Source organism: Magnetospirillum sp. UT-4 (assembly GCF_902729435.1).
In the GTDB taxonomy this organism is placed as follows: domain Bacteria; phylum Pseudomonadota; class Alphaproteobacteria; order Rhodospirillales; family Magnetospirillaceae; genus Magnetospirillum.
Map to the genome: position 1 here is coordinate 1 of NZ_CACVCG010000054.1, position 50,576 is coordinate 50,576.

Consider the following 50,576-nt stretch of genomic DNA (forward strand, 5'->3'; position numbering starts at 1 on the left):
TGAGGCCCGTGGCACGGCGTTCGTGGCCCGCCTCGTCCTTCGAGACGAGCGCTCAGGCGCTCTCCTCAGGGTGAGGCTACGGATGGGGGGTGACATAAGGCCTTCGTACCGACCTTGGTCAGCCCTGGCCCCCCTCCACGCGGGCAGCCATATCATTCCCTATGCGAAAGCCGTCCCGTTCCGTCGCCGTCTGGCTGTTCGCCATTGCCGCCATGGTGGCGGCGATGGTGGCGCTGGGCGGGCTGACGCGGCTGACCGGGTCGGGGTTGTCCATGGTGGAATGGCAGCCCCACCACCTGCTGCCGCCGCTGACCGAGGCCGAGTGGCGCGAGGCCTTCGCCGCCTACCGCACCAGCCCGCAATACCGTCTGGTCAATGCCGGCATGGATCTGGCCGGCTTCCAGGGCATCTTCTGGCTGGAATATCTGCATCGCCTGTGGGGCCGTCTGATGGGTTTCGCCTTCGCCCTGCCGCTGGCGCTGTTCGTGGCGCTGGGCCTGGTGCGCGGACGGCTGCTGCGGCGCCTGCTGCTGCTGCTGGCTCTGGGGGCGACGCAGGGGCTGCTGGGCTGGTTGATGGTGGCGAGCGGGCTGGTCGACCGGCCGCAGGTGAGCCATTTCCGCCTCGCCGCCCATCTGCTGCTGGCCCTGGGCCTGCTGGCGGCGCTGCTGTGGACCGCCCTTGATCTGGTCGCCGGCCCCCCGGCGGCCGGAGCCCGCCTGCGCCGCGCGCTGGCGGCGGTGCTCGGCCTGGCCTTCGCCACCATGGCCTGGGGAGCGATGGTGGCCGGGCTCGGCGCTGGCCTGGTCAATCCCACCTTCCCGCTGATGGATGGCGGCCTGTTCCCGCTGGGCGGGCTGGTCCTTGAACCGCCCCTGCTCAACGCCGTCGCCACTCCGGCGGCGGTGCAGTACGTGCACCGGGTGCTGGCCCTCACCCTGGTCGCCTGCCTCACCCTGCTCGCCTTGTGGAGCGGCAGTGCACGGGTGCGGGCGGCCGCCGCCCTGGCCTGGGCTCAGGCCGGCCTGGGCATCGCCACCCTGCTGGGCGGCGTGCCCGTCGCCCTGGCCGCGCTGCATCAGATGGGGGCGGTGGCGCTGCTGGCTCTGCTAGTATGGGCGCTCCACAGCGTCAGGACCGGATAGATGCGCCTCGCCTTGGCGGCCGTTCTCGCCTTTTTCGCCTTTCCCGCCTTCGCCTTCGAGCTGTCGGGCCGCTTTGAGCAGGGCGGCATCGCCCTCGGGCGGGCCGCCCCGGGCAGCGCGGTGCGCCTGGACGGCCGCGCGGTGCCGGTGGATTCCATGGGCCGCTTCCTGCTCGGCTTCGGCCAGGAGGCGGCGGCGGTGGCGGTGCTGGAGGTGGACGGCGAGCGGCGCGAGCTGGCGGTGGCGCCGCGCGACTGGCCGGTGCAGCGCATCGACGGCCTGCCCCCGGCCAAGGTCACCCCCGATCCGGCGGCGCTGGTCCGCATCAAGGCGGAAGCCGCCCTGATCGCCGAGCGCCGCGCCGCAATCAGCCCCGAATCCCGTTTCCTCGGCGGTCTGGTGGCGCCGGCCGACGGCCCGGTCTCCGGCGTGTTCGGCAGCCGGCGCATCCTCAACGGCGAGCCGCGCGCCCCCCATTCCGGCACCGACATCGCCGCCCCCGTCGGCGCCCCGGTGCGCAGCGTCGGCGACGGTGTGGTGACCCTGGCCCATCCCGACATGGTCTTCACCGGCCTGACGGTGATGGTCGATCACGGCCTGGGGCTGCAGACCGTCTACGCCCACCTGTCGCGCGCCGAGGTGAGCGAAGGCCAGCGCGTGGCGGCCGGCCAGGTCATCGGCGCCGTCGGCGCCTCGGGCCGCGCCACCGGTCCGCACCTGCACTGGGGCGCCAGCTGGCTGGACGTGCGCCTGGACCCGGAAACGGTGATGGCGGTGCTGGCTAAAAAATAACGAAAGAAAGGCAGTGCACCACAAAGACACAAAGGTGACGAAGGACCATGAAGAGATATTTAGCTCTTCGTGACCTTTGTGTCTTTGTGGTGAAAATCAGCCCGCTAATAGCCCACGGAAAAACTTCCATTTTTCTTCCGTCATTCCCGCGCAGGCGGGAATCCATGCTTCAGCACACGACATAATGCGGTCAGACCGTCATATTGCCCCAACATGGGCCCCCGCCTTCGCGGGGGTGACGGAACAGAGGGTTGCAAGCAGTGTCTGCGGCCCGCTAGGCCATTTTCTTCAGCTGCCACAGCGCCACCGCGATGGCGACGGGGGCGAGCCAGGCCAGCGGCAGCGCGGTGAGGTCGGCGCGGGTCTGGACCTTCAGCACGATGGCGAACAAGGCCAGGGCCACCGCCGTCAGGGCCAGGGTGCCGAAGGCGGTCTTGCCCTTGGGGTAGCCGGCCTTCAGCAGGACCACCGGGGTGCCGACCAGGGCCAGCAGGAAGGCCACCGGCAAGGCGAGGAAGTTGATCTCGTCGAATCCCACGGTCGTTCTACTCCGCGGCCTTGGGCAGGTAGACCGAGATGTCCACCTCGTCGATCTGCGAGGGCTTGAGATACTTCTCGGCATAATCCTTCCACACGCCCGAACGCAGGAACAGCAGCCACAGTTCGGGGTCGATGTGGGCGTCCTTGACCATGAACGACATGATCTTGAGGGATTCCGACAGGGTCTTGGGCTTCTTGTAGGGGCGGTCGGCGGCGGTCAGCGCCTCGAAGATGTCGGCGATGGCCATCATCCGGGCCGGCAGGCTCATGTCGTCGCGCTTCAGGCCCTTGGGATAGCCGGTGCCGTCCATCTTCTCGTGGTGGCCGCCGGCCCATTCCGGCACCCGGGCCAGGTTCTTGGGGAAGGGCAGGGCCTTCAGCATCAGGATGGTCTGGGTGATGTGCTCGTTGATCTTGAAGCGGTCCTCGGCGGTCAGGGTGCCGCGGCCGATGGCCAGGTTGTACATCTCGCCCAGATTGTACTTCTGGGCGCAGGGCCGCATGCTGAAGCCCTCCTCGTCGTAGCGGGAGAGGTCGAAGGCCACTTCGTGCGGGACGACGTGCCAGGCCTTGTCGGACAGCAGCTTTTCGACCACCGGCGGCTTGGGCTCGTCGCCGGTGCGCCGCCGCATCTCGTCCAGGGACAGCCCCAGGGTGTCGTCCAGGGTGCGCACCCAGGTGGTCTCGGCGATGGTCTTCAGACGCTCGACCCGCTCGGGGGCCATGAACTCGCCGCCGACGTTGCACTCGGCGACGAAGGCGAAGTCGTCGTCGAGCCTGGTCAGGCGCTCCTCCATGCGGGTCTTCAGCGTTTCCTCGGGCTCGTCGCCGGCGACCACGCCCTCCAGGTACTCGATCACCGCGTCGCGCTTCAGCACCTCGAAGCGCATGCGCACCTCGTGGATGCGGTTGTAGATGGTCTCGAGCTTGGTCGCCTTGTCGACGATGTATTCGGGCGTCGTCACCTTGCCGCAATCGTGCAGGCCGGCGGCGACCTCCAGCTCGTACCACTCGTCCTCGGTGAGGTCGAAATCGGCGTAGGGTCCCTCGGCCTGCTCGCAGGCCGCCTTGGCCAGCATGAAGGTGAGCTCCGGGACACGGTTGCAGTGGCCGCCGGTATAGGGGCTCTTGGCGTCGATCGATCCGGCGATGACCTGGATGAAGCTCTTGAACAGGTGCTTCTGGGCCTCGATCAGGCGCTGGTTGTCCAGCGCCACCGCGGCCTGGCTGGTCAGGGCCTCGATCAGCGGGGTGATGTCGTTGCCGAAGGCGACCACGTTGTTCTTGCGGTCGCGGGCGTTGATCAGCTGCAGGACGCCGATCACCTCGTTCTCGTAGTTCTTCAACGGCACCGTCAGGAACGATTTCGAGCGGTAGCCGGTCTTGGCGTCGAAGGCCTTGGTGCCGGAGAAGTCGAACTTGTCCACGTCGTAGGCGTCGGCGATGTTCACCGTGCTGCCCGACAGGGCGCAGTAGCTCGACACGTTCTTGTGGTTGGGATTGCCCTGCTCGTCGTGGAGCTTCAGCGGCGGGAACGGAATGGCCTTGCCGGTGGTTCCACCCATGGCGACGTCCAGGGTGTCGTTCAGCATGATCTCGAACCGGAGACCATCCTTGTTCTCGGTGACCAGATAGAGGGTGCCGCCATCGGCGTTGGCCATGGACTTGGCGCCCAGCAGGATCTTCTCCATCAGCCGGTTGTGGTTGCGCTCGGCGGACAGGGCGATGCCCAGTTCGATGAGCGTGCGGTAACGCTGCTCCTGTGACGCGGCGGCCATGTGCGCGGTTCCCTCGGTCCGACCCCCTGATGTGCGTTTCAGCCTAGCGCCAAAACGACCGCGCTCCAAGCCTCAGTGTGGCGTAGGGTTGACGCCCGATGCCGCTTGGGCTTCCCTGGGGGCAATGACGGAGGACGCCGTGGCCTATTCTTCCCTGCGCGAGTTCATGCAACGGCTTGAGGCCGCCGGCCGGCTGGTGCGCGTGCCTGCGCCGGTGTCGCCGCACCTGGAGATGACCGAAATCCAGACCCGCCTGCTGGCCGAGCGGGGACCGGCGGTGCTGTTCGAGGATGTGCGCAAGTCGGACGGCTCGAAATACCCCATGCCGGTGCTGGTCAACCTGTTCGGCACCGTCGAGCGGGTGGCCTGGGGCATGGGCCGCGAGCCCGGGCAGCTGCGCGAGGTCGGCGAGACCCTGGCCTTCCTCAAGCAGCCCGAGCCGCCCGGCGGCCTGCGCGAGGCCATGGGCATGCTGCCGCTGGTCAGGACCGTGATGGCCATGAAGCCGAAGACCGTCGGCTCCGCCCCGTGCCAGCAGGTGATCTACCAGGGTGACGACGTCGATCTCTCCATGCTGCCGATCCAGGGCTGCTGGCCGGGCGAGCCGGCGCCGCTGATCACCTGGCCGCTGGTGGTGACGCAAGGACCCAATCCCGACGGCGACAAGCGCGACGCCTTCAACCTGGGCATCTACCGCATGCAGGTGACGGGCCGGAACACCACCCTGATGCGCTGGCTGAAGCACCGCGGCGGCGCCCAGCAGTTCCGCCGCTGGGTGGCCGAGGGCAGGGGGCCGATGCCGGCGGCGGTGGTCATCGGCGCCGATCCCGCCACCATCATCGCGGCGGTGACGCCGGTGCCCGAGACCCTGTCGGAATACCAGTTCGCCGGCCTGCTGCGCGGCGCCAAGGTGGAGCTGGCCGAGTGCCGGACGGTGCCGCTGAAGGTGCCGGCCGAGGCCGAGATCGTGCTCGAGGGCCACGTCATGCCCGACGAGACCGGACCGGAAGGCCCCTACGGCGACCACACCGGCTATTACAACAACGTCGAGGACTTCCCGGTCTTCCGCGTGTCGGCCGTCACCATGCGCCGCGACCCGGTCTACCTCTCCACCTTCACTGGCCGCCCGCCGGACGAGCCATCGGTGCTGGGCGAGGCGCTGAACGAGGTGTTCATCCCGCTGCTGACCCAGCAATTCCCCGAGATCGTCGATTTCTGGCTGCCGCCCGAGGGCTGTTCCTACCGCATCGCGGTGGTGAGCATCAAAAAGAGCTATCCCGGCCACGCCAAGCGGGTGATGTTCGGCATCTGGAGCTTCCTCAAGCAGTTCATGTACACCAAGTTCGTCATCGTGGTGGACGACGACATCGACTGCCGCGACTGGAAGGACGTCATGTGGGCCATCTCCACCCGCATGGACCCGGCCCGCGACATCACCGTGGTCGAGGGCACCCCCATCGACTACCTGGACTTCGCCAGCCCGGAAAGCGGCCTGGGCGGCAAACTCGGCCTGGACGCCACCAACAAGTGGCCGCCCGAGACCAAGCGGGAGTGGGGCACCAAGATCCGCATGGCCGACGACATGGTCGAGCAGGTGACGCGGCGCTGGTCCGAATACGGCCTGCCCGGCGCCGGCCGGCCGATCTGGAAGTGACCATGTCCGAAGGCCCCAAGCTGCTCCTGACCATCCTGTTCTGCCTGAGCCTGTGCGCAATACTGGCGGTCACGGTGCAGTATCTCGCCGGCTGAAACCTCCTTGTCGTCTTGGCCGGACAGGCATAGCCTGTTCGGGTCAATTCCATGACGGAAGCAAAGGGGGGACGTCATGTTCGAGGCCGCCGAACTGGGCCGCAAGGTCAGCCGCGATGATTTCGACGCCATGGCGATGACGCTGCGGACGGAACTGCTGGATCTGCAGCAGCGTCTGCGCTCCGCCGACTTTCCCGTCATCATCGTGTTCGCCGGGGTCGACGGGGCCGGCAAGAACGAGACCGTCAATCTGCTGAACGAATGGATGGACCCGCGCTGGATCGACACCCGCGCCTATGGCCGACCGTCAGAGGAGGAGCGCGAGCGCCCCGGATATTGGCGGTATTGGCGCGACCTGCCGGCCAAGGGCAAGATCGGCCTGTTCCTGTCGTCGTGGTACCATCCGCCGCTGGTCGACCGGGTCTATGGCCGCATCTCGGTGGCCGAGATGGACGAGCAACTGGAACGGGTGGTCCGCTTCGAGAAGACCTTGGCCGACGAAGGCGCGCTGATCCTCAAGTTCTGGATGCACCTGTCGGAGAAGGCGCAGAAGAAGCGCCTGAAGAAGCTCGAGGAAGACCCGCTCACCGCGTGGCAGGTGACCGAAACCGACTGGAAGCACTGGAAGCTCTACAACAAGTTCGCCGGCGCCGCCGAGCGCCTCATCATGCACACCTCGAAAAGCCACGCCATGTGGCACATCGTCGAGGGCGCCGACGCCCGCTACCGCTACACCGTGGTGCTGAACACGGTGAAGGAGGCCATCCTGCGCCACCTGGAGGCGCGCGAGGTGGCCAAGAAGGTGGCGGCGGAGATGAAGAAGCCGGGCAAGGCCAAGGCGGCCAAGCCGAAGCCGCTGACCGGCCAGCCCTCGATCCTGTCCTCGCTGGACATGACCCAGACGCTGGAGGGGGCCGACTACAACCGACGCCTGCAGGAGCAGCGCGGCCGTCTGGCCCAGCTGCATCACCGCGCCAAGGAGGCCGGGGTCTCCACCGTGCTGATGTTCGAGGGCTGGGACGCCGCCGGCAAGGGCGGCACCATCCGCCGCCTGACCAACGCCATCAACGCGCGCGACTATCAGGTCATCCCCATCGCCGCCCCCACCGAGGAGGAGCGGGCCCAGCACTACATGTGGCGGTTCTGGCGCCATCTGTCGCGGGCCGGCCGCGTCACCATCTTCGACCGCTCGTGGTACGGCCGGGTGCTGGTGGAACGGGTCGAGGGCTTCTGCTCCGAGGAAGCCTGGCGCCGCGCCTACGGCGAGATCAACGATTTCGAGGAGCAGATCGTCGAGGCCGGCCACGTGCTGTGCAAGTTCTGGCTGCACATCACCTCGGAGGAGCAGCTGGCCCGCTTCACCCAGCGCGGCGAGATCGAATACAAGAAGTGGAAGCTGACCGACGAGGACTGGCGCAACCGCGAGAAGTGGGACGTCTACGAATCGGCGGTCAACGACATGGTCGAGCAGACCTCGACCCGCATCGCCCCGTGGACCCTGGTCGAAGCCAATTCCAAGCCGTTCGCCCGCGTCAAGGTGCTGACCACGGTGTGCGATGCGCTCGAGGCGGCACTGAAGCGGAAGAAGGGCTGATCCCGGGTCTTACCCTATGGTTGAGTTGCCCGCCGGGTTCTCCAGCACTTTTCGGTGTGGCATCGTCATAGTCCGCTAGTTGAGCACATGCCAAGATGTCCCCCACGGGCAATGCCGGGGGAGGACTAGGGCGTGTTCCGTTCAAACGGAACATGCCCGCGGCCCAAGGGGCCGCGGCCAAGGGCGCGGAACGCGCCCGCCCGGCGAGGGCTAAACAATCAGACCATGTTCCGTTTGAACGGAACATGGTCTAGGCATGAGGATTCCGGCGCCGCGGGCCTCGGACGCCATCGCCACCATCGCCGAGACCATCCGCACGATTAATTCCACCTCGTCGGCATCCGCCACGCCGGCAGGGAAGCCGCCTGATCCTTTGTTCGCGCCAGCGCCTGCGCTATAACAGGCGCCGCGCGGACGTGGCGAAACCGGTAGACGCAGCGGACTTAAAATCCGTTTTCCTCGGAAGTGGGGGTTCGAGTCCCCCCGTCCGCACCATCTACAGATTCAGTGCGCCGGTGCCTGGTTCTCCTCCTGCTGCTGCGCCTGCTGCGGCGGCGGATGGTCCATGGTGCTGTCGACCGTGACGATACCGGCGCCCACGATGATGGCCAGAATGGGAATCCACAGGAACATGGCATCCTCCGTTTCGCTTGCCTGTGGTGCAAGTGGAGACATCCGCCCGATCCACCCTGCCGCCGACGCGGTAGGACGCCGCATGCGCGGTCGCGCCGTGCGAGTTCGCGCCGCGCGATTTGGCGGTTGTGGGGGACGCTAATGCAGTTCGGCCCGGATCTTCTGCCGCAGCACGTCGATGGCGACGTAGTCGTCGCCCTGCTTGAGGTGCCAGAAGGTCCAGCCGTTGCAGGCGGGGGCGTTCTGCACCAGGGCGCCGACCTTGTGGATCGAGCCCCGGTGGTCGGCGCTGATCAGGGTACCGTCGGCGCGCACCTTGGCCGTCCACTTGTCCTTCTTGTCGCCGTACAGCACCGTTCCCGGCTCCAGCAGGCCGCGCTCGACCACCGTGCCGAAGGGGATGCGGGGCTCGGATCGCTTGGACGGGGTGGCGAGCAGGGAAAGCTCGGACACCGGGCGGACCTTGGCGATGCGCTCCCTGGCGGCGGCGAGGTAGCCGGGGTCGCGCTCGATGCCGATGAAGTGGCGCCTCAGCTTCTTCGCCACGGCGCCGGTGGTGCCGGTGCCGAAGAACGGGTCCAGCACCACGTCGCCCGGCTTGGTGGTGGCCATCAGCACCCGGTAGAGCAGCATCTCGGGCTTCTGGGTGGGATGCACCTTGGCGCCCTCGGCCTTCAGCCGCTCGGACCCGGTGCACAGCGGGATCGACCAGTCCGACCGCATCTGCAAATCGTCGTTCAGCGCCTTCATGGCGTCGTAGTTGAAGGTGTAGCGGCTTTCCGCCGACTTGGCGCACCAGATCAAGGTCTCGTGGGCGTTGGTGAAGCGGGTGCCGCGGAAGTTGGGCATCGGGTTGGTCTTGCGCCACACGATGTCGTTGAGCATCCAGTAGCCCAGGTCCTGCAGGATGGCGCCGACCCGGAAGATGTTGTGGTAGCTGCCGATCACCCACAAGGCGCCGTCGTCCTTCAGCGCGCGGCGGGCGGCGGCCAGCCAGCGGCGGGTGAATTCGTCGTAATCGGCGAAGCTGCCGAATCGGTCCCAATCGTCGTCGACGCCGTCGACCCGGCTGTTGTTGGGGCGCAGCAGCTCGCCCCCCAGTTGCAGGTTGTAGGGCGGGTCGGCGAAGACCAGGTCCACCGATTTCGGCGGCAGGGCCTCCAGGCGGGCGATGCAGTCGCCCTCAAGAATGGTGTCGAGCGGCAGGGACATGGGGAGCCAATTTGAGTCAAATGCGAGAGTCCGTCAAGAAGTACCTGTAATAAAGGGATTCTTAACCAACCGCCACCGAAGCGCATGCCCCACAGGGAGGATTGAGCCCCCACCCGCAGGCGCCCAAATGGCGGGCCGGAGCAGTGCACCGCAGCAACAGCCCGGAGAAACCGCCATGCCCATCGGACCCCGCGCAAACACCACCTTCTGGCAGGACTGGGTCAATCTGGCCCTTGGCCTCTGGCTGTTCGTTTCGCCCTGGGTGCTGGGCTATACCGGCCTCGCCGGGGCCGCCACCAATTCCTGGATCCTGGGCATCGCGGTCGCCGCGGTGGCCACCGCGGCGCTGATCAGCTACGCCCAGTGGGAGGAATGGCTGAACGCCGTGTTCGGGCTGTGGCTGCTGGTGTCGCCGTGGGTGATCGGCTTCGTCGGCACCGGCGAGGCCTCGGTGGCGCCGCTGTGGAACCACGTGCTGGTCGGGGTGGCGGTGGCCGTCCTGGCGCTGTGGGACGGGCTGGCGCACGCCAGCGCAGAGCGGGCGCCAATTTAGCAGGCTGCGGTAAGACTCTGCTTGCCCTCCTCTACTCCGTCACCCCCGCGACGGCGGGGGTCCATGCTGGGGCAATGCCGAGAACTGACCGCACCATATTGTGTGCCGAGGCATGGATTCCCGCCCTCGCGGGAATGACGGGATTAAATCGGGATTTTTTCCGCAGCCTGTTAGACAGGGCTACCCGATTACAGCCAGACGGCGGGCAGGTCGGTGTCGTCGTGGAAGATCTGGCTGCCGTTGGCGCGGATGACCTCGTTGCAGGCGGCGACCACGTCGGGGTCGTACTTGCTGCCGGAATGGTCGCGGATTTCGCGCATGGCCGCCTCGATGCCCAGCGAGGGGCGATAGGGGCGGTGGCTGCTGATGGCCTCGACCACGTCGGCCACCGCCAGGATGCGGGCCTCGATGATGATCTGGTCGCCGGTCAGCCCGTCGGGATAGCCGGTGCCGTTCAGGCGTTCGTGGTGCTGGCGGATCATGTCGGCGACCGGCCACGGGAACTCGATGCCGGCGACGATCTCGGCGCCGACCCGGGCGTGGGAGCGGACCACGTCGAAGGCGGCGGCGGTCAGCTTGCCGGGGCGTGAGAGGAATTCGGCCGGCACGTTGATCTTGCCCAGGTCGTGGATCAGCGCCCCGGTGTGCAGGCCTTCGACCACCGACTGCGCCAGGCCCATGTGCTCGCCGATGGCCACCGCCAGCTGGGCCACCCGCTTCTGGTGGCCGGCGGTATAGGGGTCGCGCATCTCGAGGGCCAGCGAAACGGTGCGCACGGTCTGCAGCAACACCCGCTTCAGCTGGTCGGCGGCGGCCTGACGTTCGCGCTCGATGGACTTGCGCTCGATGGAATAGGCGACGCTGCGGGCGATCAGGTGGCCGTCGCCGTGCCCCTTGACCAGATAGTCCTGGCAGCCGCGCTTGACCGCGGCCATGCCGACGTCCTCGCTGTCCAGACCGGTGAAGACGATGATCGGCAGATCCGGCGCGATGTCGCGCATGGCATCGATGGTGGGCAGGCCGCTGCTGTCGGGCAGCGAGAGATCCAGCAGCACCGCGTCGGCCGAGTGATCGGCCAGCCACGCCCGCGCCTCGGCCAGGCTGCCCCGGCACGACACCTCGAACGGTCCGGCATCGGCCAGTTGCAGTTGAACCAAGCGCGCGTCACCGGGATTGTCCTCGACAACCAGCAGGTGGATGGGTGGACCGGATGGATCTCGCATCTTCACATTTTCGCAACTTTGGAATTAATCCTCAAGTATGGTTTTCGGGATAGCCGCACAGCATACGCACATCCATCGCCCCGACCCGGGAAAATTCCAGGTGGCGCCCGGCTTAGGCGGCCGGCATGCTGAAACCGGTGGTCAGACCGGAGGCTTTGGAATGGGAGCGACGGCCCGCGCGCTGATGGGCGGCATGCTGGCCTGCGCCGTGTCGCTGGGCCTGGGCCGCTTCGCCTTCACCCCGCTGCTGCCGCTGATGCAGGCCGAGGCCGGCTTCGACACCCAGGCCGCCGGAGTGCTGGCCGCCGCCAACAATCTGGGCTACCTGATCGGCGCCGTGTGGGCGGGGTGGGTGCGCACCGACCTGGCCCGCCACCGGCTGCTGGCGCTGGGCCTGATGGTGCTGCTGGCGACCATGGCCGGCATGGCGGCGACCCCGTCCATGGCGGCGTGGAACGGGCTGCGGCTGGCGGCCGGCATCGCCTCGGCCTGGGTGTTCGTGCTGGCCTCGGCGCTGGTGGTGCCGCGGCTCGCCGAGCTGGGCCACGCCCGCCTGGCCGGGCTGCATTTCGGCGGCGTCGGGGCCGGCATCGTGGTCGCCGGCGGCCCCATCGCCTGGATCGGCGAGGCCGCCGGCTCGGGCGCCGGCTGGCTTGCCGCGACGGCCATCGCCGCCACCCTGGCGCTGCTGTCCTGGCCCGCTTTGCGCGACGCCCACCCCAAGCCCGGCACCGCCGCCGCGCCGCCGCCGGCGGTGGCCTATCCGTTGGGAATGCTGGCCGCCGCGTATTTCTGCGAAGGCCTGGGCTACATCGTCACCGGCACGTTCCTGGTGGCGGTGGTCAAGCAGAGTCCGACCATCGCCCATCTGGGCAACCTGTCCTGGGTGATGGTGGGCCTGGCGGCGGTGCCGTCGGCGCTGGCGTGGTCGTGGCTGGCCGAGCGCAAGGGCTATGTGCCGGCGCTGATCGCCGCCCATCTGGTCCAGGCGGCGGGCATGGCGCTGCCGGCTTTGTCGTCCCATCCCGCCGCGGTGCTGGCCGGGGCGGTGTGCTACGGCGCCACCTTCCTCGGCATCGTCGGCATGGCGCTGGCCCTGGGCCGCGCCATCACCCCGGCGGCACCGGCCCGGGCCATGGCGCTGCTGACCGCGGTATTCGGCATCGGCCAGATCATCGGCCCGCTGCTGGCGGCGGCGCTGGCCGATTGGGGCGGCTGGCCGGCGGCGCTGGGCATGGCGGCGGCGGTGGTGCTGGCCGGGGCGCCGCTGCTATGGCTGGGCGGAAGAATCGCCCGGTAATTTCTTGCCCTTGCCGATCCGCGGCTCCTCGCCCTTCAGCAGGCGGCGGATGTTGGCCTCGTGGCGGATGAAGCCGAGGGCGGCCAGGCCGGCGGCCATGGCGGCCGTCTCGGGACCGGCGAGGACCCAGGCGAAGGCCGGGGACAGCGCCAGGGCGGTCAGCGCCGACAGCGACGAGATGCGGAAGATTGCGGCCGTCACCAGCCAGGTCGCCACCGCCGCCAGGCCCACCGGCCAGGCGCAGGCGAACAGGGTGCCGAGCGTGGTCGCCACCCCCTTGCCGCCCTTGAACTTCAGCCAGACCGGGAAATTGTGTCCGAGCACGGCGGCCAGGCCGGCCACCAGCATGGCCTGCTCGCCGGCGAGGACCAGTGCCGACAACGCCGCCGCCGCCCCCTTGCCGCCATCCAGCAGCAGGGTCGCCAGGGCCAGGCCCTTGCGCCCGGTGCGCAGCACGTTGGTGGCGCCGATATTGCCCGAGCCGATGGCGCGGATGTCGCCCAGCCCGGCGGCGCGGGTCAGCACCAGGCCGAACGGAACCGAGCCCAGCAGATAGCCGCCGAGGGCGGCGAGGAGGAGGGCGGTCATGGCTTTACTCCCCTCCCCTCGATGGGGAGGGGCTGGGGGTGGGGTGGAGTCGCGAACGACCACGTCTGACGCGGTTCCCCCCCCACCCCGACCCTCCCCCGCAAGGGGGGAGGGGGATGACGGTGGGGTCAACCACGGTCATACACCGTGCGGCCATCGACCACGGTGCGCATCACCTGGCCCTGGACCGGGCGCTCGTCGAAGGGGGAGTTCTTGGACTTGGAGCGGAACTGGTCGGGCTTGACCTGCCAGCCGCGGGCCGGGTCGAACAGCACCAGGTCGGCGGCCTGCCCGACCTTGAGCCGTCCGGCGGCGAGGCCCAGGATGTCGGCCGGGGCGCAGGTGACCAGCTTCAGCGCCTCGAGCAGGCCGAGATGGGCGTTGTGGTGCAGCTCCAGCGTCACCGCCAGCAGGGTTTCCAGGCCGACGCCGCCGAATTCCGCCTGGGCGAAGGGCTGGCGCTTGGAATCGGCGTCCTGCGGCGCATGGTCCGAGGCGACCGCGTCGATGGTGCCGTCCACCAGCCCCCGCACCACCGCCTGGCGGTCGGCTTCGGTCCGCAGCGGCGGCGACAGCTTGGCGAAGGTGCGGTAGTCGCCCACCGCCAGCTCGTTGAGCGCGAAATAGGGCGGCGCCGTGTCGCAGCTGACCGGCAGGCCGCGGGCCTTGGCCTTGCGCACGATCTCGACGCCCTCGGCGGTGGAGACGTGGGCGGCGTGATAGCGCCCGCCGGTCATCTCGACCAGCCGCATGTCGCGCTCCAGCATGATCGCCTCGGCGGCCGGCGGGATGCCGGACAGGCCCATGCGGGTGGCCAGCTCGCCGGCGTTCATGGCGCCGCCCTCGGCCAGGCTGGGCTCCTCGGGGTGCTGCACGATCAGCGCGCCGAAGGTGGCGGCATAGGAGAGGGCGCGGCGCATCACCTGGGCATTGCGGATGGCCCTGGTGCCGTCGGTGAAGCCCAGCGCCCCGGCCTCGGCCAGGAAGCCCATCTCGGACAGCTCCTTGCCCTCCAGCTTCTTGGTGGCGGCGGCATAGGGATAGACCTTGGCCAGGCCGATCTTGCGGGCCCGGCGGGCGACGAACTCCACCGTCGCCACCTCGTCGATCACCGGATCGGTGTTGGGCAGGCAGACCATCGAGGTCACCCCGCCGGCCACCGCCGCCTCGCCGGCCGAGCGCAGGGTCTCCTTGTGCTCCTCGCCCGGCTCGCGCAGCTGCACCCGCATATCGACCAGGCCGGGGGCCAGGCACAGGCCGGCGCAATCGACCACCTCGATGCCGGCGGGCACGCCGCCGCGGAACAGGCCGGGGCCGACATCGGCGATCATCTCGCCGTTGGTCAGCAGCGCTCCCGCGCCGTCCAGGCCGGTGGCCGGATCGAGCAGGCGGGCGTTGACGTAGGCGACCAGGCCGGATTGGGCGCGGGGCGGCATCAGACCAGGCTCCCGTCGGAATTGGGCAGACTGCGGGTGAGCAGGTCGAGGCAGGCCATGCGCACCGCCACCCCCATCTCCACCTGCTCGCGGATGAGCGAGCGCTCGACGTCGTCGGCGACGTCGGAATCGATCTCGACGCCGCGGTTCATCGGGCCGGGATGCATGATCACCGCGTCGGGCTTGGCCATCGCCAGCTTCTCGCGGTCGAGGCCGAAGAAGTGGAAGTATTCGCGGATCGAGGGGATGAAGTTGCCCTTCATGCGTTCGTTCTGGATGCGCAGCATCATCACCACGTCCACATCGTCCAGGCCCCGGCGCATGTCGTGGAAGACCTCGACGCCCATGCGCTCGACCTGGGCCGGGATCAGGGTGCGCGGCCCGATCAGGCGGATTTCGGCGCCCATGGCGTTGAGCAGGTAGATGTTGGAACGCGCCACCCGGCTGTGCAGCACGTCGCCGCAGATGGCGACCTTCAGCCCCGACAGCCGGCCCTTGCGGCGGCGGATGGTCAGCGCGTCGAGCAGCGCCTGGGTGGGGTGCTCGTGGCTGCCGTCGCCGCCGTTGATGACGGCGCAGTTGACCTTCTCCGACAGCAGCTTGACCGCCCCCGAATCGGGGTGGCGCACCACCAGCACGTCCAGGTGCATGGCGTTCAGCGTCATGGCGGTGTCGATCAGGGTCTCGCCCTTGGTGACCGAACTGGCCGAGGTCTGCATGTTGATGACGTCGGCGCCCAGGCGCTTGCCGGCCAGTTCGAAACTGGTGCGGGTGCGGGTCGAGTTCTCGAAGAACAGGTTGACCACCGTGCGCCCGCGCAGCAGGTTCTTGCGCTTGTCGACGCCCCGGTTCTGGTCGACGTAGCCGTCGGCCAGGTCGAGGATGGTGCTGATCTCCTGCGGTCCCAGGCCCTGGATGCCGAGAAGATGGCGGTGCGGAAAGCGCGGGTCGGTCATGATGGCCGAACTATATGGCGACCCCGCCGCCCCCGCAAGCGGCCATGGGTGACTGGAAGGGGTGTCTTATACGAATCGACAGATGATTCCATTATGCCGAAATGGTATCTCTGTGCGTAGGGGAGCGGGGACCCGGACCAACGGTCAGAGGTCTGGCGGAAGCTGTTGGGGAGCTTCCGGGGATAGCGGGAAAAGGTCGTGCCTCCATCATTTGACAAAGTCCGCCTGGTCATCGCCGACCCCAGCCCGATGATCCGCACCGGCCTTCGCGCCGCGCTGTTTCCCATGGGGTTCCGGGCGATCACCGACACCGCCAGCTTCGTCAAGCTGCACGAGCTGATCGAGCAGGATTCGCTCGACCTGCTCATCGCGTCGACCCAGCTGGAGGGCAACGACGTCGGCTACCTGATCAGCGAGATGCGCAACCAGCGCCTGGGCGGCAATCCGTTCGTGGTGGTGATCTCGATGCTGGCCAGCGCCGACCCCGACTACGTCAGGCGCGCCATCAACGCCGGCAGCGACGACCTGCTGGTGACGCCGGTGGCGCCCGAGCAACTGATGCAGCGAATCGAGAAGCTGACCCGCATGCGCAAGCCGTTCGTGGTCACCCACGACTATACCGGCCCCGACCGCCGCTTGAAGGGACGCGCCGGCGATGGCCCGCCGGCCCCCATGCTGGAGCCGCCCAATCCGCTGAAGGTGCGCGCGGAATCCGGAATCGACGGCACCCGGCTGGATCGCCTGGTGCGCGAGGCCGGAACCGCCCTCAACCGCCTGAAGATCGAGCGCCACGCGGCGCAGCTGGACTGGCTGGTCAACCATGTCCACGCCAGCGTGCGCGACGGCGTGGTGACCAACCCGCAGGCGTTGATGCCCTACACCAACAAGCTGGTGGTGGTGGCCGAGGACATGACCAAGCGGATGAAGGCGACGCCGCTGGAGCCGCACCTGGCCACCGTGGCCGATCTGCTGGACATGGCGCGCCGCGTCGATCATTCCGTGGAATCGGTCGCCTTCGGCGAACTGGAGCGACTGGCGATGCTGGCCAAATCGGTGGTGCGGGTGGTCGGCAGCGCGCCCCCCGTGGCGCGGAGCGCCTGAGGAAGGCATTTCCCGGCCGCCGCCGTCTCCGGTCATAATACTTTCTCGCGCCCGTCTCCCTCGATCTTCCTATGATCCCGCCCGGGGAAAGCCGGGGCGGCGACAACACCGGCCAGCCATCGTCATCGTGGTCGAGGGAGGCCAGGAATGTTCGCGCGCCTGAGGAAGGACCAAATCGTCGCCCCGCCGGGCTTCAACCGCTGGCGGGTGCCGCCGGCATCGCTGGGCATCCACCTGTGCATCGGCTCGGTCTATGCCTGGAGCATCTTCAACCCGTCGCTGACCAAGGCGCTGGGCGTGGTCGGCAGCGCCGCCGACGACTGGTCGCTGTCGTCGGTGGTGTGGATCTTCTCGGTCGCCATCGCCTTCCTCGGCCTGTCGGCGGCCTTCGCCGGCAAGTGGCTGGAGGAGGTGGGGCCGCGCATGGTCGGCACCGTCGCCGCCCTGTGCTGGGGCGGCGGCTTCATGATCGGCGGGCTCGGCATCCTCATCCACCAGCTGTGGCTGCTGTATCTGGGCTACGGCGTGCTGGGCGGCTGCGGCCTGGGGCTGGGCTACGTGTCGCCGGTCAGCACCCTGATCCGCTGGTATCCCGACCGCCGCGGCATGGCCACCGGCATGGCCATCATGGGCTTCGGCGGCGGCGCGATGATCGGCGCCCCCTTGAAGGAATTCCTGCTGAAGTCGTTCTACCAGGCGCCCGAATATCTCGGCGGCGCGAGCGGCCTGAGGATCGTCACCGAGGCCGGCAAGCGCTTCGTCGAAATCGGCGGCGTGATGAAGGAGGTGGTGGTGATCTCGGCCAAGGAGGCCGCCGCCCTGCCGATCCCCGGCGCCGAGGGCGCCTATGTGGTCGGCACCGGCTCGACCGGCGCCGCCGAGACCTTCTTCCTGCTGGGAGCGGTCTATCTGGTGGTGATGCTGATCGCCGCCTTCTCGTTCCGCGTCCCCGCCGCCGGCTGGAGTCCCAAGGGCTGGACCCCGCCGGCCGAGGCGGGCCGGCAGGCGATGATCACCACCCGCCACGTCCATATCGACGAGGCGCTGAGGACCCCGCAATTCTATCTGCTGTGGGTGATCCTGTGCACCAACGTCACCGCCGGCATCGGCGTCATCGGCGTCGCCAAGACCATGATGGCCGAGATCTTCGGCAGCAGCCTGCCGGCCATCGTCAACGGCGGCTTCGCCGCCACCTACGTGCTGATGATCAGCGTGTTCAACATGACCGGCCGCTTCCTGTGGGCCAGCGCGTCCGACTACATCGGGCGCAAGAACACCTATTTCGTGTTCTTCGCCTTCGGCACCCTGCTGTACCTGTCGATCCCCTTCGCCGCCCAGCAGGTCAGCGCCCACCCGGCGGTGATGTGGCTGGTGATGTTCTACGGCGCCACCATGCTGATCTTCACCATGTACGGCGGCGGCTTCGCCACCATCCCCGCCTACCTGGCCGACATCTTCGGCACCAAATATGTCGGCGGCATCCATGGCCGCCTGCTGACCGCCTGGAGCATCGCCGGCGTGCTGGGGCCGCTGGCCATCACCAGCCTGCGCGAGGCGTCGCGCAATACCGCCCTGCACGATCTGGCGGCCAAGGTCGAGCCCGCCCGCTTCCAGGCGGCGTTCGGCACCGACGTGCTCAACCTCGATCAGCTCATCGCCGCCAATTCGGTGACCATCGGCAAGCTGATGGAGCTCGCCCCGGCGGGCACCGTCGATCCCACCCCCAGCCTCTACAACACCACCATGTACGCCATGGCCGGGCTGCTGCTGGTGGGTCTGACCGCCAACCTGCTGGTCGGCCCGGTGAAGGAGCGCCACTACATGAAGGAGGAGGCCGAGCCGGCGCTGGCGCGCTCGTAGCCGCCCGCCCTCAGCCCTTCGCCTGCTTCGCCTTGGCGGCGGCCGGCTTCTTCTTCGCCGGCGCCCGCTTCGGCTTGGCCTCGGCCTCGGGCTTGGCCTTGGCGGGGGCCTTGGCCTTGGGCGCCGCCGCCTTGCGCGGGGCCTTGGCCGGCTTGGCCGGCGAGCGGGCGGCCTTGGCGCGGATCAGCGCCACCGCCTCGTCCAGGGTGACGGTGTCGGGGCTGCCGCCCTTGGGCAGGGTGGCGTGCACGCCGTCCGAGGAGACATAGGGGCCGTAGCGCCCGGCATGGACGGTGACCGGCTTGCCGTCCAGCTCGCCCAGGGTCTTCAGCGGCCCCGCCGCCTTGCCCTTGCCGCCCTTGCCCTGGGCGATCAGCTCGACCGCCCGGTTCATGCCGATGGCCAGCACGTTGTCGCCGGGCGTCAGCGACTTGTAGACGCCGTCATGCAGCAGATAGGGGCCGAAGCGCCCGATTCCGGCGGCGATGGGCTTGCCGGTGTCGGGATGGCTGCCCAGTGTGCGCGGCAGTTCCAGCAGCTTCAGCGCGATCTCCAGGCTGAGTCCGGCGGGCTCCAGGCCCTTGTAGAGGGACACCCGCTTGGGCTTCTTGCCCTCGCCCTGCTGCACGTACCAGCCGTAGGGGCCCTTGCGCAGGGTGATCGGCTCCCGGGTGGCCGGATCGACGCCCAGCTCCTTGGGGCCTTCGCCGGCCTCGGCCGCCGCCTCGCCGTTCTCGCCGGCCACCGCCAGCGGCCGGGTGAAGCGGCATTCGGGATAGTTGGAACAGCCGATGAAGGCGCCGAACTTGCCCAGCTTCAGCGACAGCCGGCCGAAATTGCAGCCCGGGCACAGGCGCGGATCGCGCCCGGTGCCGTCCTCGGGAAAGAAGTGCGGCCCGAGGTCGCGGTCGAGCGCCTCGATGACGTTGGCGACGCGCAATTCCTTGGTGTCGTCCACCGCGGCCGAGAACTCGCGCCAGAATTCCTCCAGAACCTTGCGCCAGTCGATGCGCCCGCCGGAGATGTCGTCCAGCTGGTTCTCCAGGTCGGCGGTGAAGTTGTACTCCACGTAGCGCTTGAAGAAGCTTTCCAGGAAGGCGGTGACCAGGCGGCCGCGATCCTCGGGGATGAAGCGGCGCTGGTCGAGCTTGACGTAGTCGCGCTCCTGCAGCACCGACAGGATCGAGGCGTAGGTGGAGGGGCGGCCGATGCCCAGCTCTTCCATGCGCTTGACCAGGCTGGCCTCGGAATAGCGGGGCGGCGGCTGGGTGAAGTGCTGCTCGGGGCGCACCGCCTGGCGGGCCATGGGATCGTTCTCGGCGACGTCGGGCAGCAGCCGCTCGGAATCGTCATCCTCGCCGCCCGCCGCCGGGGCGTCGTCGCGGTCCTCGCGGTAGACCTTGAGGAAGCCGTCGAACACCACCACCGAGCCGGTGGCCCGCAGCGTGATGTCGCGCGCCGCGCTGGCCACGTCCACCGCCACCTGGTCCAGTTCGGCGGCGGCCATCTGCGAGGCCACGGTGCGCTTCCAGATCAGGTCGTAGAGGCGCAGCTGGTCGCGGTCGAGGGTGCGCGCCACCTGCTCGGGGCGGCGGAACATGTCGGTGGGGCGGATGCACTCGTGCGCTTCCTGGGCGTTCTTGGCCTTGGTCTTGTAGAGGCGGGGCGAGCCCGGCACGTAATCCTTGCCGTAGTCGCGGCCGATCAGGTCGCGGGCGCTGGCGATGGCCTCGGCCGCCATCTGCACGCCGTCGGTTCGCATGTAGGTGATGAGACCCACCGTCTCGCCGCCGATATCGACGCCCTCGTACAGGCGCTGGGCCAGCTGCATGGTGTGCTTGGCCGACATGTGGAGCTTGCGGCTGGCTTCCTGCTGCAGGGTCGAGGTGGTGAACGGGGCGTAGGGGTTGCGCCTGGCCTTCTTGCGCTCGACCGAGGCGACCGAGAACTTGGCCGCCTCGATGCGGGCCTTGGCCGACATGGCCGCGGCCTCGTCGGGCAGGGCGAACTTGTCCAGCTTCTTGCCGTCCAGCTGGGTCAGCGCGGCGGTGATCATCGCCCCCTTGGGGGTCAGGAAGTCGGCCTGCACCGACCAGTATTCCTGGGTGCGGAAACTCTCGATCTCGGTCTCGCGCTCGCAGATCAGGCGCAGCGCCACCGACTGCACCCGCCCGGCCGAACGCGAGCCGGGCAGCTTGCGCCACAGCACCGGCGACAGGGTGAAGCCGACCAGATAGTCCAGCGCGCGGCGCGCCAGATAGGCATCGACCAGGTCCTGGTGGATGTCGCGCGGATTGCGCATGGCGTCGAGCACGGCGGTCTTGGTGATCTCGTTGAAGACCACCCGCTTGACGTCCTTGCCCTTCAGCGCCCCCTTGGCTTCCAGCACCTGGCGGACGTGCCACGAGATGGCCTCGCCCTCGCGATCCGGGTCGGTGGCGAGGAACAGCTTGTCGGCCCCCTTCAGGGCGCCGACGATCTCGCGGATCTGCTTGTCCGACTTGGCGTCGGTCTCCCAGTCCATGGCGAAGCCGTCCTCGGGCCGGACGCTGCCGTCCTTGGCCGGCAGGTCGCGGATGTGGCCGTAGGACGCCAGCACATGGAAATCGCTTCCCAGGTACTTGTTGATGGTCTTGGCCTTGGCGGGCGATTCGACGACGACGACCTTCATACGGTCCTATCCGAGGAGACGGGGCGCGCGGAAACGGCGAACTGGCCGATGCCGGGCGTCACGGCGCAGACAATTGGCATTGCGGACCATTGGAGTCAACCGTCACCGCCCGTTCCGGCCTACAGGCCCAATCGGCGGGCGACGCTCTCGACGAAGTCGAGGGCCGCCGCGGCCGAGCCGAACGACGATTGCTCGATGCCGTCATCGGCATGGAGGGCGAGCATGGCGTAGGCCACCTGGTCGCCGCGGACCTCGCGCACCACCAGGCTGGCGCCGCCGCCGCAGCCGCGGCCGAACACCTCCAGGCGGACGCCGTCCTGTTCGGCCTCGAGGCGGCCGCTGGCCCGCATCGGCTTGAAGCGGGCGTAGAGCTTGCGGGCGCGCTCCAGCGGCCCCGGGGCGGAAAACAGGCCCATCGTTCCCCCTTGGTCAAGACAGCAGCGCCACGCTCTGGCCGGGCAGGCGCTCCAGGCGTCCGGCCAGCTCCAGTTCGAGCAGGACCATGGACACCACCGCCGGTGACAATGCAGTCTCGCGGATGAGAACGTCAACCGCGACGGGAGTCGGGCCCAGGCAATCCATCACCTGGGCGCGGGCACGGGCCAGTTCGGACTCGTCGGGCGGCGCGGCGGCGGCGCGGTAGCCGTCCTTGCGCCCCTCGGCCAGCGGGCGGCGCAGCAGGTCGGACAGCACGGCGAGCACGTCCCCGGCGGTCTCGGTCAGCTGGGCGCCGTTGCGGATCAGGTCGTTGGGACCCGAGGCGCGCGGGTCCATGGGATGGCCGGGCACCGCGAACACCTCGCGCCCCTGCTCGGCGGCCAGGCGGGCGGTGATCAGCGAGCCCGACTTCAGCGAGGCCTCGACCACCACCACCCCCAGCGACAGGCCCGAGACGATGCGGTTGCGCCGCGGGAAGTGGCTGGCCTGGGGCTGGGTGCCGGGCGGCATCTCCGAGACCGCGCAGCCCATGGCCACCACCTTGTCATAAAGGCCGGTGTTTTCGGGCGGATAGATGACGTCGATGCCGCCGGCCATGGCCGCCACCGTGCCGGTCGCCAGGCCCCCTTCGTGGGCGGCGGCGTCGATGCCGCGGGCCAGGCCCGAGGCCACCACCAGGCCGGCGCGGCCCAGCTCGGCGGCCAGCCTGCGCGCCAGGGCGCGGCCGTTGGCCGAGGCGTTGCGCGCCCCCACCATGGCGACCATGGGCCGGGTCAGCAGCGAGGAATTGCCGCGGGCGTAGAGGATGGGCGGGGAATCCTCCACCGCCGCCAGCCAGCGCGGATAGCCCGGCTCGCAGCGGGCCAGCGCCACCGCCCCCAGGGACTCCGCCGCTTCCAGCTCGGCGCTCGCCACGTCGGCCGGGCACACCTTGATGGGACGCGCCCGCCCGCCGCGCCGCGCCAGGTCGGGCAGCGCCTGCAACGCAGCCGCCGCCGAGCCGAAGCGTTCGAGCAGGCGGGCGAAGGTGCGCGGGCCGACGTTCTCGCTGCGGATCAGGCGCAGCCAGTCACGGCGCTCTTGCGGGGAAAGCGTTCTGGTTTCCTCATCCATCGCGCGAGCCTGCGCGATCGCGGCCCCGCCGTCAAGCCTCCCCCCTTGACCGAAAGCAATGTTGCGGCGGCCGCCCGATATTAGGTAAACAGAATACATATAGCAGGGAGGTTCCATGCGGCGTTTCGTCCGACGCCACCAGCCCGCCCCGTGCCGGCTGTGCGCCGTGAAGGCGGGGATCGGCGGCCTGATCGCCATCGCGCTGTGCGCGGCCATGGCCGAGGCGGCCGGCAACCTGCTGCTGATCGCGCCGCTGGCGGCCTCGGCGGTGCTGGTCTTCGGCGTCCACGAAAGCCCGCTGGCGCAGCCGGCCAACGTCATCGGCGGCCATCTGCTGTCCACCGCCATCGCCCTGGTGCTGGCCGAAGTGCTGCCGCCGGGATGGTGGACGCTGCCGCTGGGGGTGGGGCTGGCCATCGCCGCCATGGCGGTGGCGCGGGTGACCCATCCGCCCGCCGGGGCCGACGCCCTGGTGGTGCTGGCCCTGCATCCCGGCTGGTGGTATCTGGTCTTCCCCATCCTTGCCGGCAGCGTCGCCATCGTCCTGGCCGGGGTGATCGTGCATCGCTGGCTGCCGCCGCGCGGCCATTATCCCTTGCCCCATACCGCACCGGAACCCTGACCTCTTGCGGCTCTGGGCGCTTTGGCGACACAGTGGCGCATGGGTCCCATCCTCGGCGCTCTCGCGCCCATCTTCCTGCTGATCGTCCTGGGCTGGGCACTGCGCGCCGCCCGGTTCCTGCCCGATGCCTTCTGGCTGCCGGCCGAGAAGCTGACCTATTTCATCCTGTTTCCGTCCCTTCTGGTGTCCAGCCTGGCCGAGGCGTCCCTGGCCGGGCAGCCGGTGGCGGAAATGGTCGCCGTCCATGGCGGCGGCCTCCTGGTCATGGCGGGGCTGGCCGCCCTGCTCGCCCGCCGCGCCGCCGGGGCGCCGCTGCACCTCGATGCGCCCGGCTTCTCGTCGCTGTTCCAGGGCCTGTTCCGCCCCAACACCTATGTCGGCCTGGCCGCCGCCGCCGGCCTGTTCGGACCGTCCGGCCTGAAGCTGACCGCCATCTGCGTGGCGGTGGTGGTGCCGCTGGCCAATTTGGTGTCGGTGCTGGGGCTGGTGCATTGGTGCCGCCCCGTGGGAGGCGCCGGCCCCGGCTGGCGCGACCGCCTGATGCCCGTGCTGACCAATCCGCTGATCATCGCCTGCCTGCTCGGCATCGGCCTCAACCTGGGCGGCATCGGCCTGCCGCCGGTGGTCGGGCCGCTGCTCAAGATCCTGGGGCAGGCGTCGCTGCCCATGGGCCTGCTGGCGGTGGGCGCCGGCCTCGATCCGTCCACGTTGCGCAGCAGCGGCCGGGCGGTGGCGGTCGCCACCCTGGGCAAGCTGGCGCTGCTGCCGCTGCTGGTGGGGGTGGCCGCCTGGCTGCTGGGGGTACGGGGGACCGCCCTGGCGGTGACGGTGGCCTACGCCGCCCTGCCGGTGGCGCCCAATTCCTATGTCCTGGCGCGCCAGCTGGGCGGCGATGCGCGGCTGATGTCGGCGATCATCACCGCCAGCACCTTGCTGGCGGCGGCGACCCTTCCCGCCTGGCTGCTGCTGGCCGGCGGCGTGCCCTGAAAGGCAACCAACGGCGCCTCCGGCTGTTCTTCGGGTTGAACCCCGCACCAGCCAGGAGGCATCCCATGCGCCCCACCTTCGCCCTGTTCGGACTCGTTCTGGCCGCCGCCCTGCCCGTGGCGGCCGCCGCCCAGGACCAGTCGAGCGCCGCCCCGCCCGCCCTCGACCGCGCCGATCGCCAGTTCGCCGAGACCGCCATGGCCGGCAACATGGCCGAGATGCGCCTGGGCAAGCTGGGCGAGGAGCGCGCCGACACCACGGCGGTGCGCGATTTCGCCAGCCGCATGGTGCAGGATCACACCCAGGCCGAGCAGAAGCTGACGGGCATCGCCACCGGCCTCGGGCTGAAGGAGCCGGCCGAGCTGCCGCCGGACAAGCGCCGCGCCTACGACAAGGTGTCGGGCACCGCCGGGCCCGCCTTCGACCGCGCCTTCATGAGCGTCATGGTCGAGGACCACCGCCAGGCCATCGGGGATTACCAGCGCTATTCCGAGCGCGGCGCCAATGCCGAGCTGAAGGGCTATGCCAGCGAAACCCTGCCCAAGCTGCAGGAACACATGCGCATGGCCGAAGAGGTCCAGGCCGGCCTGAAGTCGAAGGAACAGGCGGAAGTGCCGCGCTGAACCGCTGCCGGGCGGGTGGCGGAATCGCCGCCGCCCGCCTATAATCCAGGGCATGGCACGGCTGGACGACATCCTGGCGATACTTCGCGCCCATCAGGACGAGCTGAAGGCGCGCGGCGTCCTGCACGCCGGCGTGTTCGGCTCGGTGGCGCGCGGCGAGGAGACCGAGGACTCGGACGTGGACGTGGCGCTGGACCTGGATTGCGACCGTCCCATGGGCCTGCTGCGCTACAACGCCCTGGGCGACTATCTCGAATCGTTGGTGGGAACGAAGGTCGATATGGCCGACCGGACCAGCGTGCGCGCCCGCCTGCGCGCCGAGATCGAGCGGGACTACAAGCATGCCTTCTGAGGACCCGAGGCGTCGGCTCCGGGACATCCTCGACATGATCGAGGAGATCGAGGAATTCGTCGTCGGCGTCGCCAACGCACGGGATCTCCGGGAGCGCCGGCAGACCCGCCGCGCCGTCGAGCGCTGCGTCGAGATCATTTGCGAGGCCGCCCGCAAGCTCGGTCCCGAGATCGACCTGCTGTGCCCCGGCCCTCCCTGGGCTGAAATCCGGGGCATGGGCAACCGGATGCGCCATGAATACGACGGAGTGAGCGTCGTGGTCCTCTGGGGTGTCGTCCAGGAAGACCTCCCCCCGCTGCGCGCCGCCTGCCTCGCCGCCCTGGAAAAGCTCGGACACTGAGGCGTCGCTTGGGCGGGTGGCGAATTGGCCGCCATGCGCCTATAATTAGGCGCATGGCACGGCTGGACGACATCCTGGCGATACTTCGCGCCCATCAGGACGAGCTGAAGGCGCGCGGCGTCCTGCATGCCGGCGTGTTCGGCTCGGTGGCGCGTGGCGAGGAGACCGAGGACTCGGACGTGGACGTGGCGCTGGACCTCGACCCCGGCAGAAGCATTGGGCTGTTCGCGTATTCCGGCATCCGCATCTATCTGGCGGACGTGCTGGGGCGCGAGGTGGACATCGTCTCCCGTCCCTGCCGCCGTCCGGACTTCGCCGCCGAGGTGGAACGGGACTATCGGAATGCCTTCTAGCAATCCCGGCCGCCGCCTGTCCGACATCATCGACATGTGCGACGATATCGCGGCCTTTGTCGCGGACATGAGCGACCCCGCTGCACTCCGGCAGGACAGGAAGACATTCCGGGCAGTGGAACGTTGCCTGCTCATCATCGCCGAAGCCGCGACGAAACTGGGTCCCGCCGCGGACGCGCTTTGCCCGGGCATCCCGTGGCGCGACGTGCGGGGACTGGGAAACGTCATCCGCCACGAATATGACGGACTTGACGCCAATCGTATCTGGGCCACTGTCCAGGAAGACCTCCCCCCGCTGCGCGCCGCCTGCGTCGCCGCCCTGGAAAAACTCCGACACTGACCCTTCGCTTGTCGCCCGGCGCTGGCCGGTCTACCCTGCCGGCCATGACCAAGCCGCCGCGCCCGAAGACCGTCCCGCTGCCGACCAGGCAGGAAATCCTCGACTTCATCCGCTCCCAGCCGGGCCGGGTGGGCAAGCGCGAGCTGGCGCGGGCCTTCAACCTGAAGGGCGCCGACAAGATCACCCTGAAGGCGCTGCTGAAGGATTTGGAGATCGAGGGCGCGGTCCAGCGCGGCCAGAAGAAGCGCTTCGCCCGTCCGGGTTCGCTGCCCGAGGTGGCGGTGGTCGAGATCACCGGCACCGACACCGACGGCGAGCTGATCGCCCGGCCGCTGGCCTGGGAGGAAGAGGGCCGGCCGCCGCGCATCTTCATGGCGCCGTGGCGGCGCGGCGAGCTGGTGGTCGGAATCGGCGACCGGGTGCTGGCCAAGCTGCGCCGGCTGCGCGGCGACGATTACGAAGGCATCCCCATCCGCGCGGTGGGCGAGGCCCGCGCCCGCGTGCTCGGCGTGTACGAGCCCATGCCAGACGGCTCGGGCCGCGTCCAGCCCACCTCGCGCAAGGAGAAATCCACCTATCTGGTGCCACGAGGCGAGGCCGGCGGGGCCGAGGCCGGCGAGCTGGTGATGTGCGACCTGCTGCCGGGCCGCCACTACGGCCTGCGGCAGGTGGCGGTGAAGGAGCGGCTGGGCCGGCTGGGGGCGCCCCGATCGGTCAGCCTGGTGGCCATCCACGCCAACGACATCCCCTTCGCCTTCCCCGACGAGGTGGTCCAGGCCGCGCAGGCGGCCGGCCCGGCCGTGCTGGGTGGGCGCACCGACCTGCGCGACATTCCGCTGGTGACCATCGACGGCGAGGACGCCCGCGATTTCGACGACGCGGTGTGGGCCGAGCCGGACGGTGAGGGCTGGCACTGCATGGTTGCCATCGCCGACGTCTCGTGGTACGTGCGGCCCGGCGACGCGCTGGACCGCGAGGCCTACAAGCGCGGCAACTCGGTCTATTTCCCCGACCGGGTGGTGCCCATGCTGCCCGAGGAGCTGTCCAACGGCTGGTGCTCGCTGAAGCCGAAAGAGGACCGCGGCTGCCTGGCGGTGCATTTCTGGCTCGACAAGGACGGCAACAAGCTGCGCCACCGCTTCGTGCGCGGCCTGATGCGCTCGGCGGCGCGGCTGACCTACACCCGCGTCCAGGCCGCCCGCGACGGCAATCCCGACGACGAGACGGCGCCGCTGCTGGCGCCGGTCATCGCCCCCCTCTACGATGCCTGGGCGGCCCTGCTGGCGGCCCGCCAGCGGCGCGGCGTGCTGGAGCTGGACATCCCCGAGCGCAAGGTGGACATCGCCCCCGACGGCCGCGTGCTGGGCATCAAGGTGCGCGAGCGCTTCGACAGCCACCGGCTGATCGAGGACTTCATGATCCAGGCCAATGTCTGCGCCGCCGAGGAGCTGGAGCGCCTGAACAAGCCCTGCATGTACCGCGTCCATGACCAGCCGAGCCAGGAGAAGCTGGAGGGCCTGCGGCAGTTCCTGTCCTCGCTGGAGCTGTCGCTGCCCAAGGGCCAGGTGCTGCGGCCGGGCCAGTTCAATCTGATCCTGGAGAAGGTCAGGGGCACCCCGCACGAGACCCTGGTCAACGAGGTGGTGCTGCGCAGCCAGGCCCAGGCGGTCTATGCCCCCGAGAACCTGGGCCATTTCGGCCTCGGGCTGGCGCGCTACGCCCATTTCACTTCGCCCATCCGCCGTTACGCCGACCTGCTGGTGCACCGCGCCCTGGTCTCGGGCCTGAAGCTGGGCGAGGGCGGGCTGCCGCCCGACGCGCTGCCGAAATTCCCCGAATGGGGCGAGCACATCTCCATGACCGAGCGCCGCGCCGCCTCGGCCGAACGCGAGGCGGTGGACCGCTACGTCACCGCCTTCCTGGCCGACCGGGTCGGCGCCGCCTTCGCCGGCAAGGTGTCGGGAGTCACCCGCTTCGGCCTGTTCGTCACCCTGGCCGACACCGGCGCCGACGGGCTGGTGCCCATCAGCACCCTGCCCGAGGATTTCTACGTCCACGACGAGATCCACCACTGCCTGGTCGGCAAGCGCACCCGCCGCACCTTCCAGCTGGGCCAGGCGCTGTCGGTGGTGCTGCACGAGGCCAACCAGATGACCGGATCCATGGTGTTCCGGCTGGAGGAGGGGGCTTCGGACGGTGGCGAGCGCCCGCGGGCGCGGCCGGAGCGGAGCGGCGGCGGGCCGGGCCGGCGGGGCCTGCGCTCTCAATCGCGCGGCAAATCGTCACGGCGCTGACTTTACCTTAACTTTCCACCCCTAAAGAGATACCGGAAAAGACTGTACCGGCAGAGCTTGGCTCAAGCATACTCCGGGCGTTACTGCTTCCGACATACCTCGGGTGAAAAGATTTGAAGCGCAATCCCGCCGCCCACTGGATCATCGCCGCATCGCTGCTCGTGGCCGGGTCCTGCGCCCCCGCCAGCCAGGGCTCGCTGGCCGGACCGCATACCCCTTATGACACCGCCGAGGCCGAGCGCACCTTCGCGTCGGCCTATTCCACCATCGTCGAGCGCCACCTCGAGCGCATCACCGCCGCCGCGGTCGCCATGGAAGGCATGCGGGGCCTGGGCAGCATCGATCCCGAGATCGGATTGTCCCACCTGGACGGCAAGGTGCTGCTGACCGCCGCCGACCACGTGGTGGCCGAATACCCGGCACCCGAGGATCACGACATCAAGGGCTGGGCGCGCCTGACCGTGACCGCGGCGCTGGAGGCGCGCGGGGTCTCGGCGGCGGTGCGCGACGCCGACGTCGACAAGGTCTTCGAGGCGGTGTTCGACGCCACCCTGTCGAAGCTGGACGTGTTCTCGCGCTATGCCGGCCCCAAGGAGGCCCGCGAGCACCGCGCCAGCCGCAACGGCTTCGGTGGCATCGGCGTCAAGTTCGACCTGGTGGAGGGCGAGGCCAAGGTCATCGAGGTGATGGAGGATACCCCCGCCGCCCGCGCCGGCCTGCAGGTGGGCGACATCATCTCCCAGATCGAGGGGCGCTCGGTCGCCGGCACCGCCAAGGAGGACATCTCCAGGCTGCTGCGCGGTCCGGTCTCCAGCGACCTGGCGCTGACCGTGCGGCGCGGCTTCAAGCCCATCGACGTCGCCCTGAAGCGCGCCCTGATCGTGCCCATCACGGTGACCGCGACGCTGAAGGCCGGGGGCATCGGCGAATTCCGCGTCTCCAGCTTCAACCAGCGCACCGCCGCCAGCCTGGCCGCCGAGATCAAGACCCTGACCGAGAGCAACGGCGCGCCGCTGTCCGGCGTGGTGCTGGACATGCGCGGCAACCCCGGCGGTCTGCTGGACCAGGCGGTGGCCATGGCCGACCTGTTCATGAAGGACGGCGCCATCGTCACCACCCGCGGCCGCCACCCGTTGTCGGTGCAGGCCTACGACGCCCGCGAGGGCGAAGCGGCCGAAGACATTCCGGTGGTGGTGCTGGTCGATGGCAAGTCGGCCTCGGCCGCCGAGATCGTCGCCGCCGCCCTGCAGGATTCCGGGCGCGCCGTGGTGGTCGGCACCAATTCCTACGGCAAGGGCACGGTCCAGACCGTGGTGCGCCTGCCCAACGACGGCGAGATGACCCTGACCTGGTCGCGCTTCCACACCCCCTCGGGCTACGCCCTGCACGGGCTGGGGGTGCTGCCCACCATCTGCACCGCCGACGACAAGGGCGGCGCCGACGGCATGATGGCCGGGATCGTCCACGCCTCGGCCCCGGCCGCCCCGGTCAGCACCAACCTCACCCTGTGGCGCCATGCCCGGCTCGAGGATACCGACCTGCGCAGCCAGCTGCGCACCACCTGCCCATCGGCCAAGCGCGACGGCGCCTTCGACCTCGAGCTGGCGGAACGCCTGCTGGCCGACCAGGCGCTGTACCGGCACGCCCTGACCCTGTCGGCGCCGGCGGCGGCGCCGTCGGCGGCCCAGGCGGCGCCGGCCGCCATGGTCCAGCAGGTCGAGCATTGAGGGCGCGCATTAACCCTTGACTCGCGGCTGGGGATCAGTATCTTGCGCCCCTCTGGTTTTCACTGAAGCACGAACATTCGGGATTTTCGCCATGGCCAAGCCTGCCACCATCCTCGTCAAGCTGGTTAGCTCCGCCGACACGGGCTTTTTCTACGTGGCGAAGAAGAACCCCCGCAAGACCACCGAGAAGCTGAAGTTCCGCAAGTACGACCCGGTGGTGCGCAAGCACGTCGAGTTCAACGAGGCGAAGATCAAGTAGGCTTTCCCGGTCGCTTCGACGTTAAAGCGCCCGCCGGGTCCCATCCCGGCGGGCGCTTCGCGTTTGAAAATGCGGGGGGAGGGGACTACGTGCCGCGGCCGCAATTGGTGTTGCGCCCCCGGTATTGCTGTCCGGCACGCCGGCGCACCTCCGCAGCCAGTTAGGCCAGGAACTTGGCGATGGTCTGCAGGAAGTTGGCGACCGAGATCGGCTTGGCGATGTAGCCCTCGCAGCCGCCCTCGCGGATCTTCTCCTCGTCGCCCTTCATGGCGAAGGCGGTCACCGCGATCACCGGGATGGCCTTCAGCTCGGCGTCGTCCTTCAGCATGCGGGTGATTTCCAGGCCGGAAATCTCGGGCAGCTGGATGTCCATCAGGATCAGGTCCGGGCGGTGGCGCCGGGCCAGGTCCAGGGCCTCGCGCCCATCCTTGGTCTGCAGGGTCTGATAGCCGTTGGCCTGCAGAAGGTCGTTGAACAACTTCATGTTGAGATCGTTGTCTTCGACAATCAGAACGGTCTTAGCCATCTTCTTCCCCCAGCGAGTTCGCCATAATCCTCAATTCCGCCGGCTTAGTCAAACCAAGCGGGGGTGTCGTTCACTATCGGGTTCTACGTAGCATTCCGGTCGCGCCGAGGACCAGCCAGCCGAGCATGAAGGCGATACCGCCGGCCGGCGTCACCATCGGCACGGGCAGAGGCTCTCCGGTCAGCGCCCGAACGTAGAGCGAGCCGGAAAACATCAGCATGCCCGCCACCATCAGCACCGCCGCCAGGTGGCCGCCGCGGCGGCCGTCGGCGGCCAGGCGATCCGCCCCGACCAGGGCCGCGGCATGCACCAGCTGGTACAGCGACGCCCGCTCGGCCAGCCCCTGGAGATAGGGATCGGCGCCCAGTCCGTGCGCCGCATAGGCGCCCATGGCCACGGCGACGGCGCCGTTCAGTCCGGCAAGCACGATCCAGGGACGCATGGCGATACGTTTTCTCCAATGGCGACGCGGGCGCCGCGGACCTTATAGTATTTCCAGGGAGATCGCCATGCGCCTGTTTGTCCTTGCCTTCCTACTTTGGTTGGGTTCCGGCCCCGGAATGGCCGAACCGGTCGGCACGGTGGTGCGGCTGCAGGGGGCTGCCAGTGCCGGAGAGGCGGCGCTGGCCGCCGGTTCCCCCGTCGAGGGCGGGGTGCGGCTGCGGACCGGCGACGGCGCCAGGATGGAGATCCGCTTCGTCGACGGCACCCTGCTGACCCTGGGGGCGGGCACCGAGCTGGTGGTCGAGTCCTTCGCCTACAACGCGGCGGAACGCCACGGCGACGCCAGCCTGCGGATCGACGGCCCCTTCCTGCTGGCCAGCGGCGGCATCGCCGCTCTGCCCGACAAGCCGCTGCGGGTGGCCACGCCGGTGGCGGTGATCGGCATTCGTGGCACCCGGTTCTGGGGCGGGCCGCTGGACAACCCGCTCGACGTGCTGCTGCTGGACGGCGCCATCCGCGTCACCACCCCGGGCGGCAGCGTCGATCTGCTGCAGCCCATGGAGGGCACCGACGTCAGGTCCGCCGGTGCGCCGCCGTCGCCGCCCGGGCGTTGGGGCGCGGAACGGGTCGGCGCCGCCTTCCGCTCGGTGGCGTTCGAATAGCTATTCCTGAATCGGCGCCCGGATGCGCCGGCCGTACAGGTCGGTGGGGCCGCCCAGGCGGATGGCCTGGTCCAGCGTCGCGGTGGCCGCGATGCCGCCGGTGGGCAAGGACGGCAACGGCGCCGACCGCACCGGCGCCATGGCCGGACGCGGCGCCGGGGCGGGGGGCGGCACCGCCGCCGCCGGTTGCGGCGCGGGCACGGGGGCCGGGGCGGCGGGCGGCGTGACGGCGGGGGGTGGAACCGCCGCCGGTTCGGTGGCGGCCGGCGGGAGTGGCACCGGGGCGGGCGCCGGCATGGCGATGCGGGTCGGCGGCTCGGGGGCGGCATCGACGGACGGCGCGGGAGCGGCCTGTTCGCGCTGGCGGGCGCGCTGCTCCTCGCGGACGATGTCCTCGAGGGTGCGGGCCGGCTCCAGCCCGTCGGCCAGGAAGTTTCCCACCGCCTTCAGCCAGTCGCCCTCGGCCGCCGCGGCGGGCGCGGTGAGGGCCAAACCGGCGGCGAGCACGGCGCCGCAAAGGCGGGACATACGACCAAGGGCAGGGTGAAGCATGGCGGAAGTCTAGCAGAGCGGCCTATTTGAACACCACGGTTTTCGAGCCGTTCAGCAGTACCCGGTGTTCCACGTGCCAGCGCACCGCGCGGGCCAGCACCAGGTTCTCGATGTCGCGACCGATGGCCACCAGATCGTCGGGGGTATGGGTGTGATCGACCCGCTCCACCGACTGCTCGATGATCGGCCCCTCGTCCAGGTCGGGGGTGACGTAATGGGCGGTGGCGCCGATGATCTTGACGCCCCGGGCATGGGCCTGGTGATAGGGCTTGGCCCCCTTGAAGCTGGGCAGGAACGAGTGGTGGATGTTGATGGCGCGGCCCTTCAGGCTCGCGCACATGGCCGGAGAAAGGATTTGCATATAGCGCGCCAGCACCACCAGGTCGGAATCGGCGCGGCCGATGGCCTCCATCACCCGGGCCTCCTGGGCCGCCTTGTCGTGCTTGTCGACGGCGAAGAAGTGATAGGGGATGCCGTGCCACTCGACGATGGAGCGCATGTCGGGATGGTTCGAGATGACCGCCGGGATCTCGATGGGCAACTGCCCGGTGTGGTAGCGGTGCAGCAGATCGACCAGGCAATGGCCGAACTTGGACACCAGGATCACCACCCGCGGCTTGCGCGACAGGTCGTGCAGCGTCCAGATCATCTGGAACTTGGCCGCCACCAGCGAGAACAGCTTGTCGAATTCGGACCGCGCCGGGGTCAGCGCGCCGGCGGAGAAGACGATGCGCATGAAGAAGCGCCGGCTGAGGGCGTCGCCGTACTGCGCCGCCTCGGTGATGAAGCAGTCGTGCTGGGTGAGGAAGCCGGACACCGCGGCGACGATGCCCACCGTGTCGGGGCAGGTGATGGTGAGCACGAAGGCCCGCGGCTCGGACATGAACGTTCCCCTCTCTCGGATCGCATCGCTTGATAGCCGAGGCGGACGGCGCCCTCAAGTCACCAAACGCCCGCTTGCCTTTTTCACCCGGATCGCCCATGGTCCGCGCGAAGCGCGCCACCCGGCCAAATCCCCTCCCGCCAGCCACCGCAGGAGCTCCGGCAATGATCACCGTGTACTACAAGTCCGGCACCGCCCAGTGGAAATACGAGCTGGAAGAGGACGAGCACGCCTACATCATCAAGAACCTGCTCGAGGAAAATCCGGACATCGACGAGCTGTTCGATGATTCCCTGGAAATCCTGCGCGACGTCTCGGCCATGGACGAGGACGAGATGGACGAGGAGGACCAGATCGACCAGACCGTGGCGGTCTCGTTCCTCTGGCACTACTTCAACAACCTGTCCGCTTCCGAAGACCGCATCCAGGGCGACCTCGCGTTGATCGAGGACGAGGACGGCGCCGGCGTGACGGTCCTGCCCGCCGGCGACGTGGTCGAGGAATAGGTCTCCTACTCCCCCTTGTCGCCCTTTTTTCGCGCCGTTTCCCAGTCGCGCGGCAGCGCCACGTCGCCGGACCACAGCCCCTTCCGGGCGGCCAGGGCCGCCGCCTGATCGGCGTCGAAGGGGCCGTCCTTTGCGGCGCGGGCCAGGCCTTCCGCCACCAGCAGCCGCCCGAGATCGCCCGCCGCCACCCGGCAGCGGCCCAGCAGCCGGTCGCCTGCGACCTCGATGATGTCGCAGGCCACCCCCTTGGCCAGCCACTCCGCCATGCGCTTGCGCGCCGGCCGGGCGCAGTCGAAAATGTCCTGCCCGCCCTTGGCCTGGCACAGCTCCTTGTGGGCCGGCACCGCCACCCCCATCAGCTGCAGCGACAGGCCGCGCAGTTGGATCCGGCCGGAATCGAACGCCTCGGCCCGGCCCCACACGCAGGCCCCGCCCTCGCCGTCGTCGGAACAGCGCACCGGGCCGCCCCAGGCGGGAAGGGCCAGCAACATCAGGACGGGCAGGGCAAGGCGAATTGCACGCATGGGCGGAACCATAGCCCAGCCCCGCGGACCTTGCCAGCGTCCTGCCAACAAGGTTAAGTATCCGCTTCCTTTCCGGCCCCTCGCCGCCCATGTTGGATGCCATGCAGACCGCAAATCAGATCCGCCGCGCCTTCCTCGACTTCTTCGCCAAGAACGGCCACGAGGTGGTCGCCTCCAGCCCGCTGGTGCCGCGCAACGACCCGACGCTGATGTTCACCAATGCCGGCATGGTGCAGTTCAAGAACGTCTTCACCGGGATCGAGAAGCGCGACTACGTGCGCGCCGCCACCTCGCAGAAATGCGTGCGCGCCGGCGGCAAGCACAACGACCTGGACAACGTGGGCTACACCGCGCGCCACCACACCTTCTTCGAGATGCTGGGCAATTTCAGCTTCGGCGACTATTTCAAGGACCACGCCATCGAGCTGGCCTGGACCCTGATCACCAAGGATTTCGGGCTGCCCAAGGACAAGCTGCTGGTCACCGTCTACCATGACGACGACGAGGCCTTCGGCGCCTGGAAGAAGATCGCCGGCCTGCCCGACGACCGCATCATCCGCATCCCCACCAGCGACAATTTCTGGGCCATGGGCGATACCGGCCCGTGCGGCCCGTGCTCCGAGATCTTCTACGATCACGGCGATCACATCCCCGGCGGCCCGCCCGGCAGCCCGGACCAGGACGGCGACCGCTTCATCGAGATCTGGAACCTGGTGTTCATGCAGTTCGAGCAGGTGGACAAGGCCACCCGCGTGCCGCTGCCCAAGCCCAGCATCGACACCGGCATGGGCCTCGAGCGCCTGGCCGCCGTGCTGCAGGGCAAGCACGACAATTACGACGTCGACCTGATGCGGGCGCTGATCGAGGCTTCGGCTGCGGCCTCGGGGGCCGACGCCGACGGCCCGTACAAGGTGTCGCACCGGGTGGTCGCCGACCATCTGCGCTCCATGTGCTTCCTGATCGCCGACGGCGTGCTGCCCAGCAACGAAGGGCGCGGCTACGTGCTGCGCCGGATCATGCGCCGGGCCATGCGCCACGCCCACCTGATGGGCTGCACCGAGCCCCTGATGTGGCGGCTGGTGCCGGCCCTGCTGGCCCAGATGGGCGACGCGTACCCCGAGCTGGGCCGCGCCGGGGCGCTGATCACCGAGACCCTGAAGCTGGAGGAAAGCCGCTTCAAGACCACCCTGGACAAGGGCCTGAAGCTGCTGGACGAGGAAGTGGGGCGGCTGGGCGCCGGCCAGGCGCTGCCCGGCGAGACCGCCTTCCGCCTCTACGACACCTTCGGCTTCCCGCTCGACCTGACCGAGGACGCGCTGAAGGCCAAGGGCATCGCCGTCGATACCCAGGGCTTCAACACCGCCATGGAGCGCCAGCGCGCCGAGGCCCGCAAGGCCTGGGCCGGCTCGGGCGAGGCGGCGACCGAATCGCTGTGGTTCGAGCTGCGCGAGAAGGTGGGCGCCACCGAGTTCCTCGGCTACGACGCCACCGCCGCCGAAGGCAAGATCGTCGCCCTGGTCGAGAACGGCGCCGCGGTCGAGGCGGCCCATCCCGGCCACGAGGTCCTGATGGTGGCCAACCAGACCCCGTTCTACGGCGAATCCGGCGGCCAGATGGGCGATGCCGGCATCGTCACCGTGGCCGGCGGCAAGGCCCGCATCGTCGTCCGTGACACCCTGAAGAAGCTGGGCGACCTGGTGGTCCATGTCGGCACCGTCGAGGGCGGCCCGGTGGCGGTGGGCGAGGACGCCCATCTGGCGGTGGACGAGGAGCGGCGCGACGCCACCCGCGGCCACCATTCCGCCACCCACCTGCTGCACGCGGCGCTGCGCGCCACCCTGGGCGGGCACGTCACCCAGAAGGGCAGCCAGGTCGGCCCCGACCGCCTGCGCTTCGACTTCGCCCACCCCAAGGCCATGGGACCCGACGAGCTGCGGGCGGTGGAGCGCGCCGTCAACGCCCAGGTGCGCGCCAACGCCGCCGTCGGCACCACGCTGATGACCCCCGACGACGCCATCGAGGCCGGCGCCATGGCGCTGTTCGGCGAGAAGTACGGCGACGAGGTGCGGGTGGTCGCCATGGGCGACTTCTCGATCGAGCTGTGCGGCGGCACCCATGTCGGCCGCACCGGCGACATCGGCGGTTTCAAGATCGTTTCCGAAAGCGCGGTGGCGGCCGGCATCCGCCGCATCGAGGCGCTGACCGGCGCCGCCTTCCTGGCCTGGGCGGAACAGCAGGAGGAACTGGTGGCCCGCTCGGCGGCGGTGCTGAAGGCGGCCCCGGCCGACCTGCCGGCCCGCATCGCCCAGCTGGTCGAGGATCGCCGCCGGCTGGAACGCGACCTGGCCGAGACCCGCAAGCAGCTGGCCACCGGTGGCGGCGCCGCCGCCGCGGCGGTCAGGCAGGTGGCCGGGATCAGCTTCTCGGGCCGCGTCCTCGACGGCGTGCCGGCCAAGGACCTCAAGGGCATGGCCGACGAGATCAAGAAGCAGATCGGCTCCGGCGTGGTCGCCCTGGTCTCCACCGATGGCGGCAAGGCCAGCCTGGTGGTGGCGGTGACCGACGACCTGACCGGGCGTTTCAGCGCCGTGGACCTTGTCCGCGCCGGCTCGGAAGCGGTCGGCGGCAAGGGCGGCGGCGGCCGCCCCGACATGGCCCAGGCCGGCGGCCCCGACGCGGCCGCCGCCCAGGCGGCGGTGGAACGCATCGAGGCGGCGCTGGCGGGCTAGAAATCAGAGGGAGGCCAAGCCAATCAGACTCCCTCCCCCCTTGCGGGCGAAGCCCGCCTTCCAACAATGCGTGCTCCGCACGCGGGGGAGGCCCAGCCAATCAGACTCCCTCCCCCCTTGCGGGGGAGGGTTGGGGTGGGGGGTACTGTGTCCGCTCGCGACTACGCCCGGCAGATGCGCAAGTTGCCCACCGAGGCCGAGCGGCGCCTTTGGCAGCTCTTGCGGCTGCGGCAACTGGGCGTGAAGTTCCGGCGTCAGGTTCCCCTCGGACCCTACATTGCCGACTTTGCCTGCTTCGAGCATCGGCTCGTTATCGAGGCCGATGGCGGCCAGCACGCGGAATCCGCCGATGACCGCCAGCGCGACGCTTGGTTCGCAGAGAACGGCTATCGCGTGCTGCGATTCTGGAACAACGACATTATGGAAAACCCGGAGGGCGTGCTGATGCGGATTGCCGAGGCCTTGGCATCCAGCCCCCCACCCCAACCCTCCCCCGCAAGGGGGGAGGGAGTCTGATTGGCTTGGCCTCCCCCGCGTGCGGAGCACGCATTGTTGGAAGGCGGGCTTCGCCCGCAAGGGGGGAGGGAGTCTGATTGGCTTGGCCTCCCCCGCGTGCGGAGCACGCATTGTTGGAAGGCGGGCTTCCCCCGCAAGGGGGGAGGGGGCTTTCCTACTTCCCCTCGGCCTTGTCGGCCCAGTCGGTCATGGCCTGGGCCCAGGCGCGGGCGGTGGGGACGTCGATGTCGAGGATGGTGAAGCGGGCGCGGCCTTCCTTGATGCGGACCCGCATCAGCTTCAGCCCGCTTTCGTGGTCCACCGCCGACAGCGTCACCTCGCGGCTCCACGGCGCCTCGATGACGGTGAGCGGGGTGATGGTTTCCTCGGCGAACTTGGGCGGCTCGGTGGTCATGGAAAGGGTTCCTCTCAGCTGCCGGCAATCCTGTCGTGATAGCGCGCCCGATACAAGAGCCTGGGACGGGCCGGGTCCTCGGTGAAGCGTTCGCGGGTATGCAGCACGTTGTTGCTGACCAGCCCCCAACCGGCCTCCAGCCGGGCGGTGAAGACGTCGGGGGCGGGGGCGTCGAGGTGGCGGCGGATGGCGGCCACCGCGGCCTGGACGTCGGCATCCGGGTGCCATTCGATGTTGCGGCCGCGGGCGGTGTAGCGCATGGCCAGGCGGCCGTCCTGGACGTAGAAGACCGGCCCCGCCACCGCCGGGCGGACCATGCCTTCCTCGTCATTGCCGGGGATGGTCATGGCGTCGGGGCGGGTCAGGGCGGCGATCAGTCCCTTGTCCTCGTCCCGGAGCCGGATATAGAGCAGCTCGGGGTCCATCAGCGTGTTCTCGCCGCCCGCGGCGGCCGGGCTGGCGGCGTGCAGCAGCAGGCCGCGGACCCGGCGCGGCGGCTCGTTGTAATAGCCGTCGGTGTGCCAGGCGATGGGGCGGTCGGTATAGGGGATGTAGCGGGCCCGGGTGCCGCCCTGGTGGACGCTCAACGGCGTGATGCCGTCGTCGTCGGCCAGGTGGTTGCAGTCCAGCGAGACCAGCCCGAACCGTTCCCCCAGGGCACGCAGCGCCTGCTTGTCGTCGCGCCCCGGGGCCGGCCGGGTCTCCACATAGACCGCCATGTTGCAGCGGCGCACCCGGTCCAGCAGGGCGGCGTGCTCGGCCGCGGTGAGGGCGGCGACGTCGGCAACCTCCACCACCAGGTCCTCGATCCGGGTCGGACGGACGGCCAGGCGCCCGTCCCGCCAGACGGCATAGGCGTCGTCGCGGACCAGGTCGAATTGCTGTGTCTCCATGCCCTCCTCCCTATCCATGGCGGCTTGCGGGGGCTTTCGCTTGGCCCCGGCGCCGGAATGAAATATCATGATTCCTTCGGGTGTTAGCATAATTCGAAAGGTGCGAATCACTTGCAGTTGGATGCCGGTCCAACGAAATTCGACTCCATGCAAGAATCCGCTTGGATCGGACGGTGCCACAATATTATGATCCTTTAATGTACTAAGGGCACCCGGCCCGTGCTCCAGCCCCCCAGGGGATGGTGCGCGAGGCCCTAGAATGCCCCTGAAACAGGGATGGTTCCAAGGAGGGCGAAACGCCTTCTGGACAAGTTGGAGAGGGAATTTAGCCCCTTGCCGGGTGGGCCGGCGGCGGGCAGACGGGGGAATTGCGCTGGGCGCGCTGCCTGCCGAGGCAGGTTGTCGAGCCCCCGGGACAATGACGGTCAGGGAGATTAGACGATGTCGAAGAAGATGCCCGCTACGCCGCTGCTGGACCAACTGGAAAGCGGCCCGTGGCCAAGCTTCGTGACCGGCCTGAAGAAGCTGGCCACCGATGAGGGCAAGCCCTATGCCGATTACATGAAGAGCCTGCTGGGCCAGCTCGAACTCTCCTACGAGACCCGCAAGGGCTACTGGAAGGGCGGCACGGTCGGCGTGTTCGGCTATGGCGCCGGCGTGATCGCCCGCTTCTCGGAAGTGGCCGAGAAGCACCCCGAATCCTCCGAGTTCCATACGCTGCGCATCATGCCCGCCCCGGGCTTCTTCTATGACACCAAGACGCTGCGCGAGATGTGCGACATCTGGGCCGAGCACGGCTCGGGTCTGGTCGCCCTGCACGGCCAGTCGGGCGACATCATGTTCCAGGGCTGCCGCACCGATCAGGTGCAGCCGGCCTGGGAGAAGTTCAACGCCATGGGCTTCGACATGGGCGGCGCCGGCGCCGGCGTCCGTACCGCCGCGTCGTGCATCGGCCCGGCCCGCTGCGAGCAGTCGTGCTTCGACACCCTGCGCGCCCACAAGGAAATCATCAACGACTTCACCGACGACATCCATCGTCCGTCGCTGCCGTACAAGATGAAGTTCAAGTTCTCGGGCTGCGCCAATGACTGCGCCAACGCCACCCAGCGTGCCGACGTGGCCGTCCTGGGCACCTGGCGCGACGACATGCAGGTCAACCAGGCCGAGGTGAAGAAGAAGGTGGCCGAGCTGGGCCGCAAGGAATTCATCAACCAGGTCATCCGCATGTGCCCGAGCCAGGCTCTGGCCCTGAACGACGACGACACCCTGGACGTGGACAACAAGTCGTGCGTGCGCTGCATGCACTGCATCAACGTCTGCACCAAGGCCCTGAAGCCGGGCAAGGATCGCGGCGTCGCCATCCTGGTCGGCGGCAAGCGCACCCTGAAGATCGGCGATCTGATGGGTTCGGTGGTCATCCCCTTCATGAAGCTCGAGACCGACGAGGACTACGAGCGCCTGGTCGAGCTGGCCCACAACATGCTGGACTTCTTCGCCGAGAACGCCCTCGAGCACGAGCGCACCGGCGAGATGATCGAGCGCATCGGTCTGGTCAACTACCTGGAAGGCCTCGGGCTCGAGCTCGACGTCAACATGATCACCCAGCCGCGCACCAACTCGTACGTCCGCACCGACGGCTGGGACGACGAAGTGCGCAAGTGGAACGAGCGTAAGTCCGCCGCGGCGGAATAAGACGGACAACGAAAGAATAGAGGGAGCAAGGTCGATGAGCGAACTCCGCCGTCCCACCGAGAGCGGTGTGCCCGAGGCCACCAAGTACATGCATCCGGTGCTGAAGAAGAATTACGGCAAGTGGGCCTTCCACGATCGTCCGCGTCCCGGCGTGCTGCGGCATGTCGGCGAATCGGGCGACGCGATGTTCACGGTCAAGGCCGGAACCCAGCGCCAGATGGACGTCTACACCATCCGCACCCTGTGCGACATCGCCGACAAGTACTGCGATGGCTACATCCGCTTCACCATTCGTTCGGCGGTCGAGTTCATGACCCCGACCGAGGCGAACGTGGAGCCGCTGATCAAGGCGCTGGAAGGCGCCGGCTTCCCGGTCGGCGGCACCGGCAACTCGGTGGGCTTCATCAGCCACACCCAGGGCTGGCTGCACTGCGACATCCCCGGCACCGACGCCTCGGGCGTGGTGAAGGCGATGATGGATCTCCTGGTCGACGACTTCAAAGCCGAGGAGATGCCCAACCGCGTCAAGATCACCACCAGCTGCTGCCAGATCAATTGCGGCGGCCAGGGTGACATCGCCATCAACGTGCAGCACACCAAGCCGCCGATGATCAACCACGACCTGGTTTCGGGCGTGTGCGAGCGTCCGGCGGTCATCGCCCGCTGCCCGGTGGCGGCCATCCGCCCGGCCCTGGTCAACGGCAAGCCGTCGCTGGAAGTGGACGAGAAGAAGTGCGTCTGCTGCGGCGCCTGCTATCCGCCCTGCCCGCCCATGCAGATCAACGATCCGGTCAATTCCAAGATCGCCATCTGGGTCGGCGGCAAGCACTCCTCGACCCGCACCAAGCCGATGTTCCACAAGCTGGTCGCCGCCGGCCTGCCGAACAACGCGCCGCGTTGGCCGGAAGTGTCCGAGGTGGTCGGCAAGATCCTCGCCGCCTACAAGCAGGACGCCCGCGCGTGGGAGCGCATGGGCGAGTGGATCGAGCGCATCGGTTGGCCGCGCTTCTTCGAGATGACCGGCCTGCCGTTCACCAAGTACCACGTCGACAACTGGCGTGGCGGGCGTGCCAACCTGAACCAGTCGGCGCACCTGCACTTCTAGGCTCAACCTGCCGGGACGCGGCGGCCCCTCGCCAGGCCGCCGCCGACCGGAACAAGGAAAAGAACGATGAAGTTCGGCATCCTGGTCAATGAAGGCCCGTACAATCACCAGGCCTCGGATTCCGCCTACCAGTTCGCGAAGGCGGCGATCGAGAAGGGGCACGAGGTGTACCGGGTGTTTTTCTATTACGACGGCGTCCTCAACGCGACCCGCTTCTCGGAGCCGCCGACCGACGACCGCAACGTGGTCAAGAACTGGCAGAAGCTGGCCGAGGACCACAAGGTCGATCTGGTCGTCTGCGTCGCCGCCGGCCTGCGCCGCGGCATCGTCGAGAGCAGCCTGGCCCCGGGGTTCCGCATTTCCGGCCTGGGTCAGCTGATCGAGGCGGGCATTCAGGCGGATCGCCTGATTGCCTTCGGTGATTAAGGGGAGGCCGAGATGGAAGACGATTTCGACGGCGGTACCGTCAAGAAATTCATGTTCGTGAACCGCAAGGCCCCCTACGGCACCATCTACGCGCTGGAAGTGCTGGAAATGGTGCTGATCTCGGCGGCCTTCGACCAGGACGTCCATCTGGCGTTCCTCGATGACGGCGTGCTGCAGATCAAGAAGGGCCAGGACACCAAGGACCTGGGCCACAAGAACTTCTCGCCCACCTACCGGGCGCTGGAAGGCTACGACATCGAGAAGCTCTTCGTCGAACAGGAGAGCCTCGAGGAACGCGGTCTTACCGCAGCCGATCTCATGGTCGACGTCGAGGTCATCAGCCGGGCCGACATGGCCAAGCTGATGGGCGAGATGGACGTCATCCTGACCGCGTAAGGGGAGCGAACCATGAGCATCCTGCATACCGTCAACAAGTCGCCCTTCGAGCGCGCCAACCTCAGCAGCTGCCTGGGCCACGCCAATGCCGGCGACGCCATCATGCTGTACGAGGACGCGGTCATCGCGGCCATGAACGGAACCGCCTTCGCCGCCCGCATCGCCGATGCCGCGAAGGGCTGCAAGATCTGCGTGCTTGGGGCCGACCTCAAGGCGCGCGGTCTGGACCCGGCCAACGTCGTCGCGGGTGTGTCCGTGATCGATTACGCCGGTTTCGTCGACCTGGCGGCGGACAACGCGTCCGTCAACGCCTGGCTGTAATCGGGGTCAGTCACGTCAAGAGGGAGAGAAAAGAATGGCTTACGAGTGCAATGGCAAGACCATCGAGGCCGATGAAGAGGGCTTCCTGGTCAACATCAGCGACTGGAACGAGCAGCTGGCCGAGCTGATCGCCAAGGACGAAGGCGTCCCCATGTCCCCCGAGCACTGGGAAGTGATCAACTTCCTGCGCGACTATTACGCCGAGTACCAGATCGCCCCGGCCGTGCGCGTGCTGACCAAGGCCATCGCCAAGAAGATGGGTCCGGAGAAGGGCAGCAACAAGTACCTGTACGAGCTGTTCCCGTACGGCCCCGGCAAGCAGGCGTGCAAGATCGCCGGCCTGCCCAAGCCGACCGGCTGCGTCTAAGCGCGAACCCTCCCTTCCCCGGCCGGTGCCGGGGAAGGGCCGGGACGGGGGCCCCCACCCCAACCCTCCCCCGGCCGCGCCAGGGGAGGGGGCCTGATGCGGGAGTCGTGAGACAGTGTCGACCTTATTCGCCATCCTGTTCTACGTGGCCTTCGCCACGCTGGTCGCCGGCCTGGGCTTCAAGATCGCCCAGTACGCCCGCACGCCGGCGCCGCTGAAGATCCCCACCACCCCGGCGCCGCTGACCCAGTCGGGGGCCGCCTTCCGCGTCGCCCGCGAGGTGGTGGTGTTCGAAAGCCTGTTCAAGTCGAACAAGCCACTGTGGATCTTCGCCATCCTCTTCCATTTCGGCCTGTTCGTGGTGCTGGCCCGGCATCTGCGCTATTTCCAGGAACCGGTGTGGTTCCCGGTGGCCCTGATCCAGCCCCTCGGCGTGTGGGGCGGACTGGCCATGGTCGGCGGCCTGCTGCTGCTGACCTTGCGTCGCATGCTGCTCACCCGCATCGCCTACATCACCGCGCCCGGCGACTACATCATGCTCGGCCTGCTGATCGCCATCGGCGCCAGCGGCATGATGATGACCACCCTGACCCATACCGATGTGGTGGCGGTCAAGGCGTTCTTCCTCGGCCTGATGCGCTTCGACATCCGCGCGCTGCCGGCCGATCCGGTGCTGTACGCGCACCTGGCGATGGTCGCCCTGCTGATGATCGTCTTCCCCTTCTCCAAGCTTCTGCATGCGCCGGGCATCTTCTTCAGCCCGACCCGCAACCAGAGCGACGACCCGCGCGAGAAGCGGCACCTGTGCGACTGGGCCGCCAAGCTGGAAGCCGAGAGGAACTAGAGAGCCATGGCCGACATCCAGATTCCCGTCCTCGGCGATCCCGACCAGCGCGAAATTCCGTCGCTGATCCCGGGCGCCATGGCCGGCTCCAAGCCCTACGTGGCGCAGCCGCCGCACCAGGAGCCGCTGGGCTTCCCCGGCGAACTGGTTCCCGACTGGCAGGAGAAGGCGCTGGGTCGCATGGGCGACCTGCTGTCCAAGTACCGCTCGCTGCAGGTGTACATGGACATTTGCGTCAAGTGCGGTGCCTGCACCGACAAGTGCCACTATTTTCTCGGCACCGGCGACCCGAAGAACATGCCGGTGGCCCGCCAGGACCTGTTCCGCTCGGTCTACCGCCGCTACTTCACCCCGGCCGGCAAGATGCTGGGCGCGGTGGGCCTGGGCGGCCTGATCGGCGCCAAGGAATTCACCAAGGACCTGCTGGACGAGTGGTTCAACTACTTCCACCAGTGCTCCCAGTGCCGCCGCTGCTCGGTGTTCTGCCCCTACGGCATCGATACCGCCGAAGTGTCCATGGCGGCGCGCGAGATCATGGATTCCATCGGCTACGGCCAGAAGTACTGCAACGAGATCATCGGCAAGGTCCACAAGATCGGCAACAATCTGGGCCTGCCCGGCCCGGCGCTGATCGACAATCTCGAGGGCCTTGAAGAGGACATGAAGGACGAGACCGGCCAGGACGTCCGCTTCCCCATCGATGAGGAAGGGGCCGAGGTCCTGCTGGTCACCCCGTCCGCCGACTTCTTCGCCGAGCCGCACGTGCTGGGCCTGATCGGCTATGCCAAGGTGTTCCACGGCGCCGGCATTTCGTGGACGCTGTCGACCAAGGCCACCGAAGCCGGCAATTTCGGCATGTTCATCGGCAATTACGAGCAGATGCGCAAGATCGCCATGCGCATCCGCGAGGCGGCCATCGAGCTCAAGGTCAAGCGCATCGTGTTCGGCGAGTGCGGCCACGCCTGGCGCGTCGCCTACTCGTTCCTGACCACGCTGGTGGGGCCGTGGGACTTCCTCGACCCCCGCTACCCGGTGCCCCAGCACATCCTGGAAGTCACCAACGGCCTGATCAAGAAGGGCGGCATCAAGCTCGACAAGTCGGGCAACGACAAGATGGTGCTGACCGTCCACGATTCCTGCAACGTGGCGCGCGCCAGCCGCATGGGCGATTTCCCCGGCGGCCAGTTCGTCATCCCGCGCGAGGTGATCAAGTCCTGCGTGCCGAAATTCGTCGACATGCATCCCGACACCACGCACGAGAAGACCTTCTGCTGTGGCGGCGGCGGCGGCCTGCTCACCGACGAGCTGATGGACATCCGGGTGAAGGGCGCCAAGCCCCGCATGGAAGCGCTGAAGGACGTGGTGGACAACCAGGGCGTGACGCACATGGCCAGCATGTGCGCCATCTGCAAGGCCCAGTTCACCAAGGTTCTGCCTTATTACGGCTATGACAGAGAGATGGTGGTGTCGGTTCACCAGCTGGTGAGCAATGCGATCATCTTGGGCAACAACGACTAATCGCCGCGACAGACGGATTGAGGGAGTAGACCATGGCTAAGATTACCGCCAAGGCCACCACGGAAGGCATGAATTTCCGCCGTTACAAGGATGGCGACTTCACTCAGCATTCGTGGCAGGAAGAAATTTTCCAGGCCGGATGGTCGCACAAGTGCCCGACCTATGTGCTGCGTACTCCGCCGTGCTCGGCCTCGTGCCCGTCGGGCCACGACATCCGCGGCTGGCTGGACATCGCCCGCGGCGTGGAAAAGCCGACCGAGGGCGTGGTGTGGCAGGAATACGCCTTCCGCCGCATGACCGAGGCCAATCCGTTCCCGGCCATCATGGGCCGCGTCTGCCCCGCCCCGTGCGAGGCCGGCTGCAATCGCAACATGGTCGAGGAGCACGTCGGCATCAATTCCGTCGAGCACTATGTGGGCGACTGGGCGATCGCCAACGGCCTGTCCTTCACCAAGCCGGAGGCCGAGAACGGCCGCAAGGTCGCGGTGATCGGCGGCGGCCCGGCCGGCCTGTCGGCGGCCTACCATCTGCGCAAGCGCGGCTACGCCGTCACCGTGTTCGAGGAAAAGCCCGAGCTGGGCGGCTTCATGCGCTACGGCATCCCCGGCTACCGTGTGCCGCGCGACACCCTCGACGCCGAGTGCCAGCGCATCACCGACATGGGCGTGGCGGTCAAGACCAACTGCCGCGTCGGCAAGGACGTCACCGTCGCCCAGCTGGAGAAGGACTTTGACGCCATCTTCTGGGGCGTCGGCACCCATTCCGGCCGCGGCCTGCCGATCCCGGGCTGGAAGGACACCCCCAATTGCGTGTCCGGTGTCGCCTTCCTCAAGGCCTTCAACGAGGGCCGTCTGCAGGCGGTGACCGGCAAGATCATCGTGGTCGGCGGCGGCGACACCTCCATCGACGTCGCCTCTGTGGCCCGCCGCCTCGGCCACATCGACGAAGTGTCGAAGCAGGACCGCATCGAGCACGTCATCTTCGGCGAGACCGCCCATGACGTGGCCAAGACCGCCAAGCGCGAAGGCTGCAAGGCGGTGCTGACCTCGCTGTTCCCGGTCGATAAGATGATGGCCGCCGAGCGCGAGGTCGAGGACGCCAAGCGCGAGGGCATCGACATCCAGGGCGGCGTGATGCCCCTCGAGGTGCTGAAGGACGCGGATGGCCGCGCCACCGGCCTGAAGATGTGCAAGTGCACCATGGACGGCATGACCCCGGTTCCGGTCGCCGGCACCGAGTTCACCCTCGAGGGCGATCTGATCGTCGCCGCCATCGGCCAGTCGGGTGATCTGGCCGGCCTCGAGGATCTGGACAACGGCAAGGGCTTCATCAACGCCGACAAGGCCATGCGCGTGCCGGGCCGGCCGAAGCACTGGGTCGGCGGCGACGTGGTGCGCCCGCACCTGCTGACCACCGCCATCGGCCACGGCCGCGTCGCGGCCTCCAGCATCGACGAGTTCCTCAACACCGGCGAGGTGGGCAAGCGCCCGAAGGTCGATGTCCATTACTGGAACCTGCTGAACAAGCTGCGCGAGACCAAGCTGGAGCCCGAGAAGTTCGAGCCCAAGCCCGAGACCCTGCGCGGCACCTCCGACGCCAAGTTCGCTGTCCACAACTTCGAGGACCGCGCCGCCAACGAAGTGATCCCCCACGACGAGCTGTTCCTGGGCCATTTCACCCAGGTTCCGCGCAACCATCGCGGCGAGATCCACATCGGCGCCGACGAGGTCATCGGCAACTTCACCGAGCGCCTGCTCAAGCTGGGCGACAAGGAAGTGGTCGACGAGGCCAAGCGCTGCATGTCCTGCGGCCTGTGCTTCGAGTGCGACAATTGCGTGGTGTTCTGCCCGCAGACCGCGGTCCAGCGCACCCCGAAGAACCAGCGCACCACCGGCCGCTACGTCTACACCGAGTACTCCAAGTGCATCGGCTGCCACATCTGCCAGGATGTCTGCCCCACCGGCTACATCCAGATGGGCCTGGGAGAATGACCATGAGGATGGCTGCACTTCCCCTCCCCTTGATGGGGAGGGGTTGGGGGTGGGGTGGAGTCGCACGCGACTCCGTCCGACGCGGTTCTCCCCCTACCCCAACCCTCCCCCACAAGGGGGGAGGGCGAATTGCAGCCGTCCTTTCTCTCCTGGTGCTGCTGCTGGCGGCCCTGCCGGTGATGGCCGGCGACCTGACGCCGTCCTTCCCGAAGGCGTCGGGCACCTGCGTCGAGGAGCCGGGGGAGATGCGCAAGCACCACCACTCCTTCCTCAAGCACCAGCGCGACGACACCCTGCGCCTGGGCATCCGCGGGGCCAAGCACAGCCTCAAGGACTGCGTCTCGTGCCATGCCGCCAAGGGCGCGGACGGCAAGGCCATCCCGGTCAACGCCGAGGGCCAGTTCTGCCAGTCCTGCCACGCCTATGCCGCCGTGGCGCCGGACTGCTTCACCTGCCATGCCACGGTGCCGGACGGTGCCGCCAAGACGGCCGCCCGCTGAAGGTGAGGACGAGATGACCGCAGATACCTCCCGCCGTGACGTTCTGAAGGCCGCCGCCGGCGTTACCCTGCTGGCCCCCGGCCTGACCCTGATCGCCGCCGCCCCGGCCGAGGCCGGGCGGGCGCCGGGCATGCCGGCCAACGCCTCCAACCGCTGGGGGCTGCTGATCGACACCACCAAGTGCGATTCCGGCTGCTCCGCCTGCGTCGATGCCTGCAAGACCGAGATGGCGCTGCCCAGCCACGGCCGGCCGCTGACCGATGCCCAGTACATCCGCAAGGTGACGGTCAAGGACCCCAAGTCGGGCTACACCCACTCGCTGCCGGTGATGTGCCAGCATTGCGCCAAGCCGCCCTGCGTCGATGTCTGCCCCACCGGCGCCTCCATGAAGCGCGCCGACGGCATCGTCCTGGTCGATCGCCACATCTGCATCGGCTGCCGCTACTGCATGATGGCCTGCCCCTACAAGGCCCGCTCCTTCGCCCACGAGGACCAGACCGGCCAGGCGCCGCACAATCCGCGCGGCAAGGGCTGCGTCGAGGCCTGCACCCTGTGCGCCCACCGCGTCGATGCCGGCGGCCGGCCCGCCTGCGTCGAGGCCTGCGCCGCCACCGGCAAGGCGGCCATGCTGTTCGGCGACCTGGGTGACCCCGGGTCCGAGATTTCGCGCCGGGTGGCCAAGGAAGCAACCACCCGCATCCGCGCCGATCTCGGCGTCGATCCGGCCATCCGCTATCAGGGGATCTGAGCGATGAAGAAAGTCGCCTATCGGGAAATCCCCGCCATGACCTTCGGCTGGCTGACCGCCGTCGTCGCCCTGGGCGCCATGGTGGTGGCCGCGCTGCTGGCGGTGCTGCACATGGAGCATTCCGGCCACTGGGTCACCGGCATGACCAACCAGGTGGTGTGGGGCACGCCGCACGTCTTCGCCGTGTTCCTGATCGTCGCCGCCTCGGGGGCGCTCAACGTCGCCTCCATCGGCTCGGTGTTCGGGCGCGAGACCTACCAGCCCCTGGGGCGCATGTCGGCGCTGATGGCCATCGCCCTGCTGGCCGGCGGTCTGGCCGTGCTGGTGCTCGACCTCGGGCGGCCCGACCGCCTCGACATCGCCATGACCCATTTCAACTTCAAGTCCATCTTCGCCTGGAACGTCATCCTCTATACCGGCTTCTTCGTCATCGTCGGGTTCTACCTGTGGACGATGATGGACTGGACCATGAAGTGGGCCTACAAGACCGCCGCCGTGGGCGCCTTCCTGTGGCGCCTGGTGCTGACCACCGGTACCGGCTCCATCTTCGGGTTCCTGATGGCGCGCGAGGCCTACAGCACGGCGGTGATGGCGCCCATGTTCATCGCCATGTCCTTCGCCTTCGGCATGGCCATCTTCCTGCTGGTGCTGATGGCCACCTACAATTGCTGCGGCCGCCCGGTCTCGCTCGAACTGGTGCAGCGCAAGGGCCGCCTGCTCGGCCTGTTCTGCGCCGCCAACCTGTACTTCGTGGCGGTGCAGCACGTCACCGCCCTCTATTTCGCCGAGCGCGGCGGGGTCGAGGCCTTCATCCTGACCAATGGCGGCATCTACACCTGGCTGTTCTGGCTGGGCCAGGTGGTGATCGGCGGCCTGCTGCCCATCTTCATCCTGTACCAGACCAACCCGCCGCGCAGCATGGTGCGGCTGGCCTCGATCATGGTGGTGCTGGGCGGCCTGGCGCAGGTCTACGTCATCATCATCGGCGGTCAGGCCTGGCCGCTGACCCTGTTCCCCGGCATGGAGGTGTCGTCCTCGTTCCTGGACGGCCAGATCGCCGGCTACGCCCCGTCGCTGCCCGAGGTGGTGCTGGGACTGGGCGGCTTCGCCATCGCCATGCTCATCGCCCTGATCGGCATGACCTTCCTGCGCATCCTGCCGGCCTCCCTGGCCCACGGCGCCGAGGCCGAACTGGAGGTCCTGCACGCCGAGGCGGTGATCGAGGCCGAGCCCGCCCCGGCGGAATAGGCTTTCCGTTTCCAAGCCCCTCTCCCGGCCTCCGGGGGAGGGGCTTTTTTTGGTCTTCGCCGATGGCGGGCAGTCCCGCCCCCTCCGTCGTCCCCGCGCAGGCGGGGACCCAGGGGTGCACCGCTACCCTGTCCGCGACTCCTGGGTTCCCGCCTTCGCGGGAACGACGGATGGCGGTTACACCCTTTCTTTCCCACAAACCGCATCAAATT

General features: G+C 68.5%; 52 protein-coding genes and 1 tRNA gene. 35 read left to right on the plus strand and 18 right to left on the minus strand.

The window, feature by feature from the left end; genetic code table 11:
• Positions 1-161 precede the first annotated feature (161 nt).
• Together MTBUT4_RS08385 and MTBUT4_RS08390 are read left to right on the plus strand one after the other, a co-directional pair.
• Positions 162-1,145 (plus strand): COX15/CtaA family protein, encoded by a 984-nt coding sequence (locus MTBUT4_RS08385; protein WP_173979228.1) that lies wholly within the window; start codon positions 162-164, stop codon positions 1,143-1,145.
• The gene (locus MTBUT4_RS08390) at positions 1,146-1,937 is read left to right on the plus strand and encodes a M23 family metallopeptidase (protein ID WP_173979229.1); all 792 of its coding nucleotides are present in this window, start codon (positions 1,146-1,148) and stop codon (positions 1,935-1,937) included. It begins immediately after the preceding gene.
• Between the two features lie 274 nt (positions 1,938-2,211).
• On the opposite strand, the gene MTBUT4_RS08395 is transcribed toward MTBUT4_RS08390, so the two are convergent.
• On the minus strand, positions 2,212-2,475 hold the full coding sequence (locus MTBUT4_RS08395; protein WP_173979230.1) for a hypothetical protein: 264 nt from the start codon (positions 2,473-2,475) through the stop codon (positions 2,212-2,214).
• A 7-nt stretch (positions 2,476-2,482) separates the two neighbouring features.
• The gene (locus MTBUT4_RS08400; RefSeq protein ID WP_173979231.1) at positions 2,483-4,255 is read right to left on the minus strand and encodes an HD family phosphohydrolase; all 1,773 of its coding nucleotides are present in this window, start codon (positions 4,253-4,255) and stop codon (positions 2,483-2,485) included.
• Between the two features lie 139 nt (positions 4,256-4,394).
• Between MTBUT4_RS08400 and MTBUT4_RS08405 the strand changes: the two genes are divergently transcribed.
• The 3 genes from MTBUT4_RS08405 to MTBUT4_RS08415 all read left to right on the plus strand — a co-directional run bounded on the left by MTBUT4_RS08405 (position 4,395) and on the right by MTBUT4_RS08415 (position 8,093).
• Positions 4,395-5,909, plus strand: coding sequence for a UbiD family decarboxylase (locus tag MTBUT4_RS08405; protein WP_173979232.1), 1,515 nt, complete (start codon positions 4,395-4,397; stop codon positions 5,907-5,909).
• 171 nt (positions 5,910-6,080) lie between these two features.
• Positions 6,081-7,598 (plus strand): polyphosphate:AMP phosphotransferase, encoded by a 1,518-nt coding sequence (pap, locus tag MTBUT4_RS08410; protein WP_173979233.1) that lies wholly within the window; start codon positions 6,081-6,083, stop codon positions 7,596-7,598.
• 410 nt (positions 7,599-8,008) lie between these two features.
• Positions 8,009-8,093: transfer RNA gene (locus tag MTBUT4_RS08415), tRNA-Leu, on the plus strand.
• A 9-nt stretch (positions 8,094-8,102) separates the two neighbouring features.
• On the opposite strand, the gene MTBUT4_RS19695 is transcribed toward MTBUT4_RS08415, so the two are convergent.
• Together MTBUT4_RS19695 and MTBUT4_RS08420 are read right to left on the minus strand one after the other, a co-directional pair.
• Positions 8,103-8,231 (minus strand): hypothetical protein, encoded by a 129-nt coding sequence (locus MTBUT4_RS19695; RefSeq protein ID WP_256367233.1) that lies wholly within the window; start codon positions 8,229-8,231, stop codon positions 8,103-8,105.
• A gap of 138 nt (positions 8,232-8,369) precedes the next feature.
• On the minus strand, positions 8,370-9,443 hold the full coding sequence (locus MTBUT4_RS08420; RefSeq protein WP_173979234.1) for a site-specific DNA-methyltransferase: 1,074 nt from the start codon (positions 9,441-9,443) through the stop codon (positions 8,370-8,372).
• Between the two features lie 175 nt (positions 9,444-9,618).
• Here MTBUT4_RS08420 and MTBUT4_RS08425 point away from each other — a divergent pair, with 175 nt between their 5' ends.
• Positions 9,619-9,996 carry an SPW repeat protein gene (locus MTBUT4_RS08425; RefSeq protein WP_173979235.1) on the plus strand — a complete coding sequence of 126 codons (378 nt, stop codon included), beginning with the start codon at positions 9,619-9,621 and terminating at the stop codon, positions 9,994-9,996.
• Positions 9,997-10,184: 188 nt separating this feature from the next.
• On the opposite strand, the gene MTBUT4_RS08430 is transcribed toward MTBUT4_RS08425, so the two are convergent.
• Positions 10,185-11,219 carry an HD domain-containing phosphohydrolase gene (locus MTBUT4_RS08430; RefSeq protein WP_173979236.1) on the minus strand — a complete coding sequence of 345 codons (1,035 nt, stop codon included), beginning with the start codon at positions 11,217-11,219 and terminating at the stop codon, positions 10,185-10,187.
• 160 nt (positions 11,220-11,379) lie between these two features.
• On the opposite strand from MTBUT4_RS08430, the gene MTBUT4_RS08435 reads away from it, so the two are divergent.
• Positions 11,380-12,519 carry a YbfB/YjiJ family MFS transporter gene (locus MTBUT4_RS08435; protein WP_173979237.1) on the plus strand — a complete coding sequence of 380 codons (1,140 nt, stop codon included), beginning with the start codon at positions 11,380-11,382 and terminating at the stop codon, positions 12,517-12,519.
• On the opposite strand, the gene plsY is transcribed toward MTBUT4_RS08435, so the two are convergent.
• From plsY to MTBUT4_RS08450, 3 genes are all read right to left on the minus strand, one after another.
• Positions 12,490-13,107 (minus strand): glycerol-3-phosphate 1-O-acyltransferase PlsY, encoded by a 618-nt coding sequence (plsY, locus tag MTBUT4_RS08440; protein ID WP_173979238.1) that lies wholly within the window; start codon positions 13,105-13,107, stop codon positions 12,490-12,492. The two genes, MTBUT4_RS08435 and plsY, sit on opposite strands and share 30 nt — an antisense overlap.
• A gap of 128 nt (positions 13,108-13,235) precedes the next feature.
• Positions 13,236-14,543, minus strand: coding sequence for a dihydroorotase (pyrC, locus tag MTBUT4_RS08445; RefSeq protein WP_173979239.1), 1,308 nt, complete (start codon positions 14,541-14,543; stop codon positions 13,236-13,238).
• Complete coding sequence (locus tag MTBUT4_RS08450; protein WP_173979240.1) at positions 14,543-15,499, minus strand: aspartate carbamoyltransferase catalytic subunit; 957 nt, start codon at positions 15,497-15,499, stop codon at positions 14,543-14,545. Before MTBUT4_RS08450 ends, pyrC begins: the two co-directional genes overlap by 1 nt.
• Before the next feature lie 198 nt (positions 15,500-15,697).
• Between MTBUT4_RS08450 and MTBUT4_RS08455 the strand changes: the two genes are divergently transcribed.
• Positions 15,698-16,600 carry a response regulator gene (locus MTBUT4_RS08455; protein ID WP_173979241.1) on the plus strand — a complete coding sequence of 301 codons (903 nt, stop codon included), beginning with the start codon at positions 15,698-15,700 and terminating at the stop codon, positions 16,598-16,600.
• Between the two features lie 147 nt (positions 16,601-16,747).
• Positions 16,748-18,460, plus strand: a complete 1,713-nt coding sequence (locus MTBUT4_RS08460; protein WP_173979242.1) for an OFA family MFS transporter — start codon at positions 16,748-16,750, stop codon at positions 18,458-18,460.
• Positions 18,461-18,470: 10 nt separating this feature from the next.
• Here the strand turns inward: MTBUT4_RS08460 and topA are convergent, their stop codons facing one another.
• From topA to dprA, 3 genes are all read right to left on the minus strand, one after another.
• On the minus strand, positions 18,471-21,131 hold the full coding sequence (gene topA / locus MTBUT4_RS08465; RefSeq protein WP_173979243.1) for a type I DNA topoisomerase: 2,661 nt from the start codon (positions 21,129-21,131) through the stop codon (positions 18,471-18,473).
• A gap of 119 nt (positions 21,132-21,250) precedes the next feature.
• A complete protein-coding gene (locus tag MTBUT4_RS08470; RefSeq protein WP_173979244.1) occupies positions 21,251-21,547 on the minus strand; it encodes a hypothetical protein in 297 nt (98 codons plus the stop codon).
• A gap of 13 nt (positions 21,548-21,560) precedes the next feature.
• Complete coding sequence (gene dprA, locus MTBUT4_RS08475; RefSeq protein WP_173979245.1) at positions 21,561-22,682, minus strand: DNA-processing protein DprA; 1,122 nt, start codon at positions 22,680-22,682, stop codon at positions 21,561-21,563.
• A gap of 115 nt (positions 22,683-22,797) precedes the next feature.
• Between dprA and MTBUT4_RS08480 the strand changes: the two genes are divergently transcribed.
• The 10 genes from MTBUT4_RS08480 to rpmG all read left to right on the plus strand — a co-directional run bounded on the left by MTBUT4_RS08480 (position 22,798) and on the right by rpmG (position 30,579).
• Positions 22,798-23,304, plus strand: a complete 507-nt coding sequence (locus MTBUT4_RS08480; RefSeq protein ID WP_173979246.1) for an HPP family protein — start codon at positions 22,798-22,800, stop codon at positions 23,302-23,304.
• Between the two features lie 39 nt (positions 23,305-23,343).
• Positions 23,344-24,291: an AEC family transporter gene (locus MTBUT4_RS08485; RefSeq protein WP_173979247.1), complete on the plus strand. Its 948-nt coding sequence runs from the start codon at positions 23,344-23,346 to the stop codon at positions 24,289-24,291.
• Between the two features lie 65 nt (positions 24,292-24,356).
• Positions 24,357-24,914, plus strand: a complete 558-nt coding sequence (locus tag MTBUT4_RS08490) for a DUF4142 domain-containing protein (protein ID WP_173979248.1) — start codon at positions 24,357-24,359, stop codon at positions 24,912-24,914.
• A 52-nt stretch (positions 24,915-24,966) separates the two neighbouring features.
• Complete coding sequence (locus MTBUT4_RS08495; protein ID WP_173979249.1) at positions 24,967-25,266, plus strand: nucleotidyltransferase family protein; 300 nt, start codon at positions 24,967-24,969, stop codon at positions 25,264-25,266.
• Between the two features lie 34 nt (positions 25,267-25,300).
• Entirely contained in the window at positions 25,301-25,606 is a 306-nt protein-coding gene (locus tag MTBUT4_RS08500) for a DUF86 domain-containing protein (protein WP_173979250.1), read from the plus strand.
• Between the two features lie 53 nt (positions 25,607-25,659).
• A complete protein-coding gene (locus MTBUT4_RS08505; protein ID WP_173979251.1) occupies positions 25,660-25,959 on the plus strand; it encodes a nucleotidyltransferase family protein in 300 nt (99 codons plus the stop codon).
• Entirely contained in the window at positions 25,949-26,299 is a 351-nt protein-coding gene (locus MTBUT4_RS08510) for a DUF86 domain-containing protein (protein WP_173979252.1), read from the plus strand. The genes MTBUT4_RS08505 and MTBUT4_RS08510 overlap by 11 nt, the downstream gene beginning before the upstream one ends.
• A 44-nt stretch (positions 26,300-26,343) precedes the next feature.
• Positions 26,344-28,593: a ribonuclease R gene (gene rnr, locus MTBUT4_RS08515; protein ID WP_173979253.1), complete on the plus strand. Its 2,250-nt coding sequence runs from the start codon at positions 26,344-26,346 to the stop codon at positions 28,591-28,593.
• Between the two features lie 113 nt (positions 28,594-28,706).
• Positions 28,707-30,320, plus strand: coding sequence for a S41 family peptidase (locus MTBUT4_RS08520; protein ID WP_173979254.1), 1,614 nt, complete (start codon positions 28,707-28,709; stop codon positions 30,318-30,320).
• Between the two features lie 91 nt (positions 30,321-30,411).
• Positions 30,412-30,579, plus strand: coding sequence for a 50S ribosomal protein L33 (gene rpmG, locus MTBUT4_RS08525; protein ID WP_173979255.1), 168 nt, complete (start codon positions 30,412-30,414; stop codon positions 30,577-30,579).
• Positions 30,580-30,739: 160 nt separating this feature from the next.
• Here the strand turns inward: rpmG and MTBUT4_RS08530 are convergent, their stop codons facing one another.
• Together MTBUT4_RS08530 and MTBUT4_RS08535 are read right to left on the minus strand one after the other, a co-directional pair.
• Positions 30,740-31,105, minus strand: coding sequence for a response regulator (locus MTBUT4_RS08530; RefSeq protein WP_173979256.1), 366 nt, complete (start codon positions 31,103-31,105; stop codon positions 30,740-30,742).
• A 73-nt stretch (positions 31,106-31,178) separates the two neighbouring features.
• A complete protein-coding gene (locus tag MTBUT4_RS08535; protein WP_173979257.1) occupies positions 31,179-31,547 on the minus strand; it encodes a DUF423 domain-containing protein in 369 nt (122 codons plus the stop codon).
• A 118-nt stretch (positions 31,548-31,665) separates the two neighbouring features.
• Here MTBUT4_RS08535 and MTBUT4_RS08540 point away from each other — a divergent pair, with 118 nt between their 5' ends.
• Entirely contained in the window at positions 31,666-32,211 is a 546-nt protein-coding gene (locus tag MTBUT4_RS08540) for a FecR domain-containing protein (protein ID WP_173979258.1), read from the plus strand.
• On the opposite strand, the gene MTBUT4_RS08545 is transcribed toward MTBUT4_RS08540, so the two are convergent.
• Both MTBUT4_RS08545 and purU read right to left on the minus strand, forming a co-directional pair.
• Positions 32,212-32,739 carry a hypothetical protein gene (locus tag MTBUT4_RS08545; RefSeq protein ID WP_173979227.1) on the minus strand — a complete coding sequence of 176 codons (528 nt, stop codon included), beginning with the start codon at positions 32,737-32,739 and terminating at the stop codon, positions 32,212-32,214.
• Positions 32,740-32,785: 46 nt separating this feature from the next.
• Positions 32,786-33,646, minus strand: a complete 861-nt coding sequence (gene purU, locus MTBUT4_RS08550; protein WP_173979259.1) for a formyltetrahydrofolate deformylase — start codon at positions 33,644-33,646, stop codon at positions 32,786-32,788.
• Between the two features lie 164 nt (positions 33,647-33,810).
• On the opposite strand from purU, the gene MTBUT4_RS08555 reads away from it, so the two are divergent.
• Positions 33,811-34,152, plus strand: a complete 342-nt coding sequence (locus MTBUT4_RS08555) for a hypothetical protein (protein ID WP_173979260.1) — start codon at positions 33,811-33,813, stop codon at positions 34,150-34,152.
• Positions 34,153-34,157: 5 nt separating this feature from the next.
• Here MTBUT4_RS08555 and MTBUT4_RS08560 read toward each other — a convergent pair whose 3' ends face one another.
• The gene (locus tag MTBUT4_RS08560) at positions 34,158-34,676 is read right to left on the minus strand and encodes a thermonuclease family protein (RefSeq protein ID WP_173979261.1); all 519 of its coding nucleotides are present in this window, start codon (positions 34,674-34,676) and stop codon (positions 34,158-34,160) included.
• 101 nt (positions 34,677-34,777) lie between these two features.
• On the opposite strand from MTBUT4_RS08560, the gene alaS reads away from it, so the two are divergent.
• Together alaS and MTBUT4_RS08570 are read left to right on the plus strand one after the other, a co-directional pair.
• Positions 34,778-37,405: an alanine--tRNA ligase gene (gene alaS / locus MTBUT4_RS08565; RefSeq protein ID WP_173979262.1), complete on the plus strand. Its 2,628-nt coding sequence runs from the start codon at positions 34,778-34,780 to the stop codon at positions 37,403-37,405.
• A 147-nt stretch (positions 37,406-37,552) separates the two neighbouring features.
• Positions 37,553-37,921, plus strand: a complete 369-nt coding sequence (locus tag MTBUT4_RS08570; protein WP_254434789.1) for an endonuclease domain-containing protein — start codon at positions 37,553-37,555, stop codon at positions 37,919-37,921.
• A gap of 154 nt (positions 37,922-38,075) precedes the next feature.
• Here the strand turns inward: MTBUT4_RS08570 and MTBUT4_RS08575 are convergent, their stop codons facing one another.
• Both MTBUT4_RS08575 and MTBUT4_RS08580 read right to left on the minus strand, forming a co-directional pair.
• Entirely contained in the window at positions 38,076-38,315 is a 240-nt protein-coding gene (locus tag MTBUT4_RS08575; RefSeq protein ID WP_217424135.1) for a hypothetical protein, read from the minus strand.
• Positions 38,316-38,329: 14 nt separating this feature from the next.
• Complete coding sequence (locus MTBUT4_RS08580) at positions 38,330-39,208, minus strand: TauD/TfdA family dioxygenase (protein ID WP_173979264.1); 879 nt, start codon at positions 39,206-39,208, stop codon at positions 38,330-38,332.
• A 441-nt stretch (positions 39,209-39,649) separates the two neighbouring features.
• Between MTBUT4_RS08580 and dsrA the strand changes: the two genes are divergently transcribed.
• The 12 genes from dsrA (at position 39,650) to nrfD (ending at position 50,364) form a co-directional block, all read left to right on the plus strand.
• Positions 39,650-40,900, plus strand: a complete 1,251-nt coding sequence (dsrA, locus tag MTBUT4_RS08585) for a dissimilatory-type sulfite reductase subunit alpha (protein ID WP_173979265.1) — start codon at positions 39,650-39,652, stop codon at positions 40,898-40,900.
• A 34-nt stretch (positions 40,901-40,934) separates the two neighbouring features.
• Positions 40,935-42,005, plus strand: a complete 1,071-nt coding sequence (dsrB, locus tag MTBUT4_RS08590) for a dissimilatory-type sulfite reductase subunit beta (protein ID WP_173979266.1) — start codon at positions 40,935-40,937, stop codon at positions 42,003-42,005.
• A gap of 66 nt (positions 42,006-42,071) precedes the next feature.
• On the plus strand, positions 42,072-42,431 hold the full coding sequence (gene tusD, locus MTBUT4_RS08595; protein ID WP_173979267.1) for a sulfurtransferase complex subunit TusD: 360 nt from the start codon (positions 42,072-42,074) through the stop codon (positions 42,429-42,431).
• 12 nt (positions 42,432-42,443) lie between these two features.
• The gene (gene tusC, locus MTBUT4_RS08600) at positions 42,444-42,827 is read left to right on the plus strand and encodes a sulfurtransferase complex subunit TusC (RefSeq protein ID WP_173979268.1); all 384 of its coding nucleotides are present in this window, start codon (positions 42,444-42,446) and stop codon (positions 42,825-42,827) included.
• A 12-nt stretch (positions 42,828-42,839) separates the two neighbouring features.
• Positions 42,840-43,148: a sulfurtransferase complex subunit TusB gene (gene tusB, locus MTBUT4_RS08605; RefSeq protein WP_173979269.1), complete on the plus strand. Its 309-nt coding sequence runs from the start codon at positions 42,840-42,842 to the stop codon at positions 43,146-43,148.
• Between the two features lie 34 nt (positions 43,149-43,182).
• A complete protein-coding gene (locus MTBUT4_RS08610; RefSeq protein ID WP_173979270.1) occupies positions 43,183-43,515 on the plus strand; it encodes a TusE/DsrC/DsvC family sulfur relay protein in 333 nt (110 codons plus the stop codon).
• Positions 43,516-43,630: 115 nt separating this feature from the next.
• Positions 43,631-44,359 carry a respiratory nitrate reductase subunit gamma gene (locus tag MTBUT4_RS08615; RefSeq protein WP_173979271.1) on the plus strand — a complete coding sequence of 243 codons (729 nt, stop codon included), beginning with the start codon at positions 43,631-43,633 and terminating at the stop codon, positions 44,357-44,359.
• A gap of 6 nt (positions 44,360-44,365) precedes the next feature.
• Positions 44,366-45,877, plus strand: a complete 1,512-nt coding sequence (dsrK, locus tag MTBUT4_RS08620; RefSeq protein ID WP_173979272.1) for a sulfate reduction electron transfer complex DsrMKJOP subunit DsrK — start codon at positions 44,366-44,368, stop codon at positions 45,875-45,877.
• A gap of 32 nt (positions 45,878-45,909) precedes the next feature.
• On the plus strand, positions 45,910-47,868 hold the full coding sequence (locus MTBUT4_RS08625) for an NAD(P)-binding protein (protein WP_173979273.1): 1,959 nt from the start codon (positions 45,910-45,912) through the stop codon (positions 47,866-47,868).
• Between the two features lie 152 nt (positions 47,869-48,020).
• Complete coding sequence (locus MTBUT4_RS08630) at positions 48,021-48,368, plus strand: cytochrome c3 family protein (RefSeq protein WP_254434790.1); 348 nt, start codon at positions 48,021-48,023, stop codon at positions 48,366-48,368.
• Between the two features lie 13 nt (positions 48,369-48,381).
• Complete coding sequence (gene dsrO / locus MTBUT4_RS08635) at positions 48,382-49,116, plus strand: sulfate reduction electron transfer complex DsrMKJOP subunit DsrO (RefSeq protein ID WP_173979274.1); 735 nt, start codon at positions 48,382-48,384, stop codon at positions 49,114-49,116.
• A 3-nt stretch (positions 49,117-49,119) separates the two neighbouring features.
• The gene (gene nrfD / locus MTBUT4_RS08640; RefSeq protein ID WP_173979275.1) at positions 49,120-50,364 is read left to right on the plus strand and encodes an NrfD/PsrC family molybdoenzyme membrane anchor subunit; all 1,245 of its coding nucleotides are present in this window, start codon (positions 49,120-49,122) and stop codon (positions 50,362-50,364) included.
• The last annotated feature ends 212 nt before the right edge of the window (positions 50,365-50,576 follow it).

Excerpts from the sequence above, each read along its gene's own strand:
- MTBUT4_RS08385 (WP_173979228.1), top strand. The coding sequence starts at position 162 with ATGCGAAAGCCGTCCCGTTCCGTCGCCGTCTGGCTGTTCGCCATTGCC.
- MTBUT4_RS08390 (WP_173979229.1), top strand. The coding sequence starts at position 1,146 with ATGCGCCTCGCCTTGGCGGCCGTTCTCGCCTTTTTCGCCTTTCCCGCC.
- MTBUT4_RS08400 (WP_173979231.1), bottom strand. The coding sequence starts at position 4,255 with ATGGCCGCCGCGTCACAGGAGCAGCGTTACCGCACGCTCATCGAACTG.
- pap (WP_173979233.1), top strand. The coding sequence starts at position 6,081 with ATGTTCGAGGCCGCCGAACTGGGCCGCAAGGTCAGCCGCGATGATTTC.
- MTBUT4_RS19695 (WP_256367233.1), bottom strand. The coding sequence starts at position 8,231 with ATGTTCCTGTGGATTCCCATTCTGGCCATCATCGTGGGCGCCGGTATC.
- MTBUT4_RS08420 (WP_173979234.1), bottom strand. The coding sequence starts at position 9,443 with ATGTCCCTGCCGCTCGACACCATTCTTGAGGGCGACTGCATCGCCCGC.
- MTBUT4_RS08425 (WP_173979235.1), top strand. The coding sequence starts at position 9,619 with ATGCCCATCGGACCCCGCGCAAACACCACCTTCTGGCAGGACTGGGTC.
- MTBUT4_RS08430 (WP_173979236.1), bottom strand. The coding sequence starts at position 11,219 with ATGCGAGATCCATCCGGTCCACCCATCCACCTGCTGGTTGTCGAGGAC.
- MTBUT4_RS08435 (WP_173979237.1), top strand. The coding sequence starts at position 11,380 with ATGGGAGCGACGGCCCGCGCGCTGATGGGCGGCATGCTGGCCTGCGCC.
- plsY (WP_173979238.1), bottom strand. The coding sequence starts at position 13,107 with ATGACCGCCCTCCTCCTCGCCGCCCTCGGCGGCTATCTGCTGGGCTCG.
- pyrC (WP_173979239.1), bottom strand. The coding sequence starts at position 14,543 with ATGCCGCCCCGCGCCCAATCCGGCCTGGTCGCCTACGTCAACGCCCGC.
- MTBUT4_RS08450 (WP_173979240.1), bottom strand. The coding sequence starts at position 15,499 with ATGACCGACCCGCGCTTTCCGCACCGCCATCTTCTCGGCATCCAGGGC.
- MTBUT4_RS08460 (WP_173979242.1), top strand. The coding sequence starts at position 16,748 with ATGTTCGCGCGCCTGAGGAAGGACCAAATCGTCGCCCCGCCGGGCTTC.
- topA (WP_173979243.1), bottom strand. The coding sequence starts at position 21,131 with ATGAAGGTCGTCGTCGTCGAATCGCCCGCCAAGGCCAAGACCATCAAC.
- MTBUT4_RS08470 (WP_173979244.1), bottom strand. The coding sequence starts at position 21,547 with ATGGGCCTGTTTTCCGCCCCGGGGCCGCTGGAGCGCGCCCGCAAGCTC.
- dprA (WP_173979245.1), bottom strand. The coding sequence starts at position 22,682 with ATGGATGAGGAAACCAGAACGCTTTCCCCGCAAGAGCGCCGTGACTGG.
- MTBUT4_RS08480 (WP_173979246.1), top strand. The coding sequence starts at position 22,798 with ATGCGGCGTTTCGTCCGACGCCACCAGCCCGCCCCGTGCCGGCTGTGC.
- MTBUT4_RS08485 (WP_173979247.1), top strand. The coding sequence starts at position 23,344 with ATGGGTCCCATCCTCGGCGCTCTCGCGCCCATCTTCCTGCTGATCGTC.
- MTBUT4_RS08490 (WP_173979248.1), top strand. The coding sequence starts at position 24,357 with ATGCGCCCCACCTTCGCCCTGTTCGGACTCGTTCTGGCCGCCGCCCTG.
- MTBUT4_RS08495 (WP_173979249.1), top strand. The coding sequence starts at position 24,967 with ATGGCACGGCTGGACGACATCCTGGCGATACTTCGCGCCCATCAGGAC.
- MTBUT4_RS08500 (WP_173979250.1), top strand. The coding sequence starts at position 25,301 with ATGATCGAGGAGATCGAGGAATTCGTCGTCGGCGTCGCCAACGCACGG.
- MTBUT4_RS08505 (WP_173979251.1), top strand. The coding sequence starts at position 25,660 with ATGGCACGGCTGGACGACATCCTGGCGATACTTCGCGCCCATCAGGAC.
- MTBUT4_RS08510 (WP_173979252.1), top strand. The coding sequence starts at position 25,949 with ATGCCTTCTAGCAATCCCGGCCGCCGCCTGTCCGACATCATCGACATG.
- rnr (WP_173979253.1), top strand. The coding sequence starts at position 26,344 with ATGACCAAGCCGCCGCGCCCGAAGACCGTCCCGCTGCCGACCAGGCAG.
- rpmG (WP_173979255.1), top strand. The coding sequence starts at position 30,412 with ATGGCCAAGCCTGCCACCATCCTCGTCAAGCTGGTTAGCTCCGCCGAC.
- MTBUT4_RS08530 (WP_173979256.1), bottom strand. The coding sequence starts at position 31,105 with ATGGCTAAGACCGTTCTGATTGTCGAAGACAACGATCTCAACATGAAG.
- MTBUT4_RS08535 (WP_173979257.1), bottom strand. The coding sequence starts at position 31,547 with ATGCGTCCCTGGATCGTGCTTGCCGGACTGAACGGCGCCGTCGCCGTG.
- MTBUT4_RS08540 (WP_173979258.1), top strand. The coding sequence starts at position 31,666 with ATGGCCGAACCGGTCGGCACGGTGGTGCGGCTGCAGGGGGCTGCCAGT.
- MTBUT4_RS08545 (WP_173979227.1), bottom strand. The coding sequence starts at position 32,739 with ATGTCCCGCCTTTGCGGCGCCGTGCTCGCCGCCGGTTTGGCCCTCACC.
- purU (WP_173979259.1), bottom strand. The coding sequence starts at position 33,646 with ATGTCCGAGCCGCGGGCCTTCGTGCTCACCATCACCTGCCCCGACACG.
- MTBUT4_RS08555 (WP_173979260.1), top strand. The coding sequence starts at position 33,811 with ATGATCACCGTGTACTACAAGTCCGGCACCGCCCAGTGGAAATACGAG.
- MTBUT4_RS08560 (WP_173979261.1), bottom strand. The coding sequence starts at position 34,676 with ATGCGTGCAATTCGCCTTGCCCTGCCCGTCCTGATGTTGCTGGCCCTT.
- alaS (WP_173979262.1), top strand. The coding sequence starts at position 34,778 with ATGCAGACCGCAAATCAGATCCGCCGCGCCTTCCTCGACTTCTTCGCC.
- MTBUT4_RS08575 (WP_217424135.1), bottom strand. The coding sequence starts at position 38,315 with ATGACCACCGAGCCGCCCAAGTTCGCCGAGGAAACCATCACCCCGCTC.
- MTBUT4_RS08580 (WP_173979264.1), bottom strand. The coding sequence starts at position 39,208 with ATGGAGACACAGCAATTCGACCTGGTCCGCGACGACGCCTATGCCGTC.
- dsrA (WP_173979265.1), top strand. The coding sequence starts at position 39,650 with ATGTCGAAGAAGATGCCCGCTACGCCGCTGCTGGACCAACTGGAAAGC.
- dsrB (WP_173979266.1), top strand. The coding sequence starts at position 40,935 with ATGAGCGAACTCCGCCGTCCCACCGAGAGCGGTGTGCCCGAGGCCACC.
- tusD (WP_173979267.1), top strand. The coding sequence starts at position 42,072 with ATGAAGTTCGGCATCCTGGTCAATGAAGGCCCGTACAATCACCAGGCC.
- tusC (WP_173979268.1), top strand. The coding sequence starts at position 42,444 with ATGGAAGACGATTTCGACGGCGGTACCGTCAAGAAATTCATGTTCGTG.
- tusB (WP_173979269.1), top strand. The coding sequence starts at position 42,840 with ATGAGCATCCTGCATACCGTCAACAAGTCGCCCTTCGAGCGCGCCAAC.
- MTBUT4_RS08610 (WP_173979270.1), top strand. The coding sequence starts at position 43,183 with ATGGCTTACGAGTGCAATGGCAAGACCATCGAGGCCGATGAAGAGGGC.
- dsrK (WP_173979272.1), top strand. The coding sequence starts at position 44,366 with ATGGCCGACATCCAGATTCCCGTCCTCGGCGATCCCGACCAGCGCGAA.
- MTBUT4_RS08625 (WP_173979273.1), top strand. The coding sequence starts at position 45,910 with ATGGCTAAGATTACCGCCAAGGCCACCACGGAAGGCATGAATTTCCGC.
- dsrO (WP_173979274.1), top strand. The coding sequence starts at position 48,382 with ATGACCGCAGATACCTCCCGCCGTGACGTTCTGAAGGCCGCCGCCGGC.
- nrfD (WP_173979275.1), top strand. The coding sequence starts at position 49,120 with ATGAAGAAAGTCGCCTATCGGGAAATCCCCGCCATGACCTTCGGCTGG.